This is a genomic window from Romboutsia sp. 1001713B170131_170501_G6, assembly GCF_015668195.1.
GTDB lineage: Bacteria > Bacillota > Clostridia > Peptostreptococcales > Peptostreptococcaceae > Romboutsia_C.
Window position 1 is genome coordinate 855588 of sequence record NZ_JADPFC010000001.1, and the last position, 56589, is coordinate 912176.

Below are 56589 nucleotides of genomic sequence, written 5' to 3' on the forward strand. Positions count from 1 at the left end.
GTAGGTGGAGTTTTATTTGGTATTGGAATTGCATCACTTGTTTATAATTATTTAATAATTGAAGAACATGGTAAGCTTATGTACCCAGAATCAATGGCTATATCTGAAACATTAGTAGCTTCAGATGCTGGTGGAGATTCAATGAAGTATATGGGTATAGGATTTGGTATAAGTGGACTTATAACTATATTAACAAGTTCATTCTTAAATGTAGCCAATAACGTTATAAGCTTTATTGGAAATAAGTTTTATAAATGCAAATTTGAAGTAGAAGTTAATCCTCTTCTTCTAGGGATAGGGTTTATCGTAGGGCTTGAAGTTGCACTTACAATGTTTGCAGGTTCCCTATTATCTCATTTTGGTATTATGCCTTTAATAGGATACTTTACTGATATGGCAGGCGAAGGTGCTAAGGTATGGAATGACCCTACAATGGCAATAAATCAAATGGGTGTAAATGACATAGCTGGCAACTATGTAAAATACATAGGAGCTGGTATGATGCTTTGTGGAGGTATAATAGGTGCAGTTAAATTAATACCAACTATAATAGCATCTGTAAAAGAAACTATGAAAGCAAAATCATCAACATCTGTTGACGGTGAAGATGGTGGCGCATTACAAACTATTATGCTATTAGGTGGAGTTGTAGTAGCAGTTGTAGGAGCATTCTTTATATCAAATGGTATAGTAATGGCAATTATTGGTGTAGTAGTATCTTTATTATTAGCAGGGCTATTTGTTATAGTTGCTGGACGTTTAACAGGTACTATAGGTACATCAAATCTTCCTGTATCTGGTATGACAATAGCATCTTTAGTTATAGCAACATTAGTATTTGTTATAATGGGATGGACTGACCTAGCAGATAATAAATCACTATTATTATTTGGGACATTTATAGTTATTTCTATATCTATAGCTGGTGGATATAGCCAATCTCAAAAGGTAACATATATAATAGGTGGTAGCAAAAATGAAATGCAAAAATATTTTGCAATAGCTGGTATAGTAGGTGTAATAGTAGTTGTAGGAACTACGCTACTACTTGCAAACCAATTAGTAGTAACAGGAGATAATCCTCCATTTGCACTACCTCAAGCTAACTTAATATCAACATTAACATCAGGGATCATGTCTGGTCAATTACCTTGGGTTATGGTAATAGTTGGTGTAGTTATGGCTATAGTTTTATATTTCTTAAATCTACCTATAATGACAGTTGCTATAGGATTTTATTTACCGATTGCAACAACTTCTATAATATTAGTAGGAGCTTTAATACGTGTATTTGTTGAAAAAACTTCAAAAGGTGATAAAGAAAAAGAGGTTAAAGTTGCTAATGGTATAAGCTTATCCTCAGGACTTGTTGCTGGTGGTTCTATAATAGGTTTAGTTGGTATAATACTACAAGTAACAGGTGTTATAAAAGGTGCTGGTCCTAGTGGATTTGCAGCTTCAAATATGATGGCTATTATACTTCTTTTAGTGTTAGTTGTACTTACTACATGGCCAATTGTAAGCTCTAAGGTAAAAAATAATGAGAACTAATGAGGAAATTTTAAATATTGTATTTAAAATAAATGATAAAATAGATTATGAAGTAAATGAAGGTGTTGTAATAATACTTGAAAAACAAGATCATAAAATTCAACAGTTTTTTAGAAAATTAAAATTTAAAATTCCAATGTATAAAAAAATTGAGCTAGATGAATATGGAAGCTTTGTATTTTCTAACATTGATGGAAAAAAAACTGTAAAAGAAATTGGTAAAGAACTAGAATTAAAGTATGGAGAAAAATCACATCCTCTATATGAGAGATTACTTATTTTTTTAAATCATATAGATGTCAATTGCAACTACATTCAAAAAATTAATAATTAAAAAATATATTATAAAAATAGGATATCTTTTAGATATCCTATTTTTATATAAGATATAAAATTACTGATAACTTATAAGTATAAGATATTAAAAAATATGAAAATATCAGAAAATCCATCTACAAAATAGATGGATTTTTGTATGGACAAAAATGAATCAAATTGAGGAAAAATGATTATTTGAATTGAGAAAAGTTAGAAATTGAAACTTTTTAAAATTAAAAATTTTTGTATTGAAAAAAATTATACTTATATTATAATTATAAATGCGACAACTTATGACAAAACTTGGTGAAGAAAGGAATACAAATATGCAAGATAAGCAACTTCAAAAAAATCTTGGTGCAGCTGCAGCTTTATCAACAGTAGTTGGTATGGTTATAGGTGGGGGAGTATTTTTTAAGCCTCAAGCAGTGTATGAATTAACTGGTGGAGAACCAGGACTTGGAATGATAGCATGGGTAATAGCAGGTATCATGACAATAACAGCAGGTCTTACTGCAGCAGAGGTTTCAGCTGCTATACCAAAAACAGGCGGTATGATGGTATATATAGAAGAAATATACGGCGAAAAATTAGGGTTTCTAACAGGATGGATGCAATCAGTATTATTTTTCCCAGCAACAATAGCTGCAATATCAGTTATGTTTGGACAACAATCAGCAATACTTCTTGGGAATGAAAATTTAGTAATACCTATGACAGTTGGGGTAATATTATTAGTTGGTGGACTTAATACATTAGGTTCTAAGACTAGTGGTGCAATACAAACAATATCTACAGTGTGTAAATTAATACCTTTAGTACTTATAATGGTATTTGGATTTATAAGTGGATCAGGGAATAATTCAATAACTACTCCTTTAGTAGGAGAGGGAATAAGTGCAACTAGTGTAATAGGGCAATTATTAGTTGCTATACTATTTGCTTATGATGGATGGATAAATGTCGGTACTTTAGCAGGGGAAATGAAAGATCCGGGAAAAGATTTACCAAAGGCAATAATAGGTGGATTATCTTTAGTTATGGCGGTTTATGTAGTAATAAATTTAGCGTATCTTTGGGTACTTCCAGCAAGTGAGTTAGCTAAATATGCATCACCAGCATCGGCGGTTGCAACAGAAATATTTGGACCTATTGGTGGTAAAATAATAACTATGGGTATATTAATATCTGTATTTGGATGTATAAATGGATATCTACTTACAGGACCTAGAATAATATACACACTAGGACAACAAAAAACATTACCTGAATTTTTAGGTAAATTAAATAAATATGATGTACCAGCAAATGCAACTATGGTGATGGCTTCTTTATCAGCATTGTATGCATTATCTGGACAATTTAACTTACTAAGTGATTTATCAATGTTTGCTATCTGGTCATTTTATGTATTAACGTTTGTAGGAGTTATAAAAATGAGAAAAACTATGCCAAACCTACATAGACCATACAAAGTTCCGTTTTATCCGGTAATACCTTTAATAGCAATAGCTGGTGGATTATTTGTAGTAATAAACCAATTATTATTTGCAGGACCTAAAAATACAATGATGTCATTAGGAGGAGTTGTAGTAACTCTTATAGGTTTGCCTATATATAATTATATGATGAAGAAGAATCAAAAGGAAAAAGATATAAAAAGGGCAGCATAATAAATTACGAATAAAAACACACAAAAATAATAGAAAATTTAAAATATCCAAAGTAAAAAATAGAACTTTAGAAGTTCTATTTTTTTTGTCTAAATTATTGAAATTAACTTCAAGAAAATGTTTACAGAAAAAACAAAAAAACTAAGTTTTTTTCAAAAAGATTTTTTATTGAAAAAAATAATTACAAGATTAAATAGATTATCTTTGTAAAGAAAAAAATTCATATTTAAATTTAAGTATACAAAGTTAATTTGGCTAAATAGCTGAAATATAAAAAATAACAGAAAATTTATATAATAAATAAAAATATAAAAATTAAAATGAACTTAAAATATTTTTCTAAAAATACATAATTTAGAAAAACGTTGTCGAAAAAAATAAAAAAATGTATTGAAAGTATTTCAAAAAATATTATAATGAAATTATAGAAAGCTTAATAAATAAGGAGGCATATATGGAAAATAAAGAACTTCAAAAAAGTTTAGGAATGTCTGCAGCTTTATCAACAGTTGTTGGTATGGTTATAGGTGCAGGGGTGTTCTTTAAGCCGCAAGCTGTTTATCAAACAACAGGTGGAGAACCAGGACTTGGAATGATAGCATGGGTAATAGCAGGTATCATAACTATAACAGCGGGGTTAACGGCAGCCGAAGTATCAGCAGCTATACCAAAAACTGGTGGTATGATGGTATACATTGAAGAGATATATGGTAAGAAACTAGGTTTTTTAACAGGGTGGATGCAAACGGTATTATTCTTCCCAGCAACAATAGCAGCACTAGGAGTTATATTTGCACAACAAGCAGTTTCATTAATAGGAAATGAGTCTTTAACTCTTCCTATAGCAGTAGGTATTATATTATTTGTTGCAGCGTTAAATACATTAGGATCAAAAGCAGGAGGAGCTATACAAACAATTGCTACTATATGTAAGTTAATACCTTTAGCACTTATAATGGTATTTGGATTTATAAAAGGAAGTGGAACAAATCCAATAATAACTCCACTAGTAGGAGATGGAATAAGCCCAGCCGGAGTTATAGGTCAATTACTAATAGCAGTATTATTTGCTTATGATGGATGGATAAATGTTGGTGCTTTAGCTGGAGAAATGAAAAATCCAGGTAAGGATTTACCAAGAGCGATAGTTGGTGGACTTGCAGTAGTTATGGGAGTTTATGTAATTATAAATTTAGCATATCTTTGGGTACTTCCAGCAAGTGAATTAGCTAACTACTCAGCACCAGCAGCAGCAGTTGCAGAGGCTATGTTTGGACCAATGGGTGGTAAATTAATAACAATAGGTATATTAATATCAGTATTTGGTACACTTAACGGATACTTATTAACGGGACCAAGAGTTATGTATACTTTAGCAGAACAAAAAACTTTACCAGGATATAAAACTTTAACTAAATTAAATAAATCTCAAGCGCCAGCTAATTCAATAATAGCAATGGCAACATTATCAGCTATATATGCATTATCAGGACAGTTCAACTTATTAACAGATTTATCAATATTTGCTATATGGATATTCTATGTACTAACATTTATAGGTGTTATAAAACTTAGAAAAGACCAACCAGATTTAGTTAGACCATACAGAGTTCCATTATATCCATTTATACCGGCTATAGCTATATTAAGTGGATTATTCGTTGTAATAAACCAATTATGTTTTGCTGGTTTACAAACAACAATGATATCTTTAGGAGGTATAATAATAACTCTTATAGGATTACCAATTTATAATTATATGCAAAATAAAACTAATTAGTAAAAAAGTACAAGCGTATTGCTTGTACTTTTTTTTATACAAGGATTTTATATTTAGTATAAAAATGGAAGATGCTTATTGACGTATTTATAAACTGTAGTAAATTTTTGTTTTTATTACGCAAAAATTTACAGAATAAGTTTCACCTTTTAGTGATATAAAAAAGGTTTTTTACCAATACTAAGATTATAAAAACATCTAAAACGTATAAACTTATACAGATATGTTCCTTAAAAGGCATAAATTGACAATAACTATAAAGGAGGAACTCATATGAAGAATGTAAGATTAAAACTAGTAATAAGTGCAGGACTTTTAACATTTGCTATGATGCCAAATAATATTAACGCTTTAGAAGATATAGATAAATATAATTGTTTACCTATATATTATGACGTAAATGAAACTAATAATATAAATAATAAAATCGCTTATATAACGATAGATGATGGTCCAAGCAAGTACACAAAAGATATACTACAAATTCTTAAAAAACATAATGCACATGCAACGTTTTTTATGATAGATATGAATATGAAAGTAAATAAGGATGCTGTGATAGAGATTGTTGAAAGTGGAAATAGTGCAGGATTTCATAGTGTTTCGCATGATGTAAATAAACTCTATGAAAATTATGACTCAGCTAAAAGGGAATTTGACAAAAATAAGGAAACTTTTTATGAAATAACTGGAAAAACATCAAATATAATAAGACTTCCTTATGGGAGTAAACCATATACGCCAGCCAAGTCATATGAAAATTTAGTTGATGCAGGGTATAAGCTTTGGGATTGGAATATAGATACTCAAGATTGGAAAAATGATTCTAAAAAAATAATAGAAATCGTAAAAGAACAGGTTAAAAATAAAGAAGAAGTAGTAATACTTATGCACGAAAAAAAACAAACAGTACAAGCATTAGATGAAGTACTTACTTATTTAAATGAAGAAGGATATGAAATACTTCCTATAAATGAAAAACAAATACCAAAGAATTTTTGGAATATTAATACTAGATAAATAGCTATCAAAATGATAGCTATTTTGTTTACTTAAAATTTTTACTAGACAAAATAATACAAAAAATAATAAAATAGGACATGGTTAAAATAGTTATATTATTTAAATAATATAGAAAGGATTAAATTTATGGATGACAAAAAAATAGTGGAAGATCCAAGGTATAAACAGTGCAATAAAGAAGCTATAATAGGACTTATTCTTGGAATTTTAAATCTTATATGGTGGTTTGGATTTGGATATGGACTGTCAAATAGACCAGTTAAAGAGTATACATATATACTAGGTTTTCCTGCATGGTTTTTTATGAGCTGTATAGTAGGAGGAATTCTTTTTTCTGCACTTACAGTTATTACAATAAATAAGTTCTTTAAAGATATGCCACTTGATGGCTTAAGCAAAGAAGAAGTAGAGAAGTATAAAAAGGAGTTTAAGTAATGGAAAATGTAAATTACAAAGTATTAATTCCTATAGTTATATACTTTATAGCTATATTTGGAGTAGGTTTTTACTCTATGAAGTTTGTAAATAGAGCAAGAAATTCAAATAAAGATAATTCTTTTATGGATGAATACATGACTGGCGGAAGAGATTTAGGTGGATTTGTACTTGCTATGACACTAGTTACTACATATTTAAGTGCAGGAAGTTTTATAGGTGGACCTGGAACTGCTTACAAAGAAGGACTAGGATGGGTATTTTTAGCGATGGCACAAATGCCAACAGGATATTTTACATTAGCTGTACTTGGCAAAAAGTTTGCTATAATATCTAGGAAAATAAATGCAGTAACTATAACAGATTTTTTAAGAGCGAGATATAAATCAGATATAGTAGTTATAATTACGTCGATATCGATAGTTATATTTTTTATAGCAGCGATGGCAGCACAGTGGGTAGGAGCGGCTAGACTTTTACAAGGTTCAGTAGGTCTTGATTACAACATTGCATTAACTGCATTTGGAATAACAGTTATAGTTCACACTGTAATAGGTGGATTTAGAGCGGTTACATTATCAGATACAATTCAAGGTGTAATAATGACTATAGCAACTATAGCTATATTTATAGGTACTATAATTGCAGGTGGTGGAATAAGTAATATAATTCAAAACATGGCTGCTATTAATGAGGGAATGATAACTCCATTTGGAGTAACACCAGGAAATATGACTATAGCTTGGGTAACATCATTTTGGATATTAGTGGGATTTGCAGTGGTAGGCATTCCATCAGTATCTCAAAGAGCTATGAGTTATAAAGATACTAAGAGTTTACATGATGGTATAAAATATGGAACGATAGTATCTATGATATTACTTCTTGGGATGCACTTAGTAGGGGCATTTGGTTCAACATTAGTTATAGGTATAGAATCTGGAGATTTAGTTGTACCAACATTAACAACCAAGCTATTTCCATCAGTAATAGCAGGAATCTTACTTGCAGGACCATTAGCATCTATAATGTCAACAGTAGACTCACAGTTATTAGTAGCATCAGGTTCTATAGTTAATGATTTAATTTCAAATTATATAAATCCTAGTTTAAAGACTAATTCTAATTTAAGCGGAAAGATAAGTATATTATGTACCGCACTTCTTGGTATTATAATATATTTAGTAGCTTTTAACCCACCAGAATTAATAGTTTGGTTAAATCTATATGCTAATGCAGGAATAATTTCTACATTTTTATGGCCAATAATACTTGGTCTTTATTGGAAAAGAGCGAACTCATCTGGCGCTATATCATCTATTATAGTAGGTATAGGATCATATATATTATTTAGTCAAATATGGAGTAGGCCATTTGGGATGCATACTATAGTACTTCCCTTAGTATTATCATTAATAACTTTTATAATAATATCTAAAAATACAAAAGCACCAGATGAAGATGTTTTAGAAACTTTCTGGGGTATATATTACAGATGATAAGAAAAAAGAGATACCTAAAATAAATGTATCTCTTTTTTATCTAATAATATAAAATTTTACTTAACATATACAGAGGATACATATCCATAAGCATTGCCAAATTTTATTTTGTGCCAATCATGCTTAGTGTCTATTATCTTAACTTTATCTCCTTTTTGCAAATATCCAATAGGTGCAAATAAAGTACCTCTTTCAGCTCTAACCTTAACATTGTTATTTAGTACAGTTTTTATATTGGACGAACTTCCTTTAATGTTAAAAAATTCTTTAACGCTATTAACTATACCATTAGCTATTTTTTCTTGATAGGCTTTTGTAGACAGTTTGAATCCTTCATTATTATTTGATATAAAGCCACATTCGATAAGAATAGATGGTTTATTGTTATCTCTTAAAACTTGCAAGTTACCTTTTCTAACACCTCTATCATTAGCTTTAGTAGAATTTAATAAATTAGATTGAACAATATTAGCAAGACCTTTATTGATTTTATCATAGTAATAAGTTTCTATTCCATTTGCACTTTTATTTTCTGATGAATTTTGGTGGATTGATATAAATAAATCAGAATTAGATGAGTTTGATTTTTTAGTTCTTTCAGATAAAGATACATATTCATCTTTATTCCTAGTTGTCTCAACGTATATGCCTTCTTCTCTTAGTAGCTTTTCTACTTTTTCAGATATTTTAAGGTTTATATTATCTTCTATTCTAGTACCATAACTTGAACCATTATCTTTGCCTCCATGACCTGCATCTATAAATACTTTGTAACTTTGGGCATTTGATATAGTCGAAGTTGACATAAATGATAAAGATAATAACAACGCTATTATATGTTTTTTCATATGTTTAATACTCAAAAGTGTTCCTCCTTAGATGTCTAAAATTAAATTCAACTTTAATTATACTAGTTTTTATAAATTTTTCAACCTAATGCAATTTCTTGACAACACAAACAAAGTAGAATTTTTAAAAAACTGTAAGAATATAATGTATCGTATATAAATTCTACCAATAAAATATTTATAACTCGTATCCTTTTACAAGTAGTATATTTAATTATGGACAATAAAAGCAATGAACATGAAAAAAATAAACAAAGCAAAAATTTGATTGATAAATCTTCTAAAAGTAAATCAAATAAAGAAAATCAAAGCCTTGGATTAGATAGATTTTCTTATGCAGACTTTGTTTTGTTATCTTCGACACTAGCATATGCAATAGTAGAGGAGCTAAATGAAGCAGACTTAAGCTTATTAATATCTTTTATAAATATGTTAAATGGAGATTTAGTTATGCTAAGAACGCAAGAAGCTATAAGATCAGCCAGAGAAGCAGAATTAAGCCAGCTTCAGGAGGAAGAAGTATTAGAAGAGACAGACACATTATCTGATACTATAGGAGAGACTATTGATGATACAGTGATATCGGATTTAATTAGAAAAACCAAAAACAAGAAATATAAAAAGAAAAAGATTAAAAGAAGAAAGTGATCAATGGCTGTATTGCATATTGGTTACTTTTTATTTACAAATAATAAATTAATACTAGGTAAATTTATACAAAAATATATTATTAATAAAAATGGTTTGATATAATAATTATTAGAAAAAGGATAAAAGGAAGTGAAATAATATATGAGGTGTACAAATTTTTACTTTAAGGGAAATGATAATTTAGATATACATGTGTATAAGTATGAAGATGAAGTCAATAAGCCAAAAGGTATAATTCAAATAGCACACGGTATGAATGAAACGGCTAGTAGGTATGAGTATTTCGCAAAATATTTAACAAAAAACGGTTATATAGTTTATATAAACGATCATAGAGGGCATGGTAAAACTGCTAAGAAAATTGAAAATGTTGGATATTTAGCAAAAGAAAATGGCTTTTATCATTTGGTTGAAGATATGAACATATTAACAAATATTATAAAAAATGAAAACGGAGAACTTCCTATATATTTATTTGGGCATAGCATGGGGTCCTTTGCTAGCCAAAGCTATATTATGAAATATTCACACAATATAGATGGAGTGATATTATCAGGTTCAAATGGAGACCATGGGTTTATATTAAACTTAGCAGAGATAATAATAAATAGAGAAATAAAAAAATATGGACGATTACATAGAAGTAAATTTATAGATAGCTTAATATTTGGTGGAAATAATAAAAAGTTTAAAAATACTAAAACAGAATTTGATTGGTTAAGTAGAGATGAAGAGGAGGTTAAAAAATATATAGATAATCCATTTTGTGGGTTAATATTTACTTGTGGTTTTTTCTATGATTTCATACAAGGATTAAAAGAAATAGAAGATAAACATAACTTGGCTAAAATTCCTCTCGATTTGCCTATATATATATTATCTGGAGATAAAGATCCAATAGGAAAGTTTGGAAAAGGTGTTTTAAATTTAAGAGATAAATACATAAATTTAGGAGTACAAGATGTAAGTTGTAAATTATATGAAGGTGGAAGGCATGAAATGTTAAATGAAATTAATAAAGATGACGTTATAAAAGATATATTAGATTGGATTAACAACAAATTAGTACAAAAAACTACATAATTATGTAGTTTTTATTTTTATTTTTTAAAAATAATTATTTTAGATAATTGATTTTAAAAAATAAAGTATAAAGAAGATATAAGTAAGAATTTATAAAAGTAAGAAAACTAATTAAAATTAAGTTTTGTACGCTAAAATTATATTAATACTTACAAAAATATAGTAGAAAGCTTAAAAAACTTTAAAATATATTGAAAGTTATATTGACAATAGAATGTTAATAATATATCATAGTTTATGTAAGAGGAAGAAAACTTAACAATATTAAGTTAAAATAAAAGAATACTTTATAAAAATTTAACTATAATTTAAATGTGAAAACGTATTTTTATAAAACTTTAATATTGAAAAGTTAAATAAAAAATTTAACCAAGTTAATTAAAAAATGATTAACGTTCTGGTTAATTTATAAAAATTAAATAAAATTATGGAGGAAAAAATGGGAGAAGGTTCATTCTTAACAGGGTTTTTGATGATATCAAACATCAAAACAATTATTTTTATCGCACTATTAATAGGGACATTTTTCATAGTTAAACACTTTGAAAAGAAGAAAGTAAAGTTCTCAACAAGAACAATCTACGCGACAATAATAGGACTTATACTAGGGGTTATAATACAATTAGTGGCAGGTCTTCCTGAAGACCCATCACAGGTGACTTGGTTACAAGAAGTAAGTAAGTGGTATGGATTATTTGGGTATGGATTTATGGATTTATTAAAAATGTTAGTAGTTCCAATGGTATTTGTATCTATAATAAGAGTTATAATAAACATGAAAGAAGGGGATAATTTACAAGCTTTAACATTTAAATCTTTAGGCATGTTACTTGGGACAACATGTTTAGCAGCAATAATAGGTATAGTAGTAGGAAATGTTATGAAACTAGGAGTTGGATTTGAAGCAACTGGTATAGAAGCACCAGAAATGAGAGAAATAACTCCATTAGTTGACACTTTAAGAGGATTATTACCATCAAATCCAGTACTATCTATGGCGGATGGAAATATAGTAGCTATAATAATATTTGCTACATTCTTAGGACTTGCGACAAACAGAACAAAGAAAAAATATATGGATATAGTTAAGCCATTTATAGATTTGGTAGAAGCATTCTACAAGATAATAGTAAGTGTTGCAATGACTGTTATAAAGTTTATGCCGTATGCTGTAGTTGCACTTTTAGCAAACACTATAACTGCAAGAGGATTATCTTCAATGATATCTGTTGTACAATTTGTAGCAGCTTTATATGTATCAGTAGCAATACTGTTTGTTGTTCACTTAATAATAATAACAGCTTGTGGATTAAATCCAATGACTTACATAAAAAATGCGGCAGAACCATTGCTTCTTGCATTTACATCTCGTTCAAGTTTAGGAACACTTCCTGTAACTATAGATACACTTGTTAAAAAGCAGGGTGTTGAAGAAGGTGTGGCAAGTTTTACAGCAAGTTTAGGCGCTAATATGGGGATGAATGGATGTGCTGGTATATACCCTGCACTAATGGCCATAACAGTTGCAAACATGGCTGGTATAGATAAAGATATAAGTTTCTATGTAATGTTACTTGTAGTTATAACTATAAGTTCATTAGGAATAGCTGGTCTTCCAGGAACTGCAACAATGGCAGTATCAGTAGTTGTATCAGGAGTAGGGCTTGGAGCTTATTTCCCATTAGCTGGTGGAATACTTGCAATAGATCCAATACTAGATATGGGTAGAACAATGATAAATGTAAGTGGAGCATCGGTAACTTCAATAGCTGTTGGTAATTCACTTGGCAAAATCGATAAAGATGTTTACAATAGAAAAAACACAGCAACAACTGAAGATAGAAGTGCTTAAATAAAAATAACCCTCATTTGTGAGGGTTATTTTTATTTAAGATATATATAATTTGATATAGTAAGTTTGCAACATTGTATAATAAAGAAGATATAATAACTAACATAAATTCCTAGTAGAATAAAATACTAAAAATAAAAAATTATATCTATAAAAATTACATATTTACATATTAAAAAAATATAATATATAAACCTAATAAAAAATATCATGATTTTATAAAAAAACTATAGAAATATAAATAATAGAAAAAGGATGTATATTAACTACATCCTTTTATAGTGAAATATTCATGAATTTAACTTTATTAAAAAGTATGATAAAATGGTAAAATAGTAAATATTTTAAGTAACTTATATATTATTTGTTTAGAGTAAAGTATTACCATAAAATAGGATAATTTATACTATAAAAATAAGGAGGGACATATGAAAAAGATAGATAAGATTATAGATGTATTTAGAAATTCAAATTATACAGAGATAAATTCAAAAGCCGCTGAAATGTCTTTCTATTTGCTATTATCCCTTTTTCCATTTTTAATGTTTACTATAAGTACTATAGCATATATGCCTGTTATTCAGATAAATAAATACATATTATTATTTGAGCATATGATGCCAGAAAGTGCTTTTAATATGATATCAGCTATAATTTATTCTGCTATGAAAAATAAAAGTAAAAATTTTATAATAACAAGTTTTCTGCTAACTATGTGGACATCATCAAGAGCAGTAAGGGCTATGATAAGAGGTGCTAATAAGTCTTATAAGGTAGAGGAAACTAGATCATTTATAAAGGTATTTTTTATAAGCATACTATCAACTATAACCTTATTATTTTTAATATTCTCATCAATGGTATTTTTAGTGTATGGAGAAAAGATAGGATACTTTATATTTGGACTTATTGGACTTGATAAGATATTTATGTATATTTGGGATATACTAAGATACACTATAGGTATATCAACCTTAGTTGTAATACTTATAAGTATATATAGATATAGTCCTAATAAAAAAGTAAAGATGTTAGAAGCAACGCCAGGGGCTATAATATCAACTCTTGGATGGATATTAGTATCTTTAGGATATTCTTATTATTCTAATTATTATGCAAACTATGAAGTTATATATGGAAGTATTGGTGGAATAATAGTTTTAATAACATGGATTTATTTAAGTAGTTGGGCTATATTGATAGGTATAGAAATCAATGCTAAAATTTACTTAAGAAGAAATATATACAAATATAAATTTAATGAAAAAATCTAATAATAATAGACACTTATTTGTAATTAGGAGAGATAAATAAGGTATGAATATATATGAATATATAAATGAAAGAGATATACTTTATAATTTATTTGATTGTATTAGAATAGTAGATCCAATAAAAAAAGTAGTTATACATCAAATAAAAAATAAGGTAGAGATAGAAAGACCACCTTGTTATGAGTTTTGGAATAGAAATCAAGTATGTGAAAATTGTATATCAATTAGAGCTTATAATGAGGAAAAATCTTTTTCAAAAATAGAGTTTAATAAAGAAAGGGTATATTTTGTAATTGCAACTTTGATCAAAATAAATGATGCAAAATATATAATAGAAGCGTTAAAGGATGTAACGGAAGACAACATACTAGAAGAGATAAGTAAAAAAAGTATAAGTGATATAACAAAAGAAGTTAACAGATTAAATGAGATAGTTGTTAAGGATGAACTTACAGATTGCTTTAATATAAGATATGTAAATGAAATGCTACCTTTTAATATATCAGATAGTATAAATGAAAATAAGACATTATCAGTTTGTATGCTAGATTTAGATTATTTTAAGCAAATAAATGATACATATGGGCATTTGTGTGGAGATTTTGTACTAAAAGAAGTAGGTAAGATATTAAAAGATAACATAAGAAAAGACATAGATTGGGTAGCGAGATATGGAGGGGAAGAATTTTTAGTTGTATTTAATAATATGCCATTAAAAAATGTAACTAAGAGAGTTCAAGCTATAAAAGATAAAATAGAAAAGCATGAATTTAAATGGAAAGATAAAATTATAAAAATAACATCAAGCTTTGGAATAAGCACATTAGATGAAGATACAAAAACAGTAGAATCTATTTTAGAATCTGCTGATAAAATGCTTTATCTTTCAAAAGAAAAAGGAAGAAATAATATATCACATAAATAATAAAAGTGCTTAAAAGTAGTATAAATACTAACTTAAAGGCACTTTTTTATTTAAAAATATAGCTTTAATTATGATATATAATAATATAAAAAATACTATCTAGTAAATATAAGTTTATTATTATCTGACAAATTTTCATTAAAGCTATAACCATCAATATTAAATTTTTTTAAATCTGAAATTTTATCTATTTTATTTTTTATTATAAAAGATGCCATATATCCACGGGCACGTTTTGCATAAAGACCTTTAGTTTGATAAGTGTCTTTGCTAGAATTATATTCTTTAAAGTTTATATCTATAAATGTATAATCTTTCTTTATAGATTTTAAATCTATACACTTTAAGTACTCAGAAGAAGCTAGATTTATTAGTATTTTGTTTTTATGTGTACTTAATTCATTCATTATATTTTGAGTTATTTTATCTTTCCAAAATTTATATAAATCATCCCCACGCTTATTAACTAATTTAGATTTCATCTCAAGTCTGTAAGGTTCTATTAAATCAAATGGCTTAAGTATACCATAAAGTCCTGAAAGTATTCTTATATTTTCATTAGCAAAATCAAAATCCTCATGTGTAAATTCATAAATTTTCATACAATTAAAAACCTCTCCATCAAAAGCTAAGATACTTTCGCACTTTGGATTATTTTTAGTCGATAGATTTTTATGTCTATTATGATTTAATGTAGTTAGATCTTCACTTAGATTCATAAGGTTTGATAGTTCTTCTTTTTTTAATAATTTTAAAAGTCTTATTAAGTAATCTATATCATCTTTAAATATAGGCATAGATTGTTTATGTAGTTTTATATTTTTATCAAAATTCATAGTTGTAGTAGGAGAAATTATAGTAATCATTTTACACCTCTTATATATTTTATTTGCTAATTTCCACTTATATTAATTGAAGTAAATTTCATTAATATTTTAAGTTGAGTTTCATAAGTTTATTATATACCCTTAGTACAAAAATTTTAATCATATAAGTATGTAGTATAAAAATATTTAGAAATAGTATATAACTGTGATAAAATTAACATATATAAAAAATTTATATAAAGTATGGTTTTAAGGAGTGAATTGTTATGGATAAAAATATAATTTGGGTCAATGAAAAAAGAATAGAAAAAACAATTAAAGCTTTAGAAAGAAATAATATGAAGGGTTATTTAGCAAAGGACAAGAATGATATTATAAATATAATAAAAGAGTTAGTTGATGAAAAGTCATTAGTAGCTTGTGGTGGTTCTATGACTTTATTTGAAACAGGTATTATAGATTTATTAAGAAGTGGTAGATACAATTTTTTAGATAGATATGAAGAAAATCTTTCACCTCAGGAGATGAAAGAGATATTTAGAAAATCTTTCTGTGCAGATGCATACTTCACTAGTACTAATGCTATAACAGAAGAAGGAGAATTATACAATGTAGATGGAATGGGGAATAGAGTAGCTGCCATGCTTTATGGGCCTGATAAAGTTATAGTAGTGTGTGGAGTAAATAAGATAGTAAAAAATATAGATGAAGCTATAAATAGAAATAAAATAGTATCTGCACCTGCAAATGCTAAAAGGTTAAATACTAAGACACCTTGTAAAGAAGTAGGCTATTGTATGGACTGTAGTAGTAGTGAAAGAATATGCTGTGAATATACTATTATAAAAAAACAAAGAATACCAAATAGAATACATATAATATTTATAAATGAAAGTTTTGGGTATTAAAATAATATACAATTTATCCTACACATAATGAATACATAATCTGTAAATAATATAATATGTATATCACCAAGGGTAGCAAGGAGGAAATATGAAAAAAGTAAAGCTTATATATAATCCAAACTCAGGTGAGAAAAAAATAACAAGCCAACTTGATAATATAATAAAAATATATCAAAACTATAACTACATACTTATACCATATAGATTAAGTAAACATCAGCACATAAGTAAAGCCTTTTTAGATATGGATGAAACTTATGACCATTTATTAATAGCAGGAGGAGATGGAACAGTAGATATAGTTCTAAATGCTATGAAAGAATTTAACATAGATATACCTATTGCTATACTTCCAACAGGAACAGCTAATGATTTTGCTAAAGCTTTAAATATTTCCTTAGATATAAATAAAGCCGTTAAAGATATAATTAATTCAGAACCTAAAAGTATAGATATAGGAAAAATAAATAATAAATATTTTATAAATGTAGCTAGTGCAGGAATGTTTACTGATGTATCTCAGAAGATAAATCCAGAATTGAAAAATTATATGGGAAAAGTATCTTATTATATTACAGGTATAGAGGAAGCTCTTCACCTAAGAAAGTTCAATATAAATGTAAATTCCAAAGAAGTTATGTACAAGGGTGATATGTATCTTATGTTAGTATTTAATGGAAAAACAGCAGGTAATTTAAATTTAGCATACAAAGCAGAAGTAGATGATGGTTACCTAGATGTCATTATATTTAAAGCAATGCCTATACCAAAATCAATACCAGTACTTATAAGTATATTAAAAGGTGAGCACTTAGATACATATAATGAAAGTGAGATATTATATTTTAAAACTAAAAAAGTAAGAATAGACTGTTGCGACGTTTTATTAACTGATATAGATGGAGAAAGAGGGCCAGATTTTCCTCTAGATATAGAATGTATAGAGGATGGAATAAAGGTACTTGGAGTAAAATAAAAAGGAAGCTAAATTTAGCTTCCTTTTTATTTATTATTTTGAAGGTTTGAATGAACTTTTTAAAGGAACAACTCTATTGAATACTAATTTATCATCAGTAGTATATTTAGTATCAACAGAGAAGAATCCATTTCTAACAAATTGGAATTTATCTAGAACTTTAGCATTTTCAAGTTGAGTAGGTTCTGCAAATCCTTGAAGTATTTCTAGAGAATTTGGGTTTATTTGTTCTAAGAAATGCTTACCTTCATTTTCAGGAGCATCATCAAGTATTAATGGTTCATATAATCTAAATTCACAAGGCTTAGCAGTAGTTGCCTCAACCCAATGTATAGTAGATTTTACTTTACGTCCTGTAAATCCTGAACCACTCTTCGTTTCTGGGTCATAAGTACAATGTATTTCTACTACATTTCCATTTTCATCTTTTATAACTTCATTACATTTTACAAAATATGCACCTTTTAATCTAACTTCATTTCCAGGGAATAGTCTAAAGTATTTTTTAACAGGTTCTTCCATAAAGTCTTCTTGTTCTATATAAAGTTCTCTACCAAATGGAACCATTCTTTTTCCTTTAGTTTCGTCTTTTGCATTATTTTCGATTTCCAACATTTCTATTTGACCCTCAGGATAATTAGTTATAACTAATTTTAAAGGTCTTAAAACACCCATAGCAAGTGGAGCTTTAGGTTGTAAATCTTCTCTTACGAAGAAATCAAGCATTTGACTATCAACCTTAGAATCAGCTTTAGATACACCTATCTCTCTACAGAAGTTTCTTATAGCTTCAGGAGTATATCCTCTACGTCTAAGACCTGATATAGTAGGCATACGAGGATCATCCCATCCATCAGTTACACCTTCATCAACAAGTTGCTTTAACTTTCTCTTACTCATAACAGTATTTGTAAGGTTAAGTCTTGCAAATTCTATTTGTCTAGGAACATTTTCCATTTCACATTCTCTAACAACCCAATCATATAATGGTCTTTGGTCTTCAAACTCTAGAGTACATATAGAGTGAGTTATTCCTTCTATTGCATCTTCTAGTGGATGAGCAAATGCATACATTGGATATATACACCATTTATCTCCTGTATTATGGTGAGTTGAATGAGCTATTCTATATATTATAGGATCTCTAAAGTTTATGTTAGGAGATGACATATCAATTTTTGCTCTTAATACTTTTTCTCCATCTTTAAATTCACCATTTTTCATTCTTTCGAATAAATCTAAGTTTTCTTCAACAGTTCTGTTTCTATAAGGACTGTCTTTACCAGGTTCACTTAATGTACCACGATACTCTCTCATTTCTTCAGGTGTTAATTCACATACATAAGCTTTACCTTTTTTTATAAGAAGCACAGCTTTTTCATACATTGTATCGAAATAGTCTGATGCGAAGAATAAGTTATTCCAATCAAATCCTAACCACTTAACATCTTCTTTTATAGAATTTACGTATTCTACATCTTCTTTAACTGGGTTAGTGTCATCAAATCTTAAGTTTACTTTTCCTTTAAATTCTTTTGCAAGTCCAAAGTTTAAGCATATACTTTTAGCATGACCTATATGTAAGTAACCATTTGGTTCTGGTGGAAAACGAGTTATAATGCTGTCATGTTTTCCAGTTTCTAAATCATTAACTATAATGTTTTTTATGAAATTAGATGAAACATTTTCGTTTGACATATTAATAGTACCTCTCATTTATTAATTTTTTATCCATAGTACAAAAAAGTACTATAATCCATAATATTAATTTTAATCTAATATTGTAAAAAAATAAAGATATAATTAAATATATATACTTAAAATTATTATACGAATGATTAAATTTTATAATATAAATATAAAATTATGATAAATTTCCTTTTAAATAGTGAACTTAAATCCTAAAATACAATAAATAAAATGTATACTTACTAGATAAGTCTAAATAATAATAATATGATAGTCATTTTTTAAACTAATAAACATATATTTAGGAGTAGTTAACTATGGAAGAAATACTATATTCATTAACAGACCACAAAGTATTAGCCATAATAGTTGGATTTTTACTTGTAATGCTTGAGACTTTTGCACCAATACTTCCCTTAATTGCAATAGTGCTAGCAAATGCTTTTGTTCTTGGAATGTGGATGGGTTTTTTAGTGTCATGGGTAAGTTCAGCAATTGCATCTATAATTTTATACTATATAGCAAATAGGTTTTCAAGGTTAAAATACATACAAAAGTATAAATCAAAAGAACAAGTAAAGAGAGTAACTTCTTGGATTCATAGACAAGGATTTAACACTATATTTATCTCTTATGCATGTCCTTTTATACCAGATTTTCTAGTAACAATTTCATCTGGATTTGCAGGAACAGAAATAAAAAATTATATATCAGGAATGGTATTTGGAAAGTTTGTAATGTTTTTACTTATAAGTTATATTGGAGAAGATTTGGATAAGGTTTTTCAAGAACCTATTAAAATAGTAGTATTTATTCTATCTGTAATTATATCTTGGATACTTGGAAGAAAAATAAATAATAGAATACATACGGAAAATGTACCTAAATAAAATTAAAGAATATAAATATAAAATTTAGACTTTTCGACAAATAATTTCACAAAAATATTTACTATATATATATTTTTGTGATATACTTTTATAGTTATATTTTAATGAAGAGGGGGAGAGTAATATGAAAAAAGTATATATTATAACAACATATACAGGTACAGTATTATCGTTTCTTATAAGACGTATAAGTAAAACCCCATATGCACATGTATCGATATCTTTAAATGAACAATTAAGACCTATGTATTCATTTGGAAGGTTAAATCCTAAAACTCCTATATTTGCAGGGTTTGTGGAGGAAAATATAAATGAAGGTTTATACGCTATAAGGACTAACACTATGTGTCGTGTTTACTCGTTAGATGTTACTGATGAACAATATCATAAATTATACAAGAATATAATGAATGTAAGTGAAAATAGAGAACAATATGATTATGATGTAAAAGCACTTTTATATCTAAGTATAGATAGACCTAGAGAAAAAGAATTTAAATATGTATGTTCACATTTTGTTGCTGATATGCTAGAAAAAAGTGATATAAACATTATGAATAAGCCTTCTTATGAAGTAAGACCTAATGATTTCTATGATTATAAAGGTTTAGTACTAGAATATGAAGGATTACTTTCTAAATACTACGATAGAAATAAAAATGATATGTACTTAAGAAGAACAGTTAATGCATAAATACCTCTTGTTTTAAAGAGGTATTTATTTTTTTACAAAATATTAAATATGCATTAACTGAATTCATTTAAACTTAATAGTAAGCAATTGCAATTACTACCAAATTAATTAGCATAAAATAAAATTAATTAACTAACTGCAATCAACTGACAAAAACTTAATTTACTGACATAAAACTGACTGTTATTTAAAAAGTATATTACTTAAATTATCTGATGCTTTTTTATCCATTTCCTTGATTACATGAGAATATCTATTCATACTTAATTTAATATCTGTATGACCTAATCTTTCAGATACAATTTTCATATTAGTACCACTTAAAAGCATCATAGTTGCATTTGTATGCCTCAAGTCATGAAGTCTAACAGTTTTCATATTATTCTTTTTTAAGAATCTCTTAAAAGTTTTTCTAATAGCTGTATTGCTCCATGGGTTCAATTCAGCATTTAAACAGATTAAATCATATTCATTTTTTAAAAGTCCTTTTAATTGTAATTCACCCTGTTTTATCTTTACTTTCTTTAATATCTTCATAAGTTCATCTGGAGCATGTAAAGCTCTTTTAGATTTTTCAGTTTTAGGATCTTTAAATATAAAGCCTTCTTTACCTAGATAAACTATAATTTGATTAACATTAACTATATTATTATCAAAATCAATATCCTGCCATCTAAGTCCACATGCTTCGCAATACCTAAGTCCAAGTATAGTCATTAGCATAATAGGAGCTTGTATATTTTCACCTTCTAACTTTTCTATAAGTTCTTTAGTTTCTTCTCTAGTATAAACATCAGAAGTTGAATTATATTTTTTGTTTGGCATTTTAATAAAATCGCATGGGTTTTCATTAATTTCTTTTAATCTATAAGATTCCTTTAAGACAGTTCTTACAAATGAATAGATAACATCTGCAGTTCCTGTAACATGTTCCTTATAAATTTGATTAACGAAACCTTGCAAGAAAGTAGGATTAATATCTTTTAAAAGGACATTACCAAAATGTTTTTCTATATGTTTTGATATTAAGCTTTTTCTATTTCTTGTTGTAAGTACGGACCAACTATATTTGTTCTCTTCAACAAACTTAGAACAACGATCTACAAATTTAATATCTTTAGAAATTATAAATTTATTATTATTAATAGAGCTCTTTAAATCAATTAAATGTTTTTCTGCATCTTTTTTATTTTTATATTTACCTTGACTTTTCTGTCTTATTTTACCCTCTTCATCTATATACTCAATATAGACATTATAATTATTATTTCTTTTTCTTATAAATGTTGATTTAATATTCAAATGTCAACACCAACTCTCTAAAGCTTAATTTTAACCTCGATAGCTTTTCCTATTATACCTACATATCCATTTTCTAAGTCACTAGCTGGATAAAACATAGGTGCATACTTAGGGTTTTCTGATTGTAAAACAATTCCATTTTCTTGTTTATATATTCTTTTTAGAGTTGCTTCATCGCCATTAACCCTAACGGCCATAATATCACCATTACATTCTAAATAATCTTGTTTTCTTATAAGGACTCTATTACCTTCGTTGATTTGAGCGTTTATCATACTATCGCCCTTTACTTCCAAATAAAAATATTCTTCCCCCACTGATAATTCCTCCTGATGTATGTATTCAAAGTCAACTATATTTTCTTCAGCAAACATAGGAATACCAGCTTTTATAACTCCCAATACTGGTACTTTAACCATCTTATTACTGTCTAGTTTTTCTAAATTAGATAACTTAATATCATCAGTTTTATTGTCAGAAATATCATTTCCCAACAGGTAATCTGTTGTTACATTAAAATACTTAGCTATATTAGAAAGCATTTCTATATCTGGTTTTCTTTTTCCGCTTTCCCAGTTAGATACTGTTTGTTTAGTAACATTAAATAACTTTGCGAATTCAACTTGATTTAACCCTGTTTTAAGTCTTTCTTTTTTAAATCTATCACATAACATATCTACATTCCTCCTAACTATATTGTAAACTAAAAATTGACTAAAATAAAATTATATTACTTAAAATATAAAAAAATGAATACTTTTTCAAAAAAAGTTTAAAATAATGTTGACAGTAAACAACATGTTGACTATAATTTAAGTATAAACAGTCAACATAAAGTTTACAGAAAGGGGTTTTAAATGATACAAACAAATAATTTAGTAGCTTATAGAAAGCTACATAATCTAAAACAAGAAGATGTTGCAAAAATTCTTAATATGTCCAAAACTTCTTATAGTTATAAAGAAACTGGTAAACAAGAGTTTAGACTTAATGAAGCTAAAATACTTGCAGACTATTTTGGTACAACAATAGATGATATTTTTTTTAATAATTTAGTCAACATTTAGATGACTAAAATAGTTTAACCTGATCAGTATAAAAAATTAGGCAATATTTGGAGGGAGAAGTAAATGAGTGAAATAGTGAAAACAACAAATGAAGATATAGTTAGAGTATCTTCTAGAGAAGTATCAGTAATGATGGATATAAGGCATGATAATTTAATAGCAAAAATAGAAAAGCATACAGAAATATTTAAAAAAGTTACTGACCTAAAAAATAAGGTGAGTGATTTATGGATAGAAAGCACATATAAGGATTCAACTGGTAGAACTTTAAAGGATTATAAAATTTCTAAAAAAGGTTGTGAGTTTTTAGCTCATAAAACAACTGGAGAAAAGGGAGATCTATTCACTATAAAATATATGGATAGGTTTGAAGAAATGGAGAAGTCATTAAAAAAACAGAAGGTATTATCACCAATGGAGCAATTAAAACTTCAATATCAAGTATTAGAAGATCATGAACAAAGATTTGAAAAAATAGAAGAAAGACTAGATAGTTTAGAAATAAATCCACACCAGAAAAGAGCTATACAAAGAGCTAAGAGTAAAAGAGTTGTAGAGTTATTAGGTGGAAGAAAAAGTGTAGCTTATAAAGATGCAAGTTTAAGAGCTAAAGTATATGCAGATATGGGAAGACAATACAATAATTACTTTGATATAAGTGAGTATGCATATACACCAAGAAATAGATATGAAGAAGCTTTAGAACTAATAGCTACATATAATCTTACAGTTGAGCTTAGCATGGAAGTTAGACAAAGAAATAATCAATTAAAATTTTTGTAGGAGTAGATTATCAATGAAAAAAAATATAAATTTGGCAGATAGAATTTGGACAACTAAGCATTTACAACTTTATTTAGATATATCTCCTAATACTGCATATAACGAAATAAGACAAGCAGAAAAACAAGGTTGGTTCTTTGTTAGAAAAACAGGAAGAAAATATACTTTTCCTAGAGATGGAGTGCTTGATTACTATGAAGGGAGGTGTTAAGTGTGAATATGAATAAGACATTCTTCGATTTGACTTTACAAGATTGCATAGAACTACATGAAAAGAAAAATTGGGTCTTTATATATGCAGATGGTAAGTTTGCAGGAATGAGAATAGAAAAAGACCTACTGCAATAGGTCTAATTCAAAAACTAAAAACTAAAATTTATTCAATATAAGGAGGATAACACAACATGAATGATGTTGCAATATTATCTCAAGATAAAAAAACTAGAAAATATTTGGAAGCTAAAGTAATAGCAGATACAAAGGATATGCCAAAAGAAGAATGGCTAAAGCATAGACAAGCAGGTATAGGTGGAAGTGATGCAAGTTGTATAGCAGGATTAAATCATTGGAAATCAGCTATACAGTTATATATGGATAAGAAACAAGATAATCCACAAGAAATTAAAAGCTTAAGAATGGAATTAGGTAATAGATTAGAGGGATTAGTAGCGGAATTATTTACAGAAGAAACAGGGTTAAAAGTTAGAAATGTAAACGGAATACTTAAAAATGAAAAATATCCATTTGCATTAGCAAATATAGATAGAGCAATAGTTGGAGAAAAAGCATTTTTAGAATGTAAAACAACAAATAGTTATGCATTAAAAGAATGGGAAGAGGGAGTACCTTCTCATTATGAAATACAGTGTTTACATTACATGGCAATAACAGGAGCAACACATTGTTATATAGCAGCATTGATAGGTAATAGTGATTTTATATGGCACAAAATAGAAAGAGATGAAGAAACAATAGATTATCTTATGCAGATTGAAAAAGACTTTTGGGAAAATAACATTTTAAAAGATGAAGTTCCATTACCAGATGGAAGTGATGCATATAGTGAGTATTTAAAAGAAAAGTACAAAAAATCAAACGGACAAGAAATAGAGTTACATTTATTAGAGGATGGACCAGGAAAGCTTTTAAGATATGACGAGATAGTATCGGATATAAAGACATTGGAAAGTGAAAAGAAGCTTATAGAACAGGAAATACAGTTTTATATGGAAGAATTTGAAGTAGCCAAGGTAGGGGAGAGAAAAATAACTTGGAAAACTTCAACTAGAAATACAATAGATAGTAAAAGATTGAAAAAAGAAATGCCTGAGATTGCAGATCAATTTATAAAAACTAGTTCAAGTAGAACCTTTAGGATAGGTAAATAAATAAAAAAAGGATGGTAAATAAAATGGCAGATTTAAAAAATAAATTACAAGCTAAAGCAACAGGAACAACAACAGTAAAAAAAGTTAGCCCTAACAAAGCTATGGAGCAATTAATGACACAAATGGCAGGACAAATAAAGAAAGCTTTACCAGAGCATATGTCTAGTGAAAGATTCCAAAGAGTAGCACTAACTGCATTTGGTAGTAACCCTAAATTTTTAAATTGTGAGCCTATGAGTTTCTTAGCTGCAATGATGGATTCAGCTCAATTAGGATTAGAGCCTAATACACCGTTAGGACAAGCTTATATAATACCATATGGCAATAAAGTGCAGTTCCAAGTTGGATATAAGGGTTTATTAGAATTAGCTTTAAGAAGTGGCAAGATAAAGACCTTATATGCACATGAAGTCAGAGCGAATGATAAGTTTGAGGTTAAATATGGATTACATCAAGATTTAATACATGAGCCAGTTTTGAAGGGTGAAAGAGGAGATGTAATAGGGTACTATGCAGTTTATCATCTTGATACTGGAGGACATAGCTTTGTATTCATGACTAAAGAAGAAGTATTAACTCATGCTAGAAATAAAAGTAAAACTTTTAATAATGGACCTTGGCAAACTGATTTTGATGCTATGGCTAAGAAAACAGTTATAAAACAGCTTTTAAAATATGCACCTTTAAGCATAGAAATGCAAAAAGCTGTAAGTAGTGATGAAACAGTTAAATCTAAAATAGATGAAGATATGAGTTTGGTAAATGATGAATCAGATAGCTTAGAAGTTGATTATGAAGTTAAGGAAGACGTTCAAGAAGGACAAGGAACATTTGAAGATGTTAAGTAATGGAATTTATCAAAGAGGTGGTGGTATTTTACACACTACCACTTCTAGCAACACTAATAATGGTTAGGAGCAAAAGATAATGCAATTAATTTATACAGTATTGATTATAGATATAGTGGTTCTATGGTTAGTATATCAAATATATATAAGGTACTTAAGATAAGTAGGTGATGACACTGGAAAGAGCTTTTAAAGGCATCTGGATACCTAAGGAAATATGGCTTAACAAAGAACTAACATTATTAGAAAAAGTATTCTTTGTAGAAATAGATAGCTTAGACAATGAAAGTGGATGCTTTGCTAGTAATGAATATTTTTCAACTTTCTTTGACTTATCTAAGAATAGATGCTCAGAAATTATAAAATCTTTAGAAAAAAAGAAAATGATAAGAATTTCATATGTATATAAAGAAAATAGCAAAGCTATAGATAAAAGAATTATAAGGGTACTCGATAAATCGAATAGGGGTGTTCGAAATCTCGACAGAGGTACTCGAAATCTCGAAGAGGGGTATTCGGAAAACTGTGAAGATAATAATACATATATTAATAATACAAGTATTAATAGTATGTATATAAATAAAGATGATTCTCTTAAAGAATTTAGTAAACTTTATGAAAAAAACTTAGGTCTTATAAATGGAATAGTAGCAGAATGGCTTGTAGAAATGTCAGAAACTATAGATTGTAAACTTTTTAAAAGAGCTATAGAAATAGCAACAGAAAAAAGTAAATGTAATCTAGGATATGTAAAAGGCATAATCAGGCAATGGTTAGATGTAAATATAACAACGTATGAGCAATTAGAAGCTTATCAATTACAAAAGAAAAACCAAAAGGAAGTGAAATCCAATGACAGAGAAACAAAAAGAAGAGTACAAGAAGAGAGCTCAGAAAATGATAGAGCAAGTGAAGAAGCAAGAAGGGCAGAACTACTTAGAAGAATTAGAGAACTCGACGATTAGATATAAGTGTGATAAATGCAGAGATATGCTTTTTATAGAGTTAGAAGATGGAAGTTATGGACATTGTAGATGTAGAGCTTTAAGAATAGCGGAAGAAAAGTTAAAGGCTAGTGGTATAAGTGAAGAATTTAGAAGAATGAGATTTGAAACTTATAATTATGAAACTAATATGCAGACAATGGAAGCTTTTTTAACAGCAAAAAACTACTCTAAGAATTTCGAAGACATTAGAGTAGTTCGTAAAAATTCTATAATACTAAGCGGATCAGTTGGTGTTGGTAAAACTCACTTAGCGATGTCTATAGCAAATACATTATTAGATAGATCAATAGGGGTAATATATATGCCCTATAGAAGTAGTATTACCAATTTAAAGCAATCTATAACAGATGAAGAAAATTATCAACGTGAAATTAATGTTTATAAAAATGCAGAAGTATTGCTAATAGATGATTTGTTCAAAGGACGTATAACAGAATCAGATATAAACATTATGTATGAGATATTAGATTATAGATACTTTAAATGTTTACCAGTAATAATTACAACAGAAAAGCTTATAGATGCATTGTTAGATATAGATGAAGCTATAGGTAGCAGATTGTATGAAATGTGCAAGAATTACGTTATTGAAATAAAAGGTAAAGGATTAAATTATAGAATGCAAGGTGCTTAATAACAAAAGATAAGGGGAGATTAGTAATGATAATAATAAGAAGCAAAGAGAAGGAAACAATAGGTAAATATGTAGAGGTTATAGCAGAAGAATCTACTGTAATAGGGGTAACTTCTTCTGGATCTACAACAGAACTAGGGACTTATGTAAGTAAGGAAAGAGCTATATCAGTTATAGACTATATACACAGCTTTATACAAAATGGATACAAGAAAGACTATTTAGATAATAAATACAGAGTTATGCAAGAAGAGATATTTATAATGCCAAGAAATTAAAAAGTATATATGGGGGGAGAATTAAATGTTAGAAAGAGAATATAGAGTTCCAAATACACTAGGACCTAATGATCTAACTGATGATAAAACAATGCTAAATTATCTTGCATTAGCTAAATGTATAACTGGAGTGAAAATAAATGGTTCAATAAAATATCCTAGTATATCTCAGGCATGTTCTGCATATAAGCTATATTGCGACTTAAATCTAGAAGACGAAGTAAAACAAGACACTAAGGAAACTAAAACAACTAAAAAGATAAAACATAATAAAAGACTAAAAATATTAGCTACAAATGTTAAAACTGGGAAAAGTACATTATGTCATGGGAACGGAGAAGTTGAACTTTTAACAAGTATACCTGCAGGAAGTGTTGCTAACTACTGCAACAATGGGTGTACATATAAGAAAACTTGGAGACTTAGCAGAGTTGGTAAAAAAGAAGGACCTTCGAATGCTAAGCATGTAAGATTGACAAATTTAAAAACAGGAGAAGTAAAAGAGATAACAGGGCTAAACAATGTTGGAAAGTTCTTTAATAGATCACCAGTTACTGTAGGGATATATCTTAGAAAAGATGGAGCTTATAAAGGCTGGAAGATAGAATATATAGATTAAGTGGAAGCTATGGAATTATATAGAAAAGATGAAGTAGTAGCTAGAGCAGAACATCTTAAAAATCACTATGGATATGATGCACTTTCTGCTATGAATATAGCAATACAAGAATTACAACTACAAGATAAAAAAGAGAGTGGGGAAACGTATGAATATAATGATTGATTTTACATATATAAAAAAAGAGCAAAATAGGTTCTTAGAATACTTATTAGATGTTAAAGGATATAACTATCAAAAAGATAGCTTTTGTGTCCCATATTGGCTTATATTGGCTCTGCAATCAGAGTTAGGAGAAATACTACAAGCAAGTATGGTCCATAAATGGTGGAGTAATGAAAAAGTAGATAGAGAACATTTATTAGAAGAATGTGCGGACTTTTTAGCTCACTTAGGAAATTTAGCAAATTTCTTAGATGAAGATATGATATTTGGAGAACTAGAGGTACAGACAACCGTACCAGAAGTTACATTTAATAGATTAGCCTATAGGATAACAACTTTATCTGGAGCTAAAAGACAAGCTAGATACCAACTAAAAAATTACCTAGTACCACTATTTATAGAACTTTTATATAGTCTAGGATTTAATGTAGATGAATTAAAAGAAGCTTATGAATCTAAGATGGAAAAGAATTACTATAGATTTAAATAAGGGGAGATTATACAAATGAGAAATGTTAGGGATGAGGAGATTTATATTAGAGCTACTAAAGAAGAAAAAGAAAGCTTAAAGTATATAGCTGACATTTACGACATGAATGTATCTGACTTTGTGAGAATGCTAATAAGAGAAAGATTAGAAGAAGAAGGATACAGGGGGTAAACAGATGATAAGAGTATATCAATGTATACTAGGAAAGATATATATTACAGTAGGCCATAATTGGCTTACTGTGAAGCTTAGTCAACTGCTAGATATAGCAATAGTAGAGCAGCAAAGAAGGGAGCTTGAGAAATGTTTAAACAAGTAATTAAAGATAAAGAAATAGTAGAAGTTGCAGAAGTTAATAGTTTTAAAGTTACATACAAGAATGACTTTATCAACTATATAACAAAGGATCATGAAGAAACTAAAAGACTTAAATGGGAAGCTTGGATGTTAGTAAAAAAAGCTAATGAACATGCAGCTAAATATGAGATAAAAGCTAAAAAAAGAATGAAGCATATGACAGAAGATGAAGCATTTCTGATAAAAGAAGAATTCTTTGAAAAACATGTAAGAGACATGGACGATGAAAAAGCGCATAGATTAGGAGATTTACTGGAAGTGATGATTTTAAATTGGGGGAAGATGAAGGATGAAAAATTACTTAACTGCTAGAGAAATGAATGATTTGTTATGTGTAAGCCACTTATTAGAAATAAACAGTAAGACAGTTGATAGTTGGCAAGAACACAACAATATGACTAAGGATGAAGGTAAGTATCTTAGAACTGCTATAACATATACTGAAAAATTTATGAAGACATTACTTAGTAGGATGCCAGAAAAGGAAATAGATAAGTTTATGAAACGTACTATTAAAGCTCAGAAAGAACCAGTGCGAATACTTGATAAGTGGATGATGGATAGAGTGTTTGGTAGCTATGAGACGGAATATGAAATTGTAAAAGTAGAAAGACCAGAGTTTGAAAAATTAGCATACTTAGCTATAAACAATCACTGTAAAGATTGTGAAAGAAATTACTCTAAGTGTGAGTTGTATGATATCTTAGAAAACAACTTAGTTCCTAGATGTGAGATGAAGAATAATTGTGCTTATGCTTTTATATCTGAAGAAGCTAAGAAAAGAGCTGAGGAAAAGAAAAAAGCTAAGTTGGAATCTAAGGGAAAAGAAAGTAAGAGAAAATCTAAGAAAAAGGCTAATAGGTTTGACAAGGATCAGGAAGATTATACTTACAATTTCACACCAAGGAGGGCTAAATAGTATGAAACAAGGGAAGAAACTTTTAAGATCTCACAAAGAGGCTTTAACTAAGATGGGATTAGACCAAAAGAATTACTTACTAGAAAGAAGAGGTACAGATGAATTTGGGGCAAGATTTTTCCAGGTAATAAATTTAGAAAATAATAAAGTCGAAAGATATTATTTATAAATATTAGGGGGAGTAGTTATGAAATTTAAACTAAAGAAAAGAGATTTAGTAGTACATGAAACAGGAGAGATTGCAACAGTATTAAAAACATATACGAAGTTAGAAACAAATGAAGAAATAGTGCAAGTTTTCAATGAAAATGGGATATTTCATGATAAGTTAGAGAGTTTTAAACCAATTGATTGTATGTTACTTAGATGTAACAGTTGTAATAAAGAAAGCTATGAGATAGAGCTAGATGTAAATGATAAGCAAATGTATGTGTGTGATTGTGGAAGCTCAACATTTACACCATTAAATATAGCTATGGATGAAGAAATATACAATTATTAAAATACGAGGGGGAAATAACAAATGATAATAACTAAAAAGAAACATAATGAGGTAGTAGATAAATTAGAAAGAACTATAGATGTTAAAGATAGCAAAATAGAATCTCTTGAAAAAGATATAGAGTCAGGAAAGATAACTGTTGATGGATTAAGAAATAAATGTGAAGAGCTAACAAATGAAAACGCAAAGTCACAGAATAGAATCGGAGTCTTAAAAAATAAGTTAGGTGAGTTTGAAAAAACTATTATAGAAACAAATGAAGATAATATTGAGCTTAGAGAAAGAGTAAAAAAACTAGAAGCTTTACTAGAAGAGGAAAAAGCAGAAAAACTAAAGTTACAAGATGACTATAAGAAAATAGCAGTTGCAAATTATAAGTTAGTTAAAAGGGTAGAAATGATAGATATTTTAAAAGCTCAATATAAAGATCAGATAGATATAGCTTGCAAATGGTCTTTCGTAGATCGATATAGCGGAGAAACTATGGAAAGACATGATTGGAATAAGTTATCTAAAAGCGGTGTAATAGATTGTTATACGAAGATGGGGCTGATGTAATATGGCTGATATATTAAGTGTGAGAGAAAGAGCTTGTAGACACTGTAAAGGGACAGTCTATAGGATAAAAACGAAGCTAGGAATATTTAAGCAATGTAGTAGCTGCGGAATATTGCATAGGTAGGTAAGATAAATGAAAGATGTTTTAATATTAATTAGTTTAATCGCTATAATAGTTGGAGCACTTGATGTTCTAGCTATTATGGCTAGAAAATATAAGGATGGTGAATAGTATGTTTCAAAAAACAATACTTTGTGGAAGATGCACTAAAGAGGGAGATCTAAAGTATATACCAGGCTCAGGAATGGCAGTATACGAAAATTCAATTGCTATAGATAGAGGCTATGGAGAAAAAAAGCAAACAGATTTTTTCAACTTTAAATTATTTGGGAAAACAGCAGAAAGTGCCTCAAATTATGTAGGTAAAGGAAGCTTAGTATTATTAGAAGGTGGGTTCCAAAATAGAAGTTGGGATAAGCCTGACGGAACTAAAGGGTATGCTACAGAAATGGTAGCTAATACAATAAAATTCTTAGATAGTAGAAGAGATAATGTAGGAGAAAACTATAACCAAAACTTTGAACCAAGTGGGTTAGATCCCCAAGGGTTCCAAGCTATAGATGACGATGATATACCATTCTAGGATGGTTCAAAATAAACATCTATCTGGTGCTGAATAAATAGTGCCAGGTAGATGAGATATAGTTAATTTAAATAACAGAGAAACACATTCTTATGATTCGAAAGTAGGTATAATAGATAAAGACAAAATGTTAAAAGGGTATAAGAAGACGGATACAAAGACTGTATGAATATACGTAATAGTTGAATATATGAACATATTTAGTTTATAAAGTATAGAAATAAGAGGAAACTTAAAGAGGAGTTTTAAGATATGAAAAATACAATCACAGATTCTCTAGTTATTTGTGGAATAGGACTTATAGTTATAAGTATATGGCAAATGCTAGAAATGATAATTATAGGGGAAATAATTCCTAGTAAGGTAGATAGTATAGTGTCAATTATATTAATGTTTTCTTTATATGGGAATTACTGTAGTTATATTAAAAATAAATAGGTGGTGGAGATTATGAAAATAGGTCAAGAAATAATAGAAAAACAAGATTATGAAATAGAAAAAATGATTAGTAAAGATAAAATAAAGATAAAAGTAGGAGATAAAGGATTCGTAGATAGTAGAGGACGCGTTAACTATACAACAGGAGCAGGTAGAGGAGCTATAGTGAATTATGACTTAGAAGTAAAAGGGTATGACCATGAAAATATAGCAAAAATGATATTTAATAGATTAAATGCAGTATATGGGCTTGAAACGTACTTGGAAGATGAAGAAATAGAGTATAAAGAATTTGTAGAGGAAATTGAGGATGTACTAATGGATATATTATAAAACGACATGGCCGAGGTCGGTCAATATTAGGTCGATACTCGGCACATAAAAATCGGATTTGTTTTGCAGGAGGATCTATGAGTGAACAATTAAAGTTATTAGGTAATGTAATAGAATTTCCTAAAAATCAAGAAGTTAAGAATAAAGAGATATTAGATAAATTTTATGTTGCAACAGAACTTTTAAGAAGTGTTGCAGAAAAAGGATATGATTTCAATATAACTATAACTAGAGATGCAGCAGTAGAAATTTTTGAAGTTGATAAAGAAAAATTGAGAGATTTATTAGTTATAAGTACTAGTAAAGATTTTGAAAGAGAAATTAAGTATCAACGTAAAAACTATTTTTATGTAAAAGGTGATGAATTAGGATAAGAATATCTTCTCCAAGAGGGGAAGATGTTCACATAAAAATTGTATTTTAAGTGAACTTAGGAGGAAAGTATGGGTGTAGATAATTACAAAACTATTAAAAAATGTAGTGTAAATGATTTTATTGAAGATGCATTGAAAAGCAATGCTATAATGGCATCAATGCCTATAGAACATTACACGCAAGATGAATTAAAAGAAATAACTAAAAAAGCTAATGAAAAAGATTTTATAGTTACTATAAAGGCTGAATATAGCAACTTTTATCAAGGAGTCCTTATAGGGTTGATACATAAAGATAATATAAAACAAGAGTACAAAGATATTATGTAAATAAAAAACATATTTAATTAGCACATTGAAAAGTGAATATAAAATTTATTACTCAAAGACTAACTTAGTGTAAGGAAATTTGATAAAAATATATTTTATTTATTATTAAAACAATTATGCTATAGACTTTTTATAATATTTATATATAATACAATTAGTAACAAAATATTTAAATAAAATAAAGAATGAGGGGGAATATTCATGGAATATGTATTTAAATTAGGCATAATATGTTTAATATTATATTTGACGTATATATTTATTGAATACTGCTTAATTAGCTATACTGAAGATAGTACATCTTTAGTAGAAACATGGAACATGTACAAGGAAACAAAGAGACTATTGTTGCCGAGTTTGATTGTTATTGCTTTTGGTGTGGCATGCTTTTTAGATGGAGGTAATTTTAAAGAACCATTACAAATTTTACTTAAATTTATAATGTATACCTTTATATCATCAACTTTAGTATTATATGATAATTCGAAAAATCTAAAAAATATTAAAGAGTTGGATAGAGTTTCAATAAAAATCGAAAGAAGAATGCGTAAATTACGCAAGAAGAAAAATTACGATGAGAGTACAGTAGAAAATGATAAAAAAATAAAAGATCTACTGGAAAGAAAAGCATATATAGAAAATGGTACACATAATCAACTATATTATGTATATACTACATTATTTAAATTTGTAATGATATATGCTTCTTGGGGGACGGATACGAATTTTTTGATACTTCTTGTTTTAGTTGATTTTTTATCAGAAGTATTATTTAAATCAAAGTTTAAGGATTATCGATGGATAAGAGAAGGAATTAATTCAGTAATCAAATTATTGTTAGTTTACCATTTATTTGCTAGCGAAAACCCATTTTCACTAGTAGCGATTGGAACACTTCTTATTGCAACAATTGTATTAAGTATATCTAATAACACAAAAGTTGGATATAAATATGAACTACCTATGTGGATTAATATATCAATAGCTATAGCTATTCTAGTTATTACATATGGAGCACTAATTTTTACAAGAGATTTTTCACCATCAATAGATGAAATCAACCCAAAGATAGCAATAGATACATTTTTTAACTGGCTATTCAAACCTATGTAAGTCATTCATATATCTATATGCTAAAGAGGATAATATTGAATATTTTTATTGCAGTATAATGAACTATAAATAAACTAGAAAAATATACACAGAAAGAGTGATAAAATTTATATCACTCTTTTTAGCATGAATAAAATGAAATAAAACAATAATTTTCTAAGGAAAAAATATTAATTAAATAAATAAAAAATAGGGGTGAATAATATGAAGGTAACAGTAACACATTTATATGGGACAAGCAGAGAAGTAGCGGACAGAGCAAGAACTACTATAGGGCTAGGAGAAGGTCAAAAGCCAGTATCAGATGATTATATGAGAAAATTATATTTATCTGAGCATAGTCCAATAAGAACTCAACTCTATAAGATAAAATTTGAAGGAATACCATATGCTATAGGAATGCATTTTGCAAGACATAAAATAGGTGTAGAACATTTCTTTAGTACCCAAAGAACTGATAGAACAGGAATAGATAGAAGTGAAAGAAAACAAACAGATCCAGTTTTATATGAAATGGTAGCTAATCCACAAGCGATAATAACTATAAGTAGAAAAAGACTTTGTAATTGTGCGGATAAGGATACAATAAAAGCTTGGAAATTAGCTTTAGAAGAATTAAAGGAGATAAATAAACCTTTATATGATGCATGTGTATCAGATTGTGTATATAGAGGTTGGTGTATGGAGCATAAGTCTTGTAACTTCCATAAGTCAGATTTATTTAAAGAAATACTGCATAAGTATAGAATGAATATAAATAAGTAAATAAATTAAATAATGACTGAGTATGGTCAACAATAGGCGATGCTCAGTCTATAAAATGAAAATGATAACTATATGATAATAAATGGAGTTGAGTATGAAAAGAAGTGAAGCAAGTGAACAAATAACATTAATTAGATGGTGTGAACTACAAAAAGGAAAGTATCCAGAGTTAGGGTTGATATTTCATGTACCTAATGGGGGAACTAGAAATAAGTTCGAAGCAGCTAATCTAAAAAAACAAGGTGTAAAAGCAGGAGTACCTGATTTATTCTTACCAGTTCCTCGTGGTATGTACAATGGACTATTTATAGAGTTGAAGTATGGGAAAAATAAAGCTACAGAGAAACAGAAAGAATGGATTGAGAAATTAAATAAACAGGGATACTATGCAGTAGTATGTACAGGATTTGAAGAAGCTAAGAAAGTCATACAGGAATATATAAACATATAAAATAACATACGGGGTGAGATTATGGACAAGAAGAAATTATTTAGAGAAGTAGAAGGAAGATTACATAACTATAAGTACTTAGAGATGCAAATAAATAATTTAGAGTTAGATATAGAGCAAGAAAAAAATGAGTATAGAGGTTGTGGGGCTATAAGTTATGATGAAAGAACAGGGGTTACATATAATATAAGCAGATCTGTAGAGAATGAAGTAATAGCTAAAGAAAAGAGATTAGAGAAGCTAATGCAAGCTAAATTAGAAAAGAAGATAGAAAAACAGAAGATAGAAAATGCATTAACATGTTTAGATCAAAATGAAACTAATTTCTTTAATTTATTTTATAATAGTAAAAGTAAAAACAATATGAAGTATATAAGTATTAAATTACACATGGATAGAAGTCATTGTTACACTGTGAGGGAAAGGATTGTATATAAAATGATGGGAATGTTATATCCTACATATGATGATTTGCCATTATTAGGCTAAACCAACACTTTAACTACACTTTAACTACAAAATAAAGACTTTTCAAGGGGAGAAATGTGGTTTAATAGTAGTATAGAGAAAACTATTTATTCTTTAAAATGCTTAGTAATCTCTCTCCCCAATAAGATAACTAAGAAATAATATAAGCGCTCCGTTCGTGGGAGCGCTTATTACATGCACATAGAGGGTAAATGCAAGTTCAATTCTTGCCATGTGCTATAAAAATAACTATATCTATTGTTTTACTTAAAAAATACGATGTATCTTTATCTCAACGAATTTTGAACACTAAAAAAGGCTTATGACTATGACTCATAGGTCTTTTTTTATGCTAAAAATCAGAAGGTGAGATATATGGTTAAAGTATGGAAAGATGCAGGGGAAATAGCTAAGACAACTATACTAGATGAAGAATTATATAGTTATGAGAGTTTAATGAAACAGAAACCTAATTTTGATAAAACTCCAGGAGCAAAAAAAATATATCAAAGAAAAGAATATATAATTTTAAAGGCTTCGGATGGATATATAGTACATAATACTAAGAAGAAGTTTGAAAAAGGTCATAGCCATATTAGAAGCTTTCATAAGGCTAAATCAATAATAGATTTATGTGTTAGAAAAAAGTTACCTAATAAACCTACTAAATGGGAAATAGAAAGCTTGATAAGGGTAAGTAATGATAGTGGATATATAGATAAACTAAGGGCATTACAATAAAAATACAGAAAAATAAAAGGAAAACCTCGAATTAAGTAGAATTATATACTTAAAGGGAGGTGGTTATATGAGAAAAAATGAATTTGGATTTGATTTAGATGGATTATTCGATGAATTTGAAAATGAATTAGAAAAAGATGTAAAATCGCAATTTGTAGGAGAAGTAATAGAATGCGAGTGTCCTATATGTAATAGAGAAACTGAATGTAAGATATTAGAAATAGATAAAGCTATATGTTTAAATTGTAATAATGCTCTACAACTTAAATTAACAATAGAAAAATAATTTAGATGAACTCCTTATTGGGGTTCTTTTTATTTTACAAAACAAACAAATGAGGTGGTGATATGGAAGGTGTAAAAGAAAATATAAAAAAAGATTATATAGAAGGCCTGAAACAAAAGGAAATATGCGAGAAATATGATATATCTATCAACACTTTAAAGTCATGGATTAAAAGATATAAATGGGCAGAAGAAAAAAGGAATAAGGGTGCACCTATTAATAAAAAAGGTGCACCTATTAGTAATATAAAAAATGAAAAGAAATCAAGTGATAAACCTAAGTCTAGATTAACTAAAGACTCATATCCATTACAAGCAAGGCCAGGAAATAAAAACGCGGTCACTACAGGAGAATTTGAGACCATATTCTTTGATACATTAGAAGATGATGAACTTGAATTAGTAGATAATACTCCATTTGAAAAAATGAAACTATTAAAACAAGAGATACAGCTTCTTACAGTTAGAGAAAGAAGAATGTTAAAAAGAATAGATAAATTAAAGGAAGCTAATGAAGTTGTAATAGACACTGAAACTCATGGCACACAAGGAGATTCGGAAGTTAGCTTAGTAAACTATGAAAGTACTTTGAATAAGATACAAAATATAGAAGAAGCTTTAACTAGAGTACAGGATAAAAAGCAAAAGGCGATAGAATCATTACACAAGTTTGAAATAGATGAGCAGAAACTAGAATTAACTGTAATGAAACTTGAGCTTGAAATAATGAAACAAGGTGGGCAAGATGAAGAAGTTGAAGATGATGGTTTTATGGATGCTTTAAAGTCCGAAGTAGGTGATACTTGGGATGATTAAGGAGAGAATAAATAAACTTAAGGAAAAAGTATCTAAAATGAAATCTTGTAGAGGTTTAAATACAGTAAAGAAAGCTACTATAAAATTTAGTCCATTCTCAAAGAAACAAAAGAAAGTATTAACCTGGTGGTTGCCAGAAAGTCCAGTAAGTGATAAAGATGGAATTATAGCAGATGGAGCTATAAGAAGTGGTAAAACTATATCAATGTCCTTATCATACTCTATATGGGCAATGAATAATTTTAATGGTCAAAGCTTTGGTATGTGTGGTAAGACTATAGGATCATTTAGACGTAATGTTTTATTTTGGTTAAAATTGATGCTTAAGTCTAGAGGATATAAAGTTGAGGATAAAAGAGCAGATAATCTTATGGTAGTTAGTAAAGGTGATGTTACTAACTATTTTTATATTTTCGGGGGAAAAGACGAAAGATCACAAGATTTAATACAAGGTATAACATTAGCAGGATGTTTTTTTGATGAAGTTGCACTGATGCCTGAATCATTTGTTAACCAAGCTACAGGACGTTGCTCTGTTGATGGTTCTAAGTTTTGGTTTAACTGTAACCCAGACGGTCCATATCATTGGTTTAAAATTAATTGGATAGACAAACAAGAAGAAAAGAATATATTATATCTTCATTTTACTATGGATGATAATTTATCATTATCAGAAAAGATTAAACAAAGATATGCAGGTATGTACTCTGGAATATTCTATAAACGATATATTTTAGGTTTATGGGTAGTTGCGGAAGGTATTATATATTCAATGTTTGACAAAAAAAAGCATGTTGTAAAAGCTTCTGAGTATCAATACAAAGAGTATTATGTATCTTGTGACTATGGTACTCAAAATCCTACATCATTTGGATTATGGGGAAAAACTTATGATAATAAGCACATAATGATAAAAGAATATTATTATAGCGGAAGAACTACTGGAGTACAAAAGACAGATGTCGAGTATTCCAATGACCTAAAAGCATTTAAAGAAGGTTATAAAATTAAATATGTAATATTAGATCCATCAGCTTCATCATTCAAAACTCAATTAATAAAAGATGGATTTAAGGTATTACCGGCTAAGAATAGTGTACTTGATGGAATAAGATTAGTTGCAAGTTTATTAACTGAATTAAAAATATTCTTTGATGAAAGTTGTGAGGATACCTTTAAAGAATTTAGTTCTTATGTATGGGATGATGAAGCTTGTAAAAAGGGTGAAGATAAGCCAGTTAAAGAGCATGATCATAGTATGGACCAAATTAGATATTTTTGTAATACAGTAATTAAAAATAAAGGTAAATCTAAAAAAACATTAAGAAGATAGGAGGTGTTTTTATGAATGTAATGGCCGTAAATAACATTATAAATATGGAGCTACAAGGATTATTTCCAAAAGATAGATTAGAGGAAATGAATGAGATAATAAATTATTATAACTATTATGAAGGTGAAGATATTGACTGGATTAAAACAACGACTGATTATGTAGCTACAGAAAAGAAAACTAATTATATTAAGAAATTAATAGATGAAGAGGCTCGCTTTATGTTCTCTAAACCTCCATATTTTAATATTAATGTTGAAGATAATGAAGAAGTAGAGAAAAAATTAAATAAATATATAGCTAGGACACTGAAAAGAAACTTGTTTAATAATGATATTATAAAAGCTACGAAAGACTTTCTAATAGGCAAAAGGATAGCTCTTAAGTTAGTTGCTAACAAAGATACTAATAGAATAGAAATTGCTTTTATACCTTCACTAGAATTTGTATTTGTACCAAAAATAGACAATGTGAAAGAACTAGAACAAATAATATTTTACTATCAACTAGAAGAAGGTTTATCGAAAGAAGATCAAAGGTTTTGGAAGCAAAAGTATTATATGAACAAAGGATATTGTTATGTTAATGAAGCTATATATGATGGTACTGGAAAAATAGTAGAATCTATAAAAGACAATGAAAATACTAAGTTACCTTTTATACCATGTTATGTAATAATGAACGATGCATTAACTGGAGATATAAAAGGAAAATCAGATATAAAACCATTAGTAGAAAATCAAAAGGCCTATAATCAGCTTACAAGTGAAGATATAGATACAATAATAAAGGGTATGAATAGAATTATATATATGCTTAATGTGGATGATGATTCTATTATGGATGATAATGGAAAACCTAAAATATCATATAAAGCAGGAGCTGTTTGGAATTTAGAAAAGGATCCTGCTGCTGACAATGATAAAGCAGAATTAGGTACTATAGGTTCTGATTTTGGATATGACCAAAGAATAGAAAATGCATTAGATAGAGTATTAAGTGATATGTATAATAGTTTATCTATACCTAAACTTAATACAGAAGATTTAAAAGCTCTAACAAGTGCTAAAGCCATAAAGGCTATATATCAACAGTTTACATCTTGTATAGAGGAAAAAATGACTTCATGGATACCAATGCTTGAATGGATGGTAGAAGCTATTATAGAAATGTCTAAGATATATGGTATAGGTAATTTACCTAATATTGATATTGAAGATATGGAAATAACTGTACAAAATCAGTATCCATTACCAAGTGATGAATATGAAGAAATGGCTAATGATATGCAACAAGTAAATACACAAGTTATGAGTAAGAAAAAGTATATAGAGAAGTGGCAAAATGTAGCAGCAGATGTAGCCGATGAAGAATTAAAGCAGATACAACTAGAAAAACAATTATTAGAAGATAGTTTTAGTCAATTTGAAACTAATTTGGATGAGGATGATGATGGTGAATAAAGATACAAAAATATTAAGAGAAGCATCTAGTTTATTCATGGAAATGGCTTGTTTATACGAAGAGATTGCTGATTTAGAAGAAGCGGAAGATACAAAAGAAAATCAAGATAAATTAACAATGCTTATAGGTAAAATGATGCTTACAGTAAGCAGAGTTCAAGAATTAAATGTATAGTTTATGTTAAAATTTATTTGAAAGGTGATATATATGAGTAAATTCATAGAAAAAATACTTATAAAATTAATAAATAGCATAACCTATATACTTAGGAAATTTATATTTTTATTGGATAGTGATAAATAATGGCTAGCAAAGACTATTTAAGGCTATGTCAAGAAGCTCAAAGAAAGAAACTTAAGTTAGCTAAGAAGCAGGAGCAACAGATAAAGCAAATATACAATGATATGTATAAGAACTTATCTAAGAAACTTAATAAGGTTAATCCAGATAGTTTAACTAAAAGGTATTTAGAGGAGCTTCAAAGGGAATTAGCTAAAGAGATGAAGAGTATTCATAATAAAGTTGAAAAGATTGTTAAAAAGAATATAGATATATCAATAAACCTAGCTAATAATGTACAGCTAGATTTTTTTATGCAAATAAATGAACAATATAGTTTGAACATGAAAGATACTTTTTCAAGTATGTTCTCTAAGATACCTAAAGCTGCTATGGATGAAATACTATTTGGAACTTCATATAAAGACCGTAAAGGCTTATCTGAAAGGATATGGCAATATACAAAGAAGTTTGATAAAGATATTGATTATATAATTTCAGAAGGTATTGCAAATAAGAAAAGTACTTACGAAATAGCTAAAGACTTAGAAAAGTATGTTAATCCTAATGCAGCTAAAGAATTGGATTAGAAGAAAGTATACCCTAACAGTAGTAAGAAAGTAGATTATAATGCTCAAAGATTAGCTAGAACTGCTGTTAATCATGCTTTCCAACAAGCACAGAAAAGAAGTTGCGAAAAAAATCCTTATGTTGAAGGTATCAGATGGGTAAGTGCTGGTATTCATGGGCGTACTTGTCAATTATGTAAGGATAGAGATGGACAGCTATTTAAAATTAAAGATGTACCATTAGATCATCCAAACGGACTTTGCACAACTATTCCAGAAATACCTATGTCATTAGAAGAAATAGGAATGGAGCTTAGATCTTGGATAGATGGAGAATTAAATAGTAAGTTAGATAATTGGTTTAGTGAATATGGGGAGGAGTTTATTTAAATATGAAACAAATTAATTGTGATAAATGTGAAAAAGATTTTGATATTGAAGTAAAAATTGAACCTGTCATAAATGATGTTAAAAGAGTATTTTTCATTTGCCCGCATTGTGACAGTAAATACATTATATATTATCTAGATGCACAAATAGAAAAGCAGCAAGAGTATATTAGAATAATACAAAATAAAATAAGTGAAAGTGAAATCGACTCTAAAAAGCATAAAAAATTATGTAAGGAATTTAAGAAGCTTAAAAGAGAAATAGGATTAAATATGGACAAGTTAAAATTAAAATATGAAATACGAAAGTCTTAGTAATCTAAGGCTTTTTTATTGATCACATACCTAGATATATGAGGAGAAAGTCAGACTTAGTAATGCTATAACCGACCTTTTATCTTTTATCTATATTACTGCTAGATGTAAAAGAACAGGAGATATAGAAACTCTAGGACATGAAAAGTCGTAAAAATCGTAGGAGGATAGTATGAAATTAATAGAAATATTGAAAGCACAAGGTTTATCGGATGAACAGATAAACAAAATAACTGCATCTATGAAGGAAAATAAAGTTTATGAAACTTCATTAGAAAATATAGATGAAAGATACTCTAAGTTGAAAACTCAAAAGGATGATTTAATAGGTCAGCTAAATACTGCTAATACAACTATTGAGGACTTAAAAAAGAATAACAAAGACAATGAAACTTTACAACAAACTATTAAAGATCATGAGATTACAATAGAGACTCTGAAAAAAGATAGTGAGGCTAAGATAAGAAACTTAACTCTAAATAATGCAATCAACTCTAAGCTAGCAAAGGTTGATGATAGATATAAGAAGCTTCTTGAAACACAATTTGATAGAGAAAAATTAACTATCAAAGAAGATGGTACCATTGAAGGTCTAGACGAACAGTTTAAAACTTTATCTGAAACTTACTCAGAATGGTTTGAAGAATCAACACCAAGTAACTCAGGTGGATTAGGTAACTTTAATCGTAATCCTGGTGGAAAAGGTGAAGCAACAGAAAGCTTAGGAGAAAGATTAGCTAAGCAATCAACAGAAATAAACTCAAATTATGATTATTTTGGAGGTAGTAAATAATGGGAAAAATAAGAGTTACTGAATACTCAAATAGGAAAGAAATATTAAAGTACGATCATTTTGTAGCTGAGGCGATAGTATTAACACAAGCTAATTCAACTACGGTAGATGGTAAAAAAATAGTTAAAGCAGGAACTATATTGCCTGAAAATGGAGCAACTGCTAAAGGTGTTGTTTTATATGATGTAGATGTTACTGATGGAGATGCAACAGGTTCTTTAGTTATACATGGATTTATAGATAAAACTAAGTTACCAGCTCAACCAGATCAAGCAGCTATAACAGCTTTACAAATGATAAAATTTATATAATTTAGGAGGACGTTTAATATGAAGACAATATACGATATAGTAAAGGCAAAAGAAATAGGTGCCTATTATAATACAATGCAAAAAGAGAGAGCACCATATATAGGAGAAACATTATTCCCGGTAAAGAAAAAATTAGGGTTAGATCTAAAGTGGATAAAAGGGTCTAAGGGCATACCTGTAGCTTTAAAATCAAGTGGATTTGATGCTAAGGCAGAATTAAGAGATAGAATAGGATTTGCAGATGTACAAACTGAAATGCCTTTCTTTAAAGAAGCCATGCTAGTAAAAGAGAGTGATAGGCAAGAATTGAATAAATTATTAGGTAATCCAGCCAATCAACCTTATGTAGACTTAATAACTAAAAATATCTTTGATGATACTACAACTTTATTAGAAGGAGCAGAAGTTCAACTTGAAAGAATGAGGATGCAGTTATTAAGCGAAGGTAAAATCGCTATAATGGCAAAAGGTGTAGATGGAGTAGATAAGCCATTGGATTATGACTACAACTTAGATGTTTCTCAAAAAGTATCTACTGATTGGTCTTTAGTTGATGCAGATATAATAGGAGACATAGAAAAATGGTTAAATGATGCAGAAGACAGAACTGGTTCAAGACCAACTAGAGCAATATGTACATCTAAGACATTTGGATATATAGTTAAAAATACAGGGATAATAAATGCAATAAAAGGTATAAATACAGGTGTTGCTATAACTAAAGAGAAAGTTAAAAGGTTTATAGAAGAAGAGTTAAATATATCTATAGCTATAAATTCTAAAAAGTATAAATCTGAAGCTGGTGTAGTTACAAATTACTTTAAAGATGATGTATTTACATTATTACCAGCTGGTGATTTAGGAGGTACTTGGTTAGGTACAACTCCTGAAGAATCTGACTTAATGAGTGGAGCTACTGATGCAGAAGTTCAAATTGTTAAGCAAGGTATAGCTATAACAACTACTAAGCAAACTGACCCTGTGAATGTAAATACTAAAGTATCTATGATAGCTTTACCAAGCTTCGAAAGAGCTGATGAAATAGTTATAGCTACAGTTAAACCCTAATCAAACCCTAAACATAGATTTAGGGGAGCAAAACATAGACCTAGAAGATTTAACAGTAGCTGAATTAAGGAATATAGCTAAAGAAAAAGGGATAGAAGGTTATTCTTCTATGAAAAAAGTTAATTTAATAAAATCTTTAAAGTAGGTGTTATATGGGAGAAATTCAAGAACTTAAAATTAGATTGAGGGAGGAAAGTTCTCCCTTTTTTACTGATGAAGATTTAGCTTATTATTTAAAACAAAATAATAATGACTTAGATAAAACTACTTATGAATGTCTATTACTAAAATCTGAAGATGATAGTATAGTATTGCCAGGCGGATTGCAATTAGCGAATAACAGTAAATACTGGCTTAGACTAGCTAAGCAATATAAACCTAAAAAAAGGAGCATTATATTATGATAGCAAATAAAATAAAGCCTAAAGTTAAGAAGGTAATAGATAAATTTCCAACTTGTGTTGATATTTATAGAGATATTAAAAATGAGTTTGGAGAGCCTGGAGGAAAAGACCTTATATGCTCTGTAAAAGGCTTTTACCATGAAGGGAACAATATGATAAATGCTATTACTACTGATAAAGGTGAAGTTAAAAGAAATAAACAAAAATTTTTAATGCTTATCTATGATGAGGAAACTATTAAGATAGAAGAAAATGATTATTTCTTGCTTGATGATCTTAAGTATAAAATAAAAGACTTAGGAAATCAAAATAGATTAAATATTTACTTTGATATGCTCCTGGAGGAATGTTAATGAGTTTTAAATTTAATGCTAGTGGACTTATGAAAGGTCTAGCAGAAAGAGAAATTAAAACTAAAGCAGCAGTTGGTTTATATGCAGATAGTGTAGCTAAGAAAATGGAAGCTCATGCAAAGACTAATTATAAATGGACACCTCGAAGCGGTCAGGCTCACCAAACTCTTAATGGGATTTGGAAATGGCATGGTAGTGTAGCTAGAGTAGAGTTGAGTCATGGTGCTAGTTATGGTGTATACCTTGAATTTTGTAATGAAAAACGGTATGCAATAGTTAAGCCAACTATTGATTTAATAAGTCCTCAAGCAATAAGAGGATTAGCAAATATATTAAAATAAGGTGATATTATGTTTGCAGAATTGTATACATATTTAAAAGAAAAAGGATTTGATGTATATTCTATTGGTCAACACCAAGGAACATGCTCAAGTCCTTATTTAGTTATAAAAGAAAATGGAGAAAGTGATATAGCTGGAACATCTTACATTAATGATGTAGTTGAAATATTAGTTTATTATCCTATGGGTAGTTATAGCTTAATGGGTAGTTATACAGATGAGCTAAAAAGAGAAATGCGATACTTTAAAAAGGTAAATAGAGTTATAGATCCTATGCCTACTATTATTGATGATGATAAAAAAGCATATATGACTTCTTATACTTATAGAAAAATAAAAATGAAAGAAGGTAGATTAAATGGCTAATGAATTTACACAATTACCATTAACGGATGTTGTATTAGTACAATTAGTAACTAAAGAACAACCTCCAAAGACTTTATCGTTTCAAACTTCAGATGAAATAAAAACAGAAGAAGTTATTAAAGAAGGTGAAGCAAAAGAACTAATAATAAAAAATCAATTAATAGCTAAAAAGGAAGTTCCCGATTTAATGTTAGGATATGATTTAACATTTAAAGATAATGTTATGTCACCAGAAGTTATGCAAGTGGCACAAGGTGGAACAATAGAATATGATCCAGAAACAAGAAAGTTCAAAAAGTACGAACCTCCAGCAATAGGTACAAAACCTAATTTAACTGCTTTTGATACTATAGTATATTCTGAAATAGTTGGAGATGATGGAGCAACAGGTGAATATGCTAAATTTACATTCCCTAACTGTAAAGGTGGAAATGTACCTGTAAACCTAAAGGATGGAGAATATTATTCTAACGAATACAAGGTTAAGTCTAGACCAGCTATAGGTCAAAAACCATATACTTTAGAAATAGTTGATGTATTACCAAGTGGAGTAAGAGCATTTGGTTATGATTTTTATGAAGAAGTTGAGCCATTAAAAACAGAAAAAAAGAAGTAGTTCATAAGGATAGAGATTAGATTCTCTATCTTTTTTATTTTAAGGAGGAATTAATATGCAAGTAACAAGTTTAGAAGAATTAAAACAGATAGCTAAGAAAGCAAACGGTGAAGTTATAGAAATACCTGGATTTGATGATATGTCTGTATTAAATGTAAAGGTAAAAAGAGTATCATTAACTGATTTAGTACAATGTGATGTATTGCCTAATATTCTTTTATTAGAGATTCAAAAGATACTTGATAAGAAACAAAAAGGTCATGAAATGAAAGGTAAGGAGTATGAAAGGGCTGTTAAAAATTTAGAGCAATTTACAGAAATAGTTTACAAACAAGCTTTAATAGAGCCTAGTGTTGGTGATTTTGAATCAGTTGGTTTAGAGTTAAATAAAGTTCAGAAATCAATGATTGCAGAGTATGCAATAGGAGATACAAGTAGGTTAGAACGATTTCGTGCGTTCAGAGAAAGTCTTAAGAATAATAGCACAAGCAAAGAATTATAATAAACTCCCTAGTGAGATTCTAGGAATTACAAATACATATACAGCTTTTTGTTTTAACGAAGCATGCTTGCATATTCAATTAGCTCTAGAAGATAAAGATACAGTTATATTTGATGAAAAAAGACTTAAAGAAGATGGAACAAGAAGGACTTTCCTAGACATGGCTCTAGAGAAAGGAGGAAATCTATGAGTATAAATGCAGGTACTGCAATGGGGTATTTGGACTTAGATATAAAAGGATTTCAAAGTGGAATAAAAACAGCTACCCAACAGCTAGATATATTTAATAATAATACTGTTACTAGCGGTCAGAAAATGGAAGCCTTGGGCGGTGCTATGAAAAGTGCAGGAGCTAATCTTACTAAGTTTGTTTCAGTACCTCTACTTGGAGTAGGAGCTTTATCTATAAAGACTGCTGGAGATTTTCAAGCTGGAATGAGTAAAGTACAAGCTATAAGTGGTGCAACTAGTGAAGATATGAAAAAGCTTGAAAATATGGCTAAAGATATGGGAGCTACTACAAAGTTTAGTGCGAGAGATGCAGCAGATGCTTTAAGTTATATGGGAATGGCTGGTTGGAAAACAAAAGATATGATGAACGGTCTTCCAGGTATACTTGATTTAGCAGCTGCAGGAGGAACAGATCTAGCTTTAACATCCGACATCGTAACCGATGGACTTACAGGATTAGGACTTACTGCAAAAGATACAGGTATGTTTGTTGATATAATGGCAGCTACTTGCGTAAACTCAAATACTAGTGTTGAGCTTATGGGAGAAACGTTAAAGTATGTTGGACCAGTTGCAGGAACCTTAGGTATAGAAATGGATGATTTATCTGTAGCTATAGGGCTTATGGGGAATGCTGGAATAAAGGGTGGACAAGCAGGAACAGCATTAAGAGCTGGACTCGCTAACTTAGTAAAACCCACTAAAGAAATGCAAGTTGCTATGAACAAGTATGGGGTAGAACTTGTTAAAAATTCTGATGGCTCAGTAGACCTTATGGGCACTATGGAGAATCTTAGAAGTACACTAGGAGGATTAGATCAAGCGACACAAGCACAAGCATTAGCAACTATATTTGGTAAAGAAGCGATGTCAGGTTGGGCAGCTATTGTAAATGCAAGTGAAGGTGATTTTGATAAACTTACAGAGGCTATAGCAAACTCAGAAGGTAAGGCCAAAGATATGGCAACTACTATGCAAGATAACCTAAAAGGAGCTATAGATAATTTAAAATCTGCTTTTGAAGGTGCTTGTATTGTTATCGGTGAAAGATTAATACCTATATTTCAAGGTGTAGTAGAGTGGTTAACAAATGCTCTTACATGGTTTAATAACTTAGATGAAGGAACTCAAACACTTATTATATCTATTGGTGGATTAGTTGCTGCTATTGGTCCGATGTTAATGATAGGAGGAACTCTCCTTACAATGTTACCAAATATGGTAACTGGATTTGGCATGGCTAAAACGGCCACATTAGCATTGACAGGAGCTATAACTGCTACACCGATAGCAATAGGAGCATTGGTTGCAGCTGCAGTTGGGTTGATAGCTGTTATAGGTGATAATGCAAATGCTCTAAACTTCTTACAAGAGAAATTTGGTGTATTTGGAACTATTTTAGGCGCTATATGTGAGTTTATAGCAGGAGTTGTTCAGTTGACATTTGGAAACATGATTATAATAATAACTACTGCAGCAGAAGCTATAGGAGCTATATTAACAGGTAAGTTTAGCAAAGTAGATGATATAGTCAAAGAAGGATGGGCCAAAGTTGAAAATAATACTGCAAAAGCTATGAGTAATATAGTAGCAGAAACATCAAGTGCCTTAGAACTAATTAAGGCTTCAACTCAACAAGATTTACAGGGAGTAGTTAATACTTTTGATTTAGCTATGCAAGAATTACCTAATCTTACAAGAGATAATGCTAGTCAAGTAGCTAAAATCTTTACAGAGAACATGCAAAACTTAGATGAACAATCTCTTACAATTTTAAGAGGTACATCTGATAGTATGGCAGTGTTATTTGAAGGAATAACTACAAAGATGGATAATGAGCAAGCTACTAAAAAGTTTACAGCTAACTTAGAAAGTATGGCTACTGGCGGTAAATTTAGCGCAGATACACTTCAACAAGATATAGATAAAGCCTTAAAATTAATAAATGAAAACATGCTAATTGAAGGTGAAGCATTTAAACAAACTGCTACAAATGTATTTAATCAGTTTAAAACTATAGGACAACAAGGTGCTAGTGAAATGGCTGATAATGTAGTAGCTGAATTAAAAGGTATGGACCAGGAAACTTTTACTCAATTAACTAGCATGGGAACAACATGGAGCGGTATATTTAGTGGTATAAGTTTAGACGGATCAATGAATACACAACAAATGAAAGATGCTATATTAAATAATTTTAATAGTATGGGTATCGATGGATCTACACTTATAAATCAACTTAGAAGTGAAAGTACTAATCATATGAATAGTATGTCTAATGAGGCTGATAAAGCTACTAAAGATATGAGTTCTAAAGTTGATGCTAATACTAAAAGTGCTAAAGATAAAGCATCTAAGAATACAAAAGACTTAGCTACTGATGTAGATAAGAATACAAAAGATGCAAAAGATAAGGCAAATACAAATACTAAAGGAATAGCAACAGATACAGACACAAATACGAAAAAAGCTGCTTCTAGTGCAAGTAAGAACACTGCGGAAGGTGCTAAATCTGTAGAACAAAACATGTCTAAAATGTCCAAAGATGCTAAGGCTAATACTTCTAAGGTTGCAACGGATACAGATGCTGACTTTAAAAAAGCTAATAGAAGTATTCAACAAGAAGCTACTAATATGTATAATGGTGCAAAACAGTCATTTACTAAGCTTGCAGAAGTAGCAAAACAGTCTGGAACTGATATGTATAATGGTGTAAGAGTTTCTGCTGAAAAGATGTCTAGCAGTGCAAAAACAAGTGCTAGCAATATGTATAGGGGTGTTACAACTAGTACGAGATTAATGGCTGACAATGCAATATCTGACTGGAATAGAATTAGAAATGCTTATTCAGTGCCAATAACAGGAAAAATAAATATAACAAAAACTACAACAGAGGTTAAAGTACAAAAAGAAGCTCCTGCTTCATTAAGCAAAGGTATACTTAATAAAGATATTTATAAAAGAGCTATGCTAGCTAATGATAATCTAAATACAGCTTTTTATAGTGGGCAAGTAGCAAATGAAACTACTGTAAGTTCAATAAAGAAAGAAATAATATTAAAGTTTAAAGATAATAGTAAGTCTAGAAAAAAAGAAACAAGAAATGAGGAAAAGAAAATAACTATAAATAATACATATAATAGTCCTAAGCCTGTAAGTATAAGGGAATTAAAGAAACAAGATGAAATACAAATGAGAAGGTTAGCTATGCAATTAGGTTTTTAGAAAGGAGGTACAGAATGATAAATAAAATAGAATATGAAAATGAAAGAGGATTATCTATTGTATTAAATCGTGATGGCCCTCTTTTTTTATTTTCTGTAAAAGGTTTTGATGGACTAGAAGCTGATATAGTTAGCTCTAAAAGCGCTTATCAAGATGGTATAAGTATATATAAGACTATATTGAAAGATAGAGTATTAACCCTTAATTGTTACTTAGAGGTTGATAATGAACAACAAAGATATATATTGAAAAGAAAATTATACAATGCTTTCAATCCTAAGTTGAAAGGACATATGAAAATATATACAGACTCTAATCAACTAATAGGTGCAAGTAACTTAAGAGTTATTCAAGCTCCTATATTTGATGATGACTATGAATCCTTGAATGAACTTGTAGGTTTTCAAATTCAGTTATCTATGCCATTACCTTACTTCGAGGATATAAATGAAAATAGAGTAGATTTTGGGAATGATATAGGAAACTTCTTTTTTGATTTAGAAATAGAAGAAGAAGGAAAAGAATTATCTATAAAAAATAACTCTATAGTAACTAATATAACTAATATTGGGGACGCAGAAACTCCTATAAAAGTTGTATTTAAAGCTAAAGCAGAGTTGAAAAATCCTAGTATATACAATGTTTACACTAAAGAATATATTAAGATTAATCACACAATGCAAGAAGGTGAAGAGATAACAGTAACTACACATAAAGGCAATAAAAGAGTTGAGAGTTATCTAAATGGTGTAACTACAAATATATTTAATAATTTAGATTTAGGTAGTAGTTTTATATGGTTAGATGTAGGTGATAATGTTATAAGGTATGATGCCGAAACTATGATAGAACAATTAGAAGTGTATATATATTACACAAACTATTACTTGGGAGTTTAAATATATGGAGCTATATGTATTAGACTCAGACTTTACAGTACTAGGAACAATAGATAATTATGATTGTTTAGTATGGCAACGTAATTATTATAAACCTGGTACTTTTTCTATGCAAATAATACCTAATTTTCACCAGTTCCAACTCTTAAAAAAGGGAAATATACTTCTTAAAAATGATAATACAAAAGAAGCTATGTATATAGATCATAGAGAACTTGAAGAAAATGAAGATGGTATAGAAGTATTAGTAGTACAAGGATACTCTTTAGCTAAATGGATAGATAGAAGAATAACTTTATATAAAGAGTTAGAAAAAGGAAATACAGAAACTGTTATAAGGAATTATGTTAATAGACACTGTATGAATCCAACAGAAGTTAATAGAAAGATAGATAACCTTATTCAAGGAACTAATAATAATTTAGGACCTATAATAGACTATATGAGCCATTACAAACCATTACTTGAAGAATTAGAAAGTATATCTAAAGCTAATGAGTTAGGTTATAGAATTGATTTGGATTTAGAAAATAAGAAATACATATTTGAAGTTTACCAAGGACTAGACAGAACTATTAATCAAGAAATAAATTCAAAAGCTATATTTAGTACAGAATTTGAAAATGTATCTAATCAAAAGTATGTAGATAGTGACAATAACTATAGAAATATGGTTTTAGTTGCAGGAGCTGGAGAAAATGAAAATAGAAAAACTTTATCTTTAGGAGCTTCTAATAGTGGGCTTAATAGATATGAGTTATTTGTTGATGCTAGAGATATATCTGATACTAAACAAGAAGGCGATAATGAAGTTAGCATACCTTTATCGGAGTATAACAAACTTTTAGAAGCTAGGGGAAAAGAAAAACTTAGTGGATGCACTAGAATAGAAACTTTTGATTGTACATTAGACAATGCTAATAATCTTAAATATAGAGAAGACTTTGATTTAGGGGATAAAGTTAGCATTATAAATAAAAAATGGGGACTAGTATTACATGAAAGAATTGTAGGTATAGAAGAAACTTATGATACAGAGGGATTAAATATAGAAATAAAAATAGGTAGTAATATACTAACCTTAATAGATAAAATAAAGCAAAGAATGAGGTGATAGTATGGCAGAAAAATCTAGTTTTTTTACATCTCTAAATGGTGATAGAAAATATAAAAGTACTGATTTTGCAGAGTACTTTAGCACATTTATAGGCAATGGTGTTTTTCCTAATCCAAGTACTAATTTACAAGTAATAGCTAATGGAGATATGACAGTAACTTTACTACCTGGTCCAGCTTGGATAAATGGATATATGTATTATAATACAGATAATTTAATACTAACAGTAGAACATGCAGATAGTGCATTAAAAAGGATTGATAGAGTTGTATTAAGATGTGATTTTATAGAAAGAGAAATAAAGGCTTATATTAAAAAAGGTGTATTCTCTACCAAGCCTGTGGCACCTAATTTAGAACGTGGAGTCAATGCTTATGAAATAAGTGTTTCTGATATATTAGTTGAAAATGGAATTATATCTATACAGCAAAGTAAAATAACGGACACGAGACTAGATAGCTCAATCTGCGGAGTAGTAACACAAACAGTAGAAACTATTGATACAACAACATTGTTTAATAAGTTAGAAGCATATATAGATGAAGTTGGTCAAGATGTAAAAGGTTGGATGGATAAGGCTACATCACAGTGGGAATTAGATTTTAATACCTGGTTTAATACTATAAAAGGAATATTAGATGGAGATGTAGCAGGAAACTTAGCTAATAGAATACTAGAGTTAGAAAATAAAGTTGGAAATGGATTAACTGCTGACAATATATTGATGTCAGATGGTTCTACAGTTGAAACAAGTATTTTAAATAAAGTAAACATAGTAGTTACACAAGATAAAAATATAATTAGAAAAGATAAGACATTCTATTTTATAGTAACGGATGAACAAAGCACAGGCGGTTCTAATGTAAGTGGAGATATAAAAGTAAGTCCTAATATGGGTATAAAAATAGTTTAATTTAGGAGGGTTATATTATGGGATTTAAAAAAGTTAGAGTACAACTGTTGAATGAAGAAACAGGAGCAGTTATAGAGGAAGTTGATGTTGTTACTTCAGCAGATGCAGTCACATTCGCTGACGGAGAAACATTCCAACAAAAGCTAAATGCTGGTAAATTAACAGGACCAAAAGGTGCAACAGGAGAAAGAGGTCCTGCGGGAACAGTTGGACCACAAGGTCCACAAGGAGAAAGAGGTATTCAAGGAGCAACTGGTTCTCAAGGTCCAGCAGGTCCACAAGGACCAAAAGGGGATAAAGGTGATGCAGGTTCTCAAGGAGCAAAAGGGAATACAGGTACATCAATGAGATTTAAAGGTGCTTGGAGTTCCTCTGTCGCATATGTTTGTGATTCTAATTATGTAGATATAGTAACAAGTGGTGGGAATACTTATAGATGTAAAACTTCTAATACAAATCAAGCAGTAACGAATACTACTTATTGGGAATTAATATCACAAAGAGGAAGTGACGGAGCAAAAGGTGCAACAGGAGAAAGGGGGCCAGCAGGTGTACAAGGTCCTAAAGGAGATACAGGTTTACAAGGCCCTAAGGGAGACAAAGGAGATAGAGGGCCACAAGGACCAGCAGGACAAGATGGTGCTGGTGTAAGTATTGGTACAAGTTTAGGTTCGGCTACTCAAGGTAAATTATTTTTTAAAATAATAGGATAGGAGGTGCTAATATGTCTATAAAAAAAGTTGAAATACAGGACCATGAGGGTAATGTTTATCATCCACACACAGATGCAAAAGTTGTATTCACAAGTGATGGTAAAAGTGTTGAGGAAGAATTAAAAAGTTTAAAGCAGAGTGCCAATAACGGGAAAAATATAGTTGCGAACGCTATTGGCTCACCGTTAGCAAATACGGACACATTCGCAACTATGGGAACTAAGATAGATACGCTTACACAAACTTTTCAAAACACAGTAACTGAAAAGGGTGTAGAGGTGTTACCTAGTGATAAAATACCAACTTTAATAGATAAAGTTGGTAATATATATGCGTTACCTCCTAATATAGGTGGCTTTGATAAAACTTCTGAGGCTTTATATATAAGAAGAAGGGTGCCGCAATTAGATGATTATAATCGACTTTATAGTCTAGGCGACCAATTAGTATGTTATAAATCCGGATCTTCGATGGGTATATTTAATTTGCAAGATTCAAGTATAAGAGTTATTGATTCTTTTAATGTAACTAATTTATATCAATACTCATCTTGGGGTAATGGTAAAATATTTTATAATTATGGTTCTTCTAAGATAAGAACATTTAATACCGTTACAGGAACTTTCGAAGATTCAGATTTTACACCAAGTATAAGTGCGGACTACTTTAAGCCTGTATATTTTAAAGGGGTATCTTATTTACTCCAAGGTAATGACTCACGTCGAATGTATAAATTTAACCACACTACGGGTACTAGTGAAGCCGCAGGGGAGGTAAGTAGCTATGCTTTTAGAGGTAACTCAATTGTAATTGATGATTTAATTTACTTTGTGTATAGCATAACTAATAACAGTAATACATTTTTAGATAAGTTTAATCCAATAACTAATACGGTTGAAAGGGTTTTATATTTCCCAAGTCAAACTTCGGGTGTATACCCTTATGACTTGGTCTACAAGAATAATATTCTATACGTTTTTAACACTTATGTATATGCTCTTGATATAAATGCAAAAACAAGTACCTTCCTAAGTAATAATTTTATAGAATCTACAGGTATTCGTTTTTCTAGAGATGTACACGACGGACTTGTGATAGGTATCGAAAAAGGCAAACCTATGACAATAGCTTATAATATTGAAAAAACTTGGAGGTAAAAGATAAATGATAAATGGATTTTTTATATGGGACAAAGTAAGTAGTATAAATGGTAACAAAGCGAGTGTTGTTTTAGATAGTGATAAATCCTTCAAGGATGGCACAGTTGTATTTTTCACTAACAATGGTAGACCAACTGTACATGCTCTAGTTGAGAACCTAAGAGTTGAGTTGAATATGTTGGATCAAACTGATGAAGAAGTATGTCAATTAAAATTAAACAAGCTTATAGAGGAATTTAAAAGTGAACAACAAGAACAAATAACTTTAGAGGAACAAGCTAATAAAATATCCATTTTAGAAGGTGAACAAGAAACACAAAATGAAGAAATATTATCTAATATGTTAGCAACAACAGAAGTATTTGAAATGATATTAACGATGTCTGCACCTATGAGTGTTGATATAGAAAATAAAAATAAAAATAAAAATTTAGGAGGTAGTAGTATGGTAGAAGTATATGTAACATTAATATTAAAGGGAGTTAAGACAATAGATCAAGTTCCAGCGATAATAAGAGATCAAGTTCAAACACAATTGGATTTATTAACTAAGTAGGACCAGGAGGTTCTTTTTTATTGTAAAAAAATAGGTAATTATAACGTAAAATATGAATATAATTATAATAGAAACAAAATATTAATATAACCATAAGA

75 protein-coding genes and 1 pseudogene (1 of these 76 cut by a window edge) are annotated in these 56589 nt (G+C 29.1%); 71 read left to right on the forward strand and 5 right to left on the reverse strand.

The window, feature by feature from the left end:
- The 7 genes from I4U89_RS04220 to panF all read left to right on the forward strand — a co-directional run.
- A protein-coding gene (locus I4U89_RS04220; RefSeq protein WP_195938627.1) for an OPT family oligopeptide transporter crosses the window boundary here: on the forward strand, positions 1-1551 show its 3' portion. The gene continues 381 nt to the left of window position 1, outside the view; 1551 of the gene's 1932 nt are visible here — the last part of the coding sequence; its start codon lies beyond the left edge, outside the window; its stop codon occupies positions 1549-1551.
- The gene (locus I4U89_RS04225) at positions 1541-1885 is read left to right on the forward strand and encodes a PqqD family protein (RefSeq protein WP_195938629.1); all 345 of its coding nucleotides are present in this window, start codon (positions 1541-1543) and stop codon (positions 1883-1885) included. Before I4U89_RS04220 ends, I4U89_RS04225 begins: the two co-directional genes overlap by 11 nt.
- Positions 1886-2195: 310 nt before the next feature.
- On the forward strand, positions 2196-3542 hold the full coding sequence (locus tag I4U89_RS04230; RefSeq protein ID WP_092927479.1) for an APC family permease: 1347 nt from the start codon (positions 2196-2198) through the stop codon (positions 3540-3542).
- Between the two features lie 454 nt (positions 3543-3996).
- The gene (locus I4U89_RS04235) at positions 3997-5322 is read left to right on the forward strand and encodes an APC family permease (protein WP_195938631.1); all 1326 of its coding nucleotides are present in this window, start codon (positions 3997-3999) and stop codon (positions 5320-5322) included.
- 273 nt (positions 5323-5595) lie between these two features.
- On the forward strand, positions 5596-6342 hold the full coding sequence (locus tag I4U89_RS04240; RefSeq protein WP_195938633.1) for a polysaccharide deacetylase family protein: 747 nt from the start codon (positions 5596-5598) through the stop codon (positions 6340-6342).
- Between the two features lie 129 nt (positions 6343-6471).
- Complete coding sequence (locus I4U89_RS04245; protein ID WP_195938635.1) at positions 6472-6780, forward strand: YhdT family protein; 309 nt, start codon at positions 6472-6474, stop codon at positions 6778-6780.
- Positions 6780-8279, forward strand: a complete 1500-nt coding sequence (gene panF / locus I4U89_RS04250) for a sodium/pantothenate symporter (protein WP_195938636.1) — start codon at positions 6780-6782, stop codon at positions 8277-8279. Before I4U89_RS04245 ends, panF begins: the two co-directional genes overlap by 1 nt.
- Before the next feature lie 59 nt (positions 8280-8338).
- Here panF and I4U89_RS04255 read toward each other — a convergent pair whose 3' ends face one another.
- Positions 8339-9145: an N-acetylmuramoyl-L-alanine amidase gene (locus I4U89_RS04255; protein WP_195938638.1), complete on the reverse strand. Its 807-nt coding sequence runs from the start codon at positions 9143-9145 to the stop codon at positions 8339-8341.
- A 201-nt stretch (positions 9146-9346) separates the two neighbouring features.
- On the opposite strand from I4U89_RS04255, the gene I4U89_RS04260 reads away from it, so the two are divergent.
- From I4U89_RS04260 to I4U89_RS04280, 5 genes are all read left to right on the forward strand, one after another.
- Positions 9347-9778: a hypothetical protein gene (locus I4U89_RS04260; protein WP_195938640.1), complete on the forward strand. Its 432-nt coding sequence runs from the start codon at positions 9347-9349 to the stop codon at positions 9776-9778.
- A 144-nt stretch (positions 9779-9922) separates the two neighbouring features.
- On the forward strand, positions 9923-10864 hold the full coding sequence (locus I4U89_RS04265; RefSeq protein ID WP_195938641.1) for an alpha/beta hydrolase: 942 nt from the start codon (positions 9923-9925) through the stop codon (positions 10862-10864).
- Between the two features lie 439 nt (positions 10865-11303).
- Positions 11304-12716, forward strand: a complete 1413-nt coding sequence (locus tag I4U89_RS04270; RefSeq protein WP_243279132.1) for a cation:dicarboxylate symporter family transporter — start codon at positions 11304-11306, stop codon at positions 12714-12716.
- Between the two features lie 428 nt (positions 12717-13144).
- On the forward strand, positions 13145-13990 hold the full coding sequence (locus I4U89_RS04275) for a YihY/virulence factor BrkB family protein (protein WP_195938643.1): 846 nt from the start codon (positions 13145-13147) through the stop codon (positions 13988-13990).
- A 43-nt stretch (positions 13991-14033) separates the two neighbouring features.
- A complete protein-coding gene (locus I4U89_RS04280) occupies positions 14034-14915 on the forward strand; it encodes a GGDEF domain-containing protein (RefSeq protein WP_195938644.1) in 882 nt (293 codons plus the stop codon).
- Positions 14916-15010: 95 nt separating this feature from the next.
- On the opposite strand, the gene I4U89_RS04285 is transcribed toward I4U89_RS04280, so the two are convergent.
- Positions 15011-15781 (reverse strand): YaaA family protein, encoded by a 771-nt coding sequence (locus tag I4U89_RS04285; protein ID WP_195938646.1) that lies wholly within the window; start codon positions 15779-15781, stop codon positions 15011-15013.
- A 227-nt stretch (positions 15782-16008) separates the two neighbouring features.
- On the opposite strand from I4U89_RS04285, the gene I4U89_RS04290 reads away from it, so the two are divergent.
- Complete coding sequence (locus I4U89_RS04290; protein ID WP_195938648.1) at positions 16009-16650, forward strand: lactate utilization protein; 642 nt, start codon at positions 16009-16011, stop codon at positions 16648-16650.
- An 88-nt stretch (positions 16651-16738) separates the two neighbouring features.
- The gene (locus I4U89_RS04295) at positions 16739-17626 is read left to right on the forward strand and encodes a YegS/Rv2252/BmrU family lipid kinase (RefSeq protein WP_195938650.1); all 888 of its coding nucleotides are present in this window, start codon (positions 16739-16741) and stop codon (positions 17624-17626) included.
- A 33-nt stretch (positions 17627-17659) separates the two neighbouring features.
- On the opposite strand, the gene I4U89_RS04300 is transcribed toward I4U89_RS04295, so the two are convergent.
- Complete coding sequence (locus I4U89_RS04300; protein WP_195938652.1) at positions 17660-19324, reverse strand: glutamine--tRNA ligase/YqeY domain fusion protein; 1665 nt, start codon at positions 19322-19324, stop codon at positions 17660-17662.
- Between the two features lie 308 nt (positions 19325-19632).
- Here I4U89_RS04300 and I4U89_RS04305 point away from each other — a divergent pair, with 308 nt between their 5' ends.
- On the forward strand, positions 19633-20205 hold the full coding sequence (locus tag I4U89_RS04305; RefSeq protein ID WP_195938654.1) for a TVP38/TMEM64 family protein: 573 nt from the start codon (positions 19633-19635) through the stop codon (positions 20203-20205).
- 124 nt (positions 20206-20329) lie between these two features.
- Entirely contained in the window at positions 20330-20899 is a 570-nt protein-coding gene (locus I4U89_RS04310; protein ID WP_195938656.1) for a hypothetical protein, read from the forward strand.
- Between the two features lie 183 nt (positions 20900-21082).
- On the opposite strand, the gene I4U89_RS04315 is transcribed toward I4U89_RS04310, so the two are convergent.
- Together I4U89_RS04315 and I4U89_RS04320 are read right to left on the reverse strand one after the other, a co-directional pair.
- Positions 21083-22201 carry a site-specific integrase gene (locus I4U89_RS04315; RefSeq protein WP_195938658.1) on the reverse strand — a complete coding sequence of 373 codons (1119 nt, stop codon included), beginning with the start codon at positions 22199-22201 and terminating at the stop codon, positions 21083-21085.
- Between the two features lie 17 nt (positions 22202-22218).
- Positions 22219-22875, reverse strand: a complete 657-nt coding sequence (locus tag I4U89_RS04320) for a LexA family protein (RefSeq protein ID WP_195938660.1) — start codon at positions 22873-22875, stop codon at positions 22219-22221.
- A 183-nt stretch (positions 22876-23058) separates the two neighbouring features.
- Between I4U89_RS04320 and I4U89_RS04325 the strand changes: the two genes are divergently transcribed.
- From I4U89_RS04325 to I4U89_RS04580, 55 genes and pseudogenes are all read left to right on the forward strand, one after another.
- Positions 23059-23268, forward strand: a complete 210-nt coding sequence (locus I4U89_RS04325) for a helix-turn-helix transcriptional regulator (RefSeq protein ID WP_195938662.1) — start codon at positions 23059-23061, stop codon at positions 23266-23268.
- Between the two features lie 63 nt (positions 23269-23331).
- The gene (locus tag I4U89_RS04330) at positions 23332-24051 is read left to right on the forward strand and encodes a Rha family transcriptional regulator (RefSeq protein ID WP_195938664.1); all 720 of its coding nucleotides are present in this window, start codon (positions 23332-23334) and stop codon (positions 24049-24051) included.
- Between the two features lie 13 nt (positions 24052-24064).
- Positions 24065-24262 carry a helix-turn-helix domain-containing protein gene (locus I4U89_RS04335; RefSeq protein WP_195938667.1) on the forward strand — a complete coding sequence of 66 codons (198 nt, stop codon included), beginning with the start codon at positions 24065-24067 and terminating at the stop codon, positions 24260-24262.
- Positions 24263-24264: 2 nt separating this feature from the next.
- A complete protein-coding gene (locus I4U89_RS15805) occupies positions 24265-24399 on the forward strand; it encodes a hypothetical protein (RefSeq protein WP_279311296.1) in 135 nt (44 codons plus the stop codon).
- Positions 24400-24455: 56 nt separating this feature from the next.
- Positions 24456-25439, forward strand: a complete 984-nt coding sequence (locus I4U89_RS04340; protein ID WP_195938669.1) for a YqaJ viral recombinase family nuclease — start codon at positions 24456-24458, stop codon at positions 25437-25439.
- A 23-nt stretch (positions 25440-25462) separates the two neighbouring features.
- The gene (gene recT / locus I4U89_RS04345) at positions 25463-26287 is read left to right on the forward strand and encodes a recombination protein RecT (protein WP_243279133.1); all 825 of its coding nucleotides are present in this window, start codon (positions 25463-25465) and stop codon (positions 26285-26287) included.
- Positions 26288-26457: 170 nt separating this feature from the next.
- Positions 26458-27252, forward strand: a complete 795-nt coding sequence (locus I4U89_RS04350) for a DnaD domain protein (protein WP_195938673.1) — start codon at positions 26458-26460, stop codon at positions 27250-27252.
- The gene (locus I4U89_RS04355; protein WP_243279134.1) at positions 27185-27928 is read left to right on the forward strand and encodes an ATP-binding protein; all 744 of its coding nucleotides are present in this window, start codon (positions 27185-27187) and stop codon (positions 27926-27928) included. The genes I4U89_RS04350 and I4U89_RS04355 overlap by 68 nt, the downstream gene beginning before the upstream one ends.
- Positions 27929-27954: 26 nt before the next feature.
- The gene (locus I4U89_RS04360; RefSeq protein ID WP_195938677.1) at positions 27955-28206 is read left to right on the forward strand and encodes a hypothetical protein; all 252 of its coding nucleotides are present in this window, start codon (positions 27955-27957) and stop codon (positions 28204-28206) included.
- A gap of 25 nt (positions 28207-28231) precedes the next feature.
- Positions 28232-28825, forward strand: coding sequence for a hypothetical protein (locus tag I4U89_RS04365; protein WP_195938679.1), 594 nt, complete (start codon positions 28232-28234; stop codon positions 28823-28825).
- A 9-nt stretch (positions 28826-28834) separates the two neighbouring features.
- Positions 28835-28990, forward strand: a complete 156-nt coding sequence (locus I4U89_RS04370; protein ID WP_195938681.1) for a hypothetical protein — start codon at positions 28835-28837, stop codon at positions 28988-28990.
- Positions 28974-29480, forward strand: a complete 507-nt coding sequence (locus I4U89_RS04375) for a dUTP diphosphatase (protein ID WP_195938683.1) — start codon at positions 28974-28976, stop codon at positions 29478-29480. Before I4U89_RS04370 ends, I4U89_RS04375 begins: the two co-directional genes overlap by 17 nt.
- Positions 29481-29495: 15 nt before the next feature.
- Positions 29496-29651 (forward strand): DUF6290 family protein, encoded by a 156-nt coding sequence (locus I4U89_RS04380; protein ID WP_195938685.1) that lies wholly within the window; start codon positions 29496-29498, stop codon positions 29649-29651.
- Between the two features lie 4 nt (positions 29652-29655).
- Entirely contained in the window at positions 29656-29799 is a 144-nt protein-coding gene (locus tag I4U89_RS04385; protein WP_195938686.1) for a hypothetical protein, read from the forward strand.
- Entirely contained in the window at positions 29784-30149 is a 366-nt protein-coding gene (locus I4U89_RS04390; RefSeq protein ID WP_195938689.1) for a hypothetical protein, read from the forward strand. Before I4U89_RS04385 ends, I4U89_RS04390 begins: the two co-directional genes overlap by 16 nt.
- The gene (locus tag I4U89_RS04395) at positions 30127-30756 is read left to right on the forward strand and encodes a DUF5651 domain-containing protein (RefSeq protein ID WP_195938691.1); all 630 of its coding nucleotides are present in this window, start codon (positions 30127-30129) and stop codon (positions 30754-30756) included. The genes I4U89_RS04390 and I4U89_RS04395 overlap by 23 nt, the downstream gene beginning before the upstream one ends.
- A 1-nt stretch (position 30757) precedes the next feature.
- Entirely contained in the window at positions 30758-30925 is a 168-nt protein-coding gene (locus I4U89_RS04400; protein WP_195938693.1) for a DUF6906 family protein, read from the forward strand.
- 18 nt (positions 30926-30943) lie between these two features.
- Positions 30944-31258, forward strand: a complete 315-nt coding sequence (locus tag I4U89_RS04405) for a hypothetical protein (RefSeq protein ID WP_195938695.1) — start codon at positions 30944-30946, stop codon at positions 31256-31258.
- 21 nt (positions 31259-31279) lie between these two features.
- Positions 31280-31816, forward strand: a complete 537-nt coding sequence (locus I4U89_RS04410; RefSeq protein ID WP_195938697.1) for a hypothetical protein — start codon at positions 31280-31282, stop codon at positions 31814-31816.
- A gap of 233 nt (positions 31817-32049) precedes the next feature.
- Positions 32050-32460, forward strand: coding sequence for a single-stranded DNA-binding protein (locus I4U89_RS04415; protein WP_195938699.1), 411 nt, complete (start codon positions 32050-32052; stop codon positions 32458-32460).
- Between the two features lie 252 nt (positions 32461-32712).
- Positions 32713-32898 (forward strand): hypothetical protein, encoded by a 186-nt coding sequence (locus tag I4U89_RS04420; protein WP_195938701.1) that lies wholly within the window; start codon positions 32713-32715, stop codon positions 32896-32898.
- Positions 32899-32910: 12 nt separating this feature from the next.
- Positions 32911-33231 (forward strand): hypothetical protein, encoded by a 321-nt coding sequence (locus tag I4U89_RS04425; protein WP_195938703.1) that lies wholly within the window; start codon positions 32911-32913, stop codon positions 33229-33231.
- Between the two features lie 77 nt (positions 33232-33308).
- Positions 33309-33605, forward strand: a complete 297-nt coding sequence (locus I4U89_RS04430) for a hypothetical protein (protein ID WP_195938704.1) — start codon at positions 33309-33311, stop codon at positions 33603-33605.
- A 69-nt stretch (positions 33606-33674) separates the two neighbouring features.
- Positions 33675-33935, forward strand: coding sequence for a hypothetical protein (locus I4U89_RS04435; protein WP_195938705.1), 261 nt, complete (start codon positions 33675-33677; stop codon positions 33933-33935).
- Between the two features lie 201 nt (positions 33936-34136).
- Complete coding sequence (locus I4U89_RS04440) at positions 34137-35048, forward strand: hypothetical protein (RefSeq protein WP_195938707.1); 912 nt, start codon at positions 34137-34139, stop codon at positions 35046-35048.
- A gap of 204 nt (positions 35049-35252) precedes the next feature.
- On the forward strand, positions 35253-35813 hold the full coding sequence (locus I4U89_RS04445) for a thymidylate synthase ThyX (RefSeq protein ID WP_195938709.1): 561 nt from the start codon (positions 35253-35255) through the stop codon (positions 35811-35813).
- Between the two features lie 94 nt (positions 35814-35907).
- The gene (locus I4U89_RS04450) at positions 35908-36264 is read left to right on the forward strand and encodes a VRR-NUC domain-containing protein (RefSeq protein ID WP_243279135.1); all 357 of its coding nucleotides are present in this window, start codon (positions 35908-35910) and stop codon (positions 36262-36264) included.
- A gap of 21 nt (positions 36265-36285) precedes the next feature.
- Positions 36286-36753 carry a hypothetical protein gene (locus tag I4U89_RS04455; RefSeq protein ID WP_195938713.1) on the forward strand — a complete coding sequence of 156 codons (468 nt, stop codon included), beginning with the start codon at positions 36286-36288 and terminating at the stop codon, positions 36751-36753.
- Positions 36754-37107: 354 nt separating this feature from the next.
- A complete protein-coding gene (locus I4U89_RS04460) occupies positions 37108-37473 on the forward strand; it encodes a hypothetical protein (protein ID WP_195938716.1) in 366 nt (121 codons plus the stop codon).
- A gap of 67 nt (positions 37474-37540) precedes the next feature.
- Positions 37541-37759, forward strand: coding sequence for a hypothetical protein (locus tag I4U89_RS04465; RefSeq protein ID WP_195938718.1), 219 nt, complete (start codon positions 37541-37543; stop codon positions 37757-37759).
- A 62-nt stretch (positions 37760-37821) separates the two neighbouring features.
- On the forward strand, positions 37822-38574 hold the full coding sequence (terS, locus tag I4U89_RS04470; RefSeq protein WP_195938720.1) for a phage terminase small subunit: 753 nt from the start codon (positions 37822-37824) through the stop codon (positions 38572-38574).
- Positions 38567-39907: a PBSX family phage terminase large subunit gene (locus I4U89_RS04475; protein WP_330615523.1), complete on the forward strand. Its 1341-nt coding sequence runs from the start codon at positions 38567-38569 to the stop codon at positions 39905-39907. The genes terS and I4U89_RS04475 overlap by 8 nt, the downstream gene beginning before the upstream one ends.
- A gap of 11 nt (positions 39908-39918) precedes the next feature.
- On the forward strand, positions 39919-41370 hold the full coding sequence (locus tag I4U89_RS04480; RefSeq protein WP_195938722.1) for a phage portal protein: 1452 nt from the start codon (positions 39919-39921) through the stop codon (positions 41368-41370).
- Positions 41363-41545 carry a hypothetical protein gene (locus I4U89_RS04485; RefSeq protein ID WP_195938724.1) on the forward strand — a complete coding sequence of 61 codons (183 nt, stop codon included), beginning with the start codon at positions 41363-41365 and terminating at the stop codon, positions 41543-41545. Before I4U89_RS04480 ends, I4U89_RS04485 begins: the two co-directional genes overlap by 8 nt.
- 128 nt (positions 41546-41673) lie before the next feature.
- Positions 41674-42240, forward strand: a complete 567-nt coding sequence (locus I4U89_RS04490; RefSeq protein ID WP_195938725.1) for a hypothetical protein — start codon at positions 41674-41676, stop codon at positions 42238-42240.
- 51 nt (positions 42241-42291) lie between these two features.
- A pseudogene (locus tag I4U89_RS16015) lies at positions 42292-42459 on the forward strand (hypothetical protein); the annotation flags it as partial.
- A gap of 152 nt (positions 42460-42611) precedes the next feature.
- On the forward strand, positions 42612-42923 hold the full coding sequence (locus I4U89_RS04495; RefSeq protein WP_195938727.1) for a hypothetical protein: 312 nt from the start codon (positions 42612-42614) through the stop codon (positions 42921-42923).
- Positions 42924-43095: 172 nt separating this feature from the next.
- Positions 43096-43716 carry a phage scaffolding protein gene (locus I4U89_RS04500; RefSeq protein ID WP_195938729.1) on the forward strand — a complete coding sequence of 207 codons (621 nt, stop codon included), beginning with the start codon at positions 43096-43098 and terminating at the stop codon, positions 43714-43716.
- Entirely contained in the window at positions 43716-44027 is a 312-nt protein-coding gene (locus tag I4U89_RS04505; protein WP_195938731.1) for a hypothetical protein, read from the forward strand. The genes I4U89_RS04500 and I4U89_RS04505 overlap by 1 nt, the downstream gene beginning before the upstream one ends.
- Positions 44028-44045: 18 nt before the next feature.
- The gene (locus tag I4U89_RS04510; RefSeq protein ID WP_195938733.1) at positions 44046-45095 is read left to right on the forward strand and encodes a major capsid protein; all 1050 of its coding nucleotides are present in this window, start codon (positions 44046-44048) and stop codon (positions 45093-45095) included.
- Positions 45096-45129: 34 nt separating this feature from the next.
- The gene (locus I4U89_RS15975) at positions 45130-45240 is read left to right on the forward strand and encodes a Rho termination factor N-terminal domain-containing protein (RefSeq protein ID WP_334298960.1); all 111 of its coding nucleotides are present in this window, start codon (positions 45130-45132) and stop codon (positions 45238-45240) included.
- A 7-nt stretch (positions 45241-45247) separates the two neighbouring features.
- Positions 45248-45499, forward strand: coding sequence for a hypothetical protein (locus tag I4U89_RS04520; RefSeq protein WP_195938735.1), 252 nt, complete (start codon positions 45248-45250; stop codon positions 45497-45499).
- Positions 45496-45852, forward strand: a complete 357-nt coding sequence (locus I4U89_RS04525; RefSeq protein WP_195938737.1) for a hypothetical protein — start codon at positions 45496-45498, stop codon at positions 45850-45852. The genes I4U89_RS04520 and I4U89_RS04525 overlap by 4 nt, the downstream gene beginning before the upstream one ends.
- Positions 45852-46193, forward strand: coding sequence for a hypothetical protein (locus tag I4U89_RS04530; RefSeq protein ID WP_195938739.1), 342 nt, complete (start codon positions 45852-45854; stop codon positions 46191-46193). The genes I4U89_RS04525 and I4U89_RS04530 overlap by 1 nt, the downstream gene beginning before the upstream one ends.
- Before the next feature lie 9 nt (positions 46194-46202).
- Entirely contained in the window at positions 46203-46559 is a 357-nt protein-coding gene (locus I4U89_RS04535) for a hypothetical protein (protein ID WP_195938741.1), read from the forward strand.
- The gene (locus I4U89_RS04540) at positions 46552-47175 is read left to right on the forward strand and encodes a hypothetical protein (RefSeq protein WP_195938743.1); all 624 of its coding nucleotides are present in this window, start codon (positions 46552-46554) and stop codon (positions 47173-47175) included. The genes I4U89_RS04535 and I4U89_RS04540 overlap by 8 nt, the downstream gene beginning before the upstream one ends.
- A gap of 55 nt (positions 47176-47230) precedes the next feature.
- Positions 47231-47677 (forward strand): hypothetical protein, encoded by a 447-nt coding sequence (locus I4U89_RS04545; RefSeq protein ID WP_195938745.1) that lies wholly within the window; start codon positions 47231-47233, stop codon positions 47675-47677.
- A gap of 67 nt (positions 47678-47744) precedes the next feature.
- Positions 47745-47867, forward strand: coding sequence for a hypothetical protein (locus tag I4U89_RS15810; protein WP_279311297.1), 123 nt, complete (start codon positions 47745-47747; stop codon positions 47865-47867).
- Positions 47864-51133 carry a phage tail tape measure protein gene (locus I4U89_RS04550; protein WP_195938747.1) on the forward strand — a complete coding sequence of 1090 codons (3270 nt, stop codon included), beginning with the start codon at positions 47864-47866 and terminating at the stop codon, positions 51131-51133. The genes I4U89_RS15810 and I4U89_RS04550 overlap by 4 nt, the downstream gene beginning before the upstream one ends.
- A 14-nt stretch (positions 51134-51147) precedes the next feature.
- Positions 51148-52032 (forward strand): phage tail family protein, encoded by an 885-nt coding sequence (locus I4U89_RS04555; protein WP_195938749.1) that lies wholly within the window; start codon positions 51148-51150, stop codon positions 52030-52032.
- 4 nt (positions 52033-52036) lie between these two features.
- Entirely contained in the window at positions 52037-53146 is a 1110-nt protein-coding gene (locus I4U89_RS04560; protein ID WP_195938751.1) for a siphovirus ReqiPepy6 Gp37-like family protein, read from the forward strand.
- Positions 53147-53150: 4 nt separating this feature from the next.
- Positions 53151-54062: a hypothetical protein gene (locus I4U89_RS04565; RefSeq protein WP_195938753.1), complete on the forward strand. Its 912-nt coding sequence runs from the start codon at positions 53151-53153 to the stop codon at positions 54060-54062.
- 17 nt (positions 54063-54079) lie between these two features.
- Positions 54080-54775 (forward strand): hypothetical protein, encoded by a 696-nt coding sequence (locus tag I4U89_RS04570; RefSeq protein ID WP_195938755.1) that lies wholly within the window; start codon positions 54080-54082, stop codon positions 54773-54775.
- Between the two features lie 11 nt (positions 54776-54786).
- Positions 54787-55932, forward strand: a complete 1146-nt coding sequence (locus I4U89_RS04575) for a hypothetical protein (RefSeq protein ID WP_195938757.1) — start codon at positions 54787-54789, stop codon at positions 55930-55932.
- Positions 55933-55939: 7 nt separating this feature from the next.
- Positions 55940-56491 carry a CD1375 family protein gene (locus I4U89_RS04580; protein WP_195939254.1) on the forward strand — a complete coding sequence of 184 codons (552 nt, stop codon included), beginning with the start codon at positions 55940-55942 and terminating at the stop codon, positions 56489-56491.
- Positions 56492-56589 lie beyond the last annotated feature (98 nt).

Excerpts from the sequence above, each read along its gene's own strand:
- I4U89_RS04455 (WP_195938713.1), top strand. The coding sequence starts at position 36,286 with ATGGACAAGAAGAAATTATTTAGAGAAGTAGAAGGAAGATTACATAAC.
- I4U89_RS04400 (WP_195938693.1), top strand. The coding sequence starts at position 30,758 with ATGAAACAAGGGAAGAAACTTTTAAGATCTCACAAAGAGGCTTTAACT.
- I4U89_RS04225 (WP_195938629.1), top strand. The coding sequence starts at position 1,541 with ATGAGAACTAATGAGGAAATTTTAAATATTGTATTTAAAATAAATGAT.
- I4U89_RS04280 (WP_195938644.1), top strand. The coding sequence starts at position 14,034 with ATGAATATATATGAATATATAAATGAAAGAGATATACTTTATAATTTA.
- I4U89_RS04300 (WP_195938652.1), bottom strand. The coding sequence starts at position 19,324 with ATGTCAAACGAAAATGTTTCATCTAATTTCATAAAAAACATTATAGTT.
- I4U89_RS04565 (WP_195938753.1), top strand. The coding sequence starts at position 53,151 with ATGGCAGAAAAATCTAGTTTTTTTACATCTCTAAATGGTGATAGAAAA.
- I4U89_RS04325 (WP_195938662.1), top strand. The coding sequence starts at position 23,059 with ATGATACAAACAAATAATTTAGTAGCTTATAGAAAGCTACATAATCTA.
- I4U89_RS04275 (WP_195938643.1), top strand. The coding sequence starts at position 13,145 with ATGAAAAAGATAGATAAGATTATAGATGTATTTAGAAATTCAAATTAT.
- panF (WP_195938636.1), top strand. The coding sequence starts at position 6,780 with ATGGAAAATGTAAATTACAAAGTATTAATTCCTATAGTTATATACTTT.
- I4U89_RS04370 (WP_195938681.1), top strand. The coding sequence starts at position 28,835 with ATGGAATTATATAGAAAAGATGAAGTAGTAGCTAGAGCAGAACATCTT.
- I4U89_RS04520 (WP_195938735.1), top strand. The coding sequence starts at position 45,248 with ATGGGAGAAATTCAAGAACTTAAAATTAGATTGAGGGAGGAAAGTTCT.
- I4U89_RS04440 (WP_195938707.1), top strand. The coding sequence starts at position 34,137 with ATGGAATATGTATTTAAATTAGGCATAATATGTTTAATATTATATTTG.
- terS (WP_195938720.1), top strand. The coding sequence starts at position 37,822 with ATGGAAGGTGTAAAAGAAAATATAAAAAAAGATTATATAGAAGGCCTG.
- I4U89_RS04580 (WP_195939254.1), top strand. The coding sequence starts at position 55,940 with ATGATAAATGGATTTTTTATATGGGACAAAGTAAGTAGTATAAATGGT.
- I4U89_RS04310 (WP_195938656.1), top strand. The coding sequence starts at position 20,330 with ATGAAAAAAGTATATATTATAACAACATATACAGGTACAGTATTATCG.
- I4U89_RS04480 (WP_195938722.1), top strand. The coding sequence starts at position 39,919 with ATGAATGTAATGGCCGTAAATAACATTATAAATATGGAGCTACAAGGA.
- I4U89_RS04550 (WP_195938747.1), top strand. The coding sequence starts at position 47,864 with ATGAGTATAAATGCAGGTACTGCAATGGGGTATTTGGACTTAGATATA.
- I4U89_RS04350 (WP_195938673.1), top strand. The coding sequence starts at position 26,458 with ATGACACTGGAAAGAGCTTTTAAAGGCATCTGGATACCTAAGGAAATA.
- I4U89_RS04320 (WP_195938660.1), bottom strand. The coding sequence starts at position 22,875 with ATGTTATGTGATAGATTTAAAAAAGAAAGACTTAAAACAGGGTTAAAT.
- I4U89_RS04365 (WP_195938679.1), top strand. The coding sequence starts at position 28,232 with ATGTTAGAAAGAGAATATAGAGTTCCAAATACACTAGGACCTAATGAT.
- I4U89_RS04295 (WP_195938650.1), top strand. The coding sequence starts at position 16,739 with ATGAAAAAAGTAAAGCTTATATATAATCCAAACTCAGGTGAGAAAAAA.
- I4U89_RS04530 (WP_195938739.1), top strand. The coding sequence starts at position 45,852 with ATGAGTTTTAAATTTAATGCTAGTGGACTTATGAAAGGTCTAGCAGAA.
- I4U89_RS04510 (WP_195938733.1), top strand. The coding sequence starts at position 44,046 with ATGAAGACAATATACGATATAGTAAAGGCAAAAGAAATAGGTGCCTAT.
- I4U89_RS04560 (WP_195938751.1), top strand. The coding sequence starts at position 52,037 with ATGGAGCTATATGTATTAGACTCAGACTTTACAGTACTAGGAACAATA.
- I4U89_RS04535 (WP_195938741.1), top strand. The coding sequence starts at position 46,203 with ATGTTTGCAGAATTGTATACATATTTAAAAGAAAAAGGATTTGATGTA.
- I4U89_RS04265 (WP_195938641.1), top strand. The coding sequence starts at position 9,923 with ATGAGGTGTACAAATTTTTACTTTAAGGGAAATGATAATTTAGATATA.
- I4U89_RS04460 (WP_195938716.1), top strand. The coding sequence starts at position 37,108 with ATGGTTAAAGTATGGAAAGATGCAGGGGAAATAGCTAAGACAACTATA.
- I4U89_RS04425 (WP_195938703.1), top strand. The coding sequence starts at position 32,911 with ATGAAAATAGGTCAAGAAATAATAGAAAAACAAGATTATGAAATAGAA.
- I4U89_RS04540 (WP_195938743.1), top strand. The coding sequence starts at position 46,552 with ATGGCTAATGAATTTACACAATTACCATTAACGGATGTTGTATTAGTA.
- I4U89_RS04330 (WP_195938664.1), top strand. The coding sequence starts at position 23,332 with ATGAGTGAAATAGTGAAAACAACAAATGAAGATATAGTTAGAGTATCT.
- I4U89_RS04230 (WP_092927479.1), top strand. The coding sequence starts at position 2,196 with ATGCAAGATAAGCAACTTCAAAAAAATCTTGGTGCAGCTGCAGCTTTA.
- I4U89_RS04570 (WP_195938755.1), top strand. The coding sequence starts at position 54,080 with ATGGGATTTAAAAAAGTTAGAGTACAACTGTTGAATGAAGAAACAGGA.
- I4U89_RS04525 (WP_195938737.1), top strand. The coding sequence starts at position 45,496 with ATGATAGCAAATAAAATAAAGCCTAAAGTTAAGAAGGTAATAGATAAA.
- I4U89_RS04285 (WP_195938646.1), bottom strand. The coding sequence starts at position 15,781 with ATGATTACTATAATTTCTCCTACTACAACTATGAATTTTGATAAAAAT.
- I4U89_RS04290 (WP_195938648.1), top strand. The coding sequence starts at position 16,009 with ATGGATAAAAATATAATTTGGGTCAATGAAAAAAGAATAGAAAAAACA.
- I4U89_RS04575 (WP_195938757.1), top strand. The coding sequence starts at position 54,787 with ATGTCTATAAAAAAAGTTGAAATACAGGACCATGAGGGTAATGTTTAT.
- I4U89_RS04235 (WP_195938631.1), top strand. The coding sequence starts at position 3,997 with ATGGAAAATAAAGAACTTCAAAAAAGTTTAGGAATGTCTGCAGCTTTA.
- I4U89_RS04260 (WP_195938640.1), top strand. The coding sequence starts at position 9,347 with ATGGACAATAAAAGCAATGAACATGAAAAAAATAAACAAAGCAAAAAT.
- I4U89_RS04405 (WP_195938695.1), top strand. The coding sequence starts at position 30,944 with ATGAAATTTAAACTAAAGAAAAGAGATTTAGTAGTACATGAAACAGGA.
- I4U89_RS04435 (WP_195938705.1), top strand. The coding sequence starts at position 33,675 with ATGGGTGTAGATAATTACAAAACTATTAAAAAATGTAGTGTAAATGAT.
- I4U89_RS04385 (WP_195938686.1), top strand. The coding sequence starts at position 29,656 with ATGATAAGAGTATATCAATGTATACTAGGAAAGATATATATTACAGTA.
- I4U89_RS04465 (WP_195938718.1), top strand. The coding sequence starts at position 37,541 with ATGAGAAAAAATGAATTTGGATTTGATTTAGATGGATTATTCGATGAA.
- I4U89_RS04475 (WP_330615523.1), top strand. The coding sequence starts at position 38,567 with ATGATTAAGGAGAGAATAAATAAACTTAAGGAAAAAGTATCTAAAATG.
- I4U89_RS04245 (WP_195938635.1), top strand. The coding sequence starts at position 6,472 with ATGGATGACAAAAAAATAGTGGAAGATCCAAGGTATAAACAGTGCAAT.
- I4U89_RS04390 (WP_195938689.1), top strand. The coding sequence starts at position 29,784 with ATGTTTAAACAAGTAATTAAAGATAAAGAAATAGTAGAAGTTGCAGAA.
- I4U89_RS04410 (WP_195938697.1), top strand. The coding sequence starts at position 31,280 with ATGATAATAACTAAAAAGAAACATAATGAGGTAGTAGATAAATTAGAA.
- I4U89_RS04335 (WP_195938667.1), top strand. The coding sequence starts at position 24,065 with ATGAAAAAAAATATAAATTTGGCAGATAGAATTTGGACAACTAAGCAT.
- I4U89_RS04495 (WP_195938727.1), top strand. The coding sequence starts at position 42,612 with ATGAAACAAATTAATTGTGATAAATGTGAAAAAGATTTTGATATTGAA.
- I4U89_RS04415 (WP_195938699.1), top strand. The coding sequence starts at position 32,050 with ATGTTTCAAAAAACAATACTTTGTGGAAGATGCACTAAAGAGGGAGAT.
- I4U89_RS04375 (WP_195938683.1), top strand. The coding sequence starts at position 28,974 with ATGAATATAATGATTGATTTTACATATATAAAAAAAGAGCAAAATAGG.
- I4U89_RS04340 (WP_195938669.1), top strand. The coding sequence starts at position 24,456 with ATGAATGATGTTGCAATATTATCTCAAGATAAAAAAACTAGAAAATAT.
- I4U89_RS04380 (WP_195938685.1), top strand. The coding sequence starts at position 29,496 with ATGAGAAATGTTAGGGATGAGGAGATTTATATTAGAGCTACTAAAGAA.
- I4U89_RS04555 (WP_195938749.1), top strand. The coding sequence starts at position 51,148 with ATGATAAATAAAATAGAATATGAAAATGAAAGAGGATTATCTATTGTA.
- I4U89_RS04490 (WP_195938725.1), top strand. The coding sequence starts at position 41,674 with ATGGCTAGCAAAGACTATTTAAGGCTATGTCAAGAAGCTCAAAGAAAG.
- I4U89_RS04395 (WP_195938691.1), top strand. The coding sequence starts at position 30,127 with ATGAAAAATTACTTAACTGCTAGAGAAATGAATGATTTGTTATGTGTA.
- I4U89_RS04500 (WP_195938729.1), top strand. The coding sequence starts at position 43,096 with ATGAAATTAATAGAAATATTGAAAGCACAAGGTTTATCGGATGAACAG.
- I4U89_RS04430 (WP_195938704.1), top strand. The coding sequence starts at position 33,309 with ATGAGTGAACAATTAAAGTTATTAGGTAATGTAATAGAATTTCCTAAA.
- I4U89_RS04355 (WP_243279134.1), top strand. The coding sequence starts at position 27,185 with ATGATAGAGCAAGTGAAGAAGCAAGAAGGGCAGAACTACTTAGAAGAA.
- recT (WP_243279133.1), top strand. The coding sequence starts at position 25,463 with ATGGCAGATTTAAAAAATAAATTACAAGCTAAAGCAACAGGAACAACA.
- I4U89_RS04360 (WP_195938677.1), top strand. The coding sequence starts at position 27,955 with ATGATAATAATAAGAAGCAAAGAGAAGGAAACAATAGGTAAATATGTA.
- I4U89_RS04450 (WP_243279135.1), top strand. The coding sequence starts at position 35,908 with ATGAAAAGAAGTGAAGCAAGTGAACAAATAACATTAATTAGATGGTGT.
- I4U89_RS04240 (WP_195938633.1), top strand. The coding sequence starts at position 5,596 with ATGAAGAATGTAAGATTAAAACTAGTAATAAGTGCAGGACTTTTAACA.
- I4U89_RS04305 (WP_195938654.1), top strand. The coding sequence starts at position 19,633 with ATGGAAGAAATACTATATTCATTAACAGACCACAAAGTATTAGCCATA.
- I4U89_RS04545 (WP_195938745.1), top strand. The coding sequence starts at position 47,231 with ATGCAAGTAACAAGTTTAGAAGAATTAAAACAGATAGCTAAGAAAGCA.
- I4U89_RS04505 (WP_195938731.1), top strand. The coding sequence starts at position 43,716 with ATGGGAAAAATAAGAGTTACTGAATACTCAAATAGGAAAGAAATATTA.
- I4U89_RS04445 (WP_195938709.1), top strand. The coding sequence starts at position 35,253 with ATGAAGGTAACAGTAACACATTTATATGGGACAAGCAGAGAAGTAGCG.
- I4U89_RS04420 (WP_195938701.1), top strand. The coding sequence starts at position 32,713 with ATGAAAAATACAATCACAGATTCTCTAGTTATTTGTGGAATAGGACTT.
- I4U89_RS04270 (WP_243279132.1), top strand. The coding sequence starts at position 11,304 with ATGGGAGAAGGTTCATTCTTAACAGGGTTTTTGATGATATCAAACATC.